The organism is Nocardia niwae NBRC 108934 = DSM 45340 (assembly GCF_001613465.1).
Lineage (GTDB): Bacteria > Actinomycetota > Actinomycetes > Mycobacteriales > Mycobacteriaceae > Nocardia > Nocardia niwae.
In genome coordinates, this window is record NZ_BDCK01000020.1 from 286678 (window position 1) to 339085 (window position 52408).

The 52408-nt window shown below is 68.2% G+C and carries 48 protein-coding genes, 2 tRNA genes and 2 pseudogenes (1 of these 52 cut by a window edge); 20 read left to right on the top strand and 32 right to left on the bottom strand.

From position 1 onward, the window contains the following. Positions 1-922, bottom strand: the 5' portion of a protein-coding gene (locus tag NNI01S_RS13585) for an ATP-binding cassette domain-containing protein (RefSeq protein ID WP_063020413.1). The gene continues 23 nt to the left of window position 1, outside the view; 922 of the gene's 945 nt are visible here — the first part of the coding sequence; its start codon is at positions 920-922; its stop codon lies off the left edge, out of view. A 179-nt stretch (positions 923-1101) separates the two neighbouring features. Here NNI01S_RS13585 and NNI01S_RS13590 point away from each other — a divergent pair, with 179 nt between their 5' ends. Further along, on the top strand, positions 1102-1326 hold the full coding sequence (locus NNI01S_RS13590; RefSeq protein ID WP_063020414.1) for a DUF6374 family protein: 225 nt from the start codon (positions 1102-1104) through the stop codon (positions 1324-1326). Positions 1327-1345: 19 nt separating this feature from the next. On the opposite strand, the gene NNI01S_RS13595 is transcribed toward NNI01S_RS13590, so the two are convergent. The 5 genes from NNI01S_RS13595 to NNI01S_RS13615 all read right to left on the bottom strand — a co-directional run bounded on the left by NNI01S_RS13595 (position 1346) and on the right by NNI01S_RS13615 (position 7858). Beyond that, entirely contained in the window at positions 1346-2380 is a 1035-nt protein-coding gene (locus tag NNI01S_RS13595; protein ID WP_084488771.1) for a 2-hydroxyacid dehydrogenase, read from the bottom strand. Further along, a complete protein-coding gene (locus tag NNI01S_RS13600; RefSeq protein WP_084488772.1) occupies positions 2377-3558 on the bottom strand; it encodes a pyridoxal phosphate-dependent aminotransferase in 1182 nt (393 codons plus the stop codon). The genes NNI01S_RS13595 and NNI01S_RS13600 overlap by 4 nt, the downstream gene beginning before the upstream one ends. 80 nt (positions 3559-3638) lie before the next feature. Next, complete coding sequence (locus NNI01S_RS13605) at positions 3639-5024, bottom strand: MFS transporter (RefSeq protein ID WP_169812963.1); 1386 nt, start codon at positions 5022-5024, stop codon at positions 3639-3641. A 185-nt stretch (positions 5025-5209) separates the two neighbouring features. Then, entirely contained in the window at positions 5210-7000 is a 1791-nt protein-coding gene (locus tag NNI01S_RS13610; protein WP_245676092.1) for a choline/carnitine O-acyltransferase, read from the bottom strand. Between the two features lie 540 nt (positions 7001-7540). After that, positions 7541-7858 (bottom strand): hypothetical protein, encoded by a 318-nt coding sequence (locus NNI01S_RS13615; protein WP_063020418.1) that lies wholly within the window; start codon positions 7856-7858, stop codon positions 7541-7543. 339 nt (positions 7859-8197) lie between these two features. On the opposite strand from NNI01S_RS13615, the gene NNI01S_RS13620 reads away from it, so the two are divergent. Continuing rightward, a complete protein-coding gene (locus NNI01S_RS13620; RefSeq protein WP_063020419.1) occupies positions 8198-9358 on the top strand; it encodes a type III polyketide synthase in 1161 nt (386 codons plus the stop codon). A gap of 309 nt (positions 9359-9667) precedes the next feature. Here NNI01S_RS13620 and NNI01S_RS13625 read toward each other — a convergent pair. After that, positions 9668-9741 (bottom strand) — tRNA-Ile (locus NNI01S_RS13625). A 111-nt stretch (positions 9742-9852) separates the two neighbouring features. Between NNI01S_RS13625 and NNI01S_RS13630 the strand changes: the two genes are divergently transcribed. Continuing rightward, positions 9853-10302, top strand: coding sequence for a nitroreductase/quinone reductase family protein (locus NNI01S_RS13630; protein ID WP_063020420.1), 450 nt, complete (start codon positions 9853-9855; stop codon positions 10300-10302). Here the strand turns inward: NNI01S_RS13630 and NNI01S_RS34475 are convergent. From NNI01S_RS34475 to NNI01S_RS35645, 3 genes are all read right to left on the bottom strand, one after another. Continuing rightward, positions 10287-10448: a DUF2897 domain-containing protein gene (locus NNI01S_RS34475; RefSeq protein WP_157114758.1), complete on the bottom strand. Its 162-nt coding sequence runs from the start codon at positions 10446-10448 to the stop codon at positions 10287-10289. The genes NNI01S_RS13630 and NNI01S_RS34475 overlap by 16 nt on opposite strands. 64 nt (positions 10449-10512) lie before the next feature. Then, positions 10513-11508 carry a zinc-binding dehydrogenase gene (locus NNI01S_RS13635; RefSeq protein WP_063020421.1) on the bottom strand — a complete coding sequence of 332 codons (996 nt, stop codon included), beginning with the start codon at positions 11506-11508 and terminating at the stop codon, positions 10513-10515. An 80-nt stretch (positions 11509-11588) separates the two neighbouring features. Next, positions 11589-12014 carry a hypothetical protein gene (locus tag NNI01S_RS35645; protein ID WP_063020422.1) on the bottom strand — a complete coding sequence of 142 codons (426 nt, stop codon included), beginning with the start codon at positions 12012-12014 and terminating at the stop codon, positions 11589-11591. Positions 12015-12057: 43 nt separating this feature from the next. On the opposite strand from NNI01S_RS35645, the gene NNI01S_RS13645 reads away from it, so the two are divergent. Then, entirely contained in the window at positions 12058-12573 is a 516-nt protein-coding gene (locus NNI01S_RS13645; RefSeq protein ID WP_157114759.1) for a UCP032817 domain-containing protein, read from the top strand. Here the strand turns inward: NNI01S_RS13645 and NNI01S_RS13650 are convergent, their stop codons facing one another. Genes NNI01S_RS13650 through NNI01S_RS13660 form a run of 3 tightly spaced genes read right to left on the bottom strand, consistent with a single transcriptional unit; the run spans position 12574 to position 16387 of the window. Beyond that, complete coding sequence (locus NNI01S_RS13650) at positions 12574-14352, bottom strand: SDR family oxidoreductase (RefSeq protein ID WP_063020423.1); 1779 nt, start codon at positions 14350-14352, stop codon at positions 12574-12576. Between the two features lie 32 nt (positions 14353-14384). Beyond that, positions 14385-15488 (bottom strand): PDR/VanB family oxidoreductase, encoded by a 1104-nt coding sequence (locus NNI01S_RS13655; protein WP_157114760.1) that lies wholly within the window; start codon positions 15486-15488, stop codon positions 14385-14387. Continuing rightward, a complete protein-coding gene (locus NNI01S_RS13660; RefSeq protein WP_063020424.1) occupies positions 15485-16387 on the bottom strand; it encodes a metal-dependent hydrolase in 903 nt (300 codons plus the stop codon). Before NNI01S_RS13660 ends, NNI01S_RS13655 begins: the two co-directional genes overlap by 4 nt. A gap of 198 nt (positions 16388-16585) precedes the next feature. On the opposite strand from NNI01S_RS13660, the gene NNI01S_RS13665 reads away from it, so the two are divergent. Beyond that, entirely contained in the window at positions 16586-17977 is a 1392-nt protein-coding gene (locus tag NNI01S_RS13665) for a WS/DGAT/MGAT family O-acyltransferase (RefSeq protein WP_063020425.1), read from the top strand. Positions 17978-18020: 43 nt separating this feature from the next. Here NNI01S_RS13665 and NNI01S_RS13670 read toward each other — a convergent pair whose 3' ends face one another. Continuing rightward, positions 18021-18917, bottom strand: coding sequence for an alpha/beta fold hydrolase (locus tag NNI01S_RS13670; protein WP_063020426.1), 897 nt, complete (start codon positions 18915-18917; stop codon positions 18021-18023). A gap of 571 nt (positions 18918-19488) precedes the next feature. On the opposite strand from NNI01S_RS13670, the gene NNI01S_RS13675 reads away from it, so the two are divergent. After that, the gene (locus NNI01S_RS13675; protein ID WP_063020427.1) at positions 19489-20232 is read left to right on the top strand and encodes a glucose 1-dehydrogenase; all 744 of its coding nucleotides are present in this window, start codon (positions 19489-19491) and stop codon (positions 20230-20232) included. Between the two features lies 1 nt (position 20233). Here NNI01S_RS13675 and NNI01S_RS13680 read toward each other — a convergent pair whose 3' ends face one another. Further along, positions 20234-21235: a YdcF family protein gene (locus NNI01S_RS13680; RefSeq protein WP_063020428.1), complete on the bottom strand. Its 1002-nt coding sequence runs from the start codon at positions 21233-21235 to the stop codon at positions 20234-20236. Between the two features lie 195 nt (positions 21236-21430). On the opposite strand from NNI01S_RS13680, the gene NNI01S_RS13685 reads away from it, so the two are divergent. Continuing rightward, positions 21431-22618, top strand: coding sequence for a lipase family protein (locus tag NNI01S_RS13685; protein ID WP_063020429.1), 1188 nt, complete (start codon positions 21431-21433; stop codon positions 22616-22618). An 80-nt stretch (positions 22619-22698) separates the two neighbouring features. On the opposite strand, the gene mbp1 is transcribed toward NNI01S_RS13685, so the two are convergent. Further along, the gene (mbp1, locus tag NNI01S_RS13690; protein WP_063020430.1) at positions 22699-22950 is read right to left on the bottom strand and encodes a microaggregate-binding protein 1; all 252 of its coding nucleotides are present in this window, start codon (positions 22948-22950) and stop codon (positions 22699-22701) included. Positions 22951-23215: 265 nt separating this feature from the next. On the opposite strand from mbp1, the gene NNI01S_RS13695 reads away from it, so the two are divergent. Then, complete coding sequence (locus NNI01S_RS13695; RefSeq protein WP_063020431.1) at positions 23216-23608, top strand: DUF6010 family protein; 393 nt, start codon at positions 23216-23218, stop codon at positions 23606-23608. Positions 23609-23662: 54 nt separating this feature from the next. On the opposite strand, the gene NNI01S_RS13700 is transcribed toward NNI01S_RS13695, so the two are convergent. The 3 genes from NNI01S_RS13700 to NNI01S_RS13710 all read right to left on the bottom strand — a co-directional run bounded on the left by NNI01S_RS13700 (position 23663) and on the right by NNI01S_RS13710 (position 27695). Beyond that, entirely contained in the window at positions 23663-23947 is a 285-nt protein-coding gene (locus NNI01S_RS13700; RefSeq protein WP_063020432.1) for a LuxR C-terminal-related transcriptional regulator, read from the bottom strand. A gap of 736 nt (positions 23948-24683) precedes the next feature. Then, positions 24684-26147 carry an MDR family MFS transporter gene (locus NNI01S_RS13705; protein ID WP_063020433.1) on the bottom strand — a complete coding sequence of 488 codons (1464 nt, stop codon included), beginning with the start codon at positions 26145-26147 and terminating at the stop codon, positions 24684-24686. Positions 26148-26576: 429 nt separating this feature from the next. After that, positions 26577-27695 (bottom strand): AI-2E family transporter, encoded by a 1119-nt coding sequence (locus tag NNI01S_RS13710; RefSeq protein ID WP_063020434.1) that lies wholly within the window; start codon positions 27693-27695, stop codon positions 26577-26579. Positions 27696-27952: 257 nt separating this feature from the next. Here NNI01S_RS13710 and NNI01S_RS13715 point away from each other — a divergent pair, with 257 nt between their 5' ends. Beyond that, the gene (locus NNI01S_RS13715; protein WP_063020435.1) at positions 27953-28378 is read left to right on the top strand and encodes a DUF7144 family membrane protein; all 426 of its coding nucleotides are present in this window, start codon (positions 27953-27955) and stop codon (positions 28376-28378) included. Between the two features lie 162 nt (positions 28379-28540). Further along, positions 28541-28835, top strand: a pseudogene (locus NNI01S_RS13720) (cation transporting ATPase C-terminal domain-containing protein); the annotation flags it as partial. A 122-nt stretch (positions 28836-28957) separates the two neighbouring features. Here NNI01S_RS13720 and NNI01S_RS13725 read toward each other — a convergent pair. Then, positions 28958-29030: transfer RNA gene (locus tag NNI01S_RS13725), tRNA-Asn, on the bottom strand. 201 nt (positions 29031-29231) lie between these two features. Between NNI01S_RS13725 and NNI01S_RS13730 the strand changes: the two genes are divergently transcribed. Then, positions 29232-29477 carry a hypothetical protein gene (locus NNI01S_RS13730; protein ID WP_063020494.1) on the top strand — a complete coding sequence of 82 codons (246 nt, stop codon included), beginning with the start codon at positions 29232-29234 and terminating at the stop codon, positions 29475-29477. Positions 29478-29555: 78 nt separating this feature from the next. On the opposite strand, the gene dnaG is transcribed toward NNI01S_RS13730, so the two are convergent. The 3 genes from dnaG to NNI01S_RS13745 all read right to left on the bottom strand — a co-directional run bounded on the left by dnaG (position 29556) and on the right by NNI01S_RS13745 (position 33522). Next, the gene (dnaG, locus tag NNI01S_RS13735) at positions 29556-31475 is read right to left on the bottom strand and encodes a DNA primase (protein WP_063020437.1); all 1920 of its coding nucleotides are present in this window, start codon (positions 31473-31475) and stop codon (positions 29556-29558) included. A 146-nt stretch (positions 31476-31621) separates the two neighbouring features. Next, positions 31622-32371, bottom strand: coding sequence for a Mut7-C RNAse domain-containing protein (locus NNI01S_RS13740; RefSeq protein ID WP_063020438.1), 750 nt, complete (start codon positions 32369-32371; stop codon positions 31622-31624). Next, complete coding sequence (locus NNI01S_RS13745) at positions 32368-33522, bottom strand: FIST signal transduction protein (protein ID WP_063020439.1); 1155 nt, start codon at positions 33520-33522, stop codon at positions 32368-32370. The genes NNI01S_RS13740 and NNI01S_RS13745 overlap by 4 nt, the downstream gene beginning before the upstream one ends. Positions 33523-33862: 340 nt before the next feature. Between NNI01S_RS13745 and NNI01S_RS13750 the strand changes: the two genes are divergently transcribed. Next, positions 33863-37054 carry a hypothetical protein gene (locus NNI01S_RS13750; RefSeq protein WP_063020440.1) on the top strand — a complete coding sequence of 1064 codons (3192 nt, stop codon included), beginning with the start codon at positions 33863-33865 and terminating at the stop codon, positions 37052-37054. Positions 37055-37064: 10 nt separating this feature from the next. On the opposite strand, the gene NNI01S_RS13755 is transcribed toward NNI01S_RS13750, so the two are convergent. The 3 genes from NNI01S_RS13755 to NNI01S_RS13765 form a co-directional block, all read right to left on the bottom strand. Beyond that, positions 37065-38324 (bottom strand): deoxyguanosinetriphosphate triphosphohydrolase, encoded by a 1260-nt coding sequence (locus NNI01S_RS13755; protein ID WP_063020441.1) that lies wholly within the window; start codon positions 38322-38324, stop codon positions 37065-37067. Between the two features lie 6 nt (positions 38325-38330). Then, complete coding sequence (locus NNI01S_RS13760; RefSeq protein WP_063020442.1) at positions 38331-39011, bottom strand: YdcF family protein; 681 nt, start codon at positions 39009-39011, stop codon at positions 38331-38333. 70 nt (positions 39012-39081) lie between these two features. Beyond that, positions 39082-39759 (bottom strand): MBL fold metallo-hydrolase, encoded by a 678-nt coding sequence (locus NNI01S_RS13765; RefSeq protein WP_063020443.1) that lies wholly within the window; start codon positions 39757-39759, stop codon positions 39082-39084. 31 nt (positions 39760-39790) lie between these two features. Here NNI01S_RS13765 and NNI01S_RS13770 point away from each other — a divergent pair, with 31 nt between their 5' ends. After that, positions 39791-41764 carry a TPM domain-containing protein gene (locus tag NNI01S_RS13770; RefSeq protein WP_063020444.1) on the top strand — a complete coding sequence of 658 codons (1974 nt, stop codon included), beginning with the start codon at positions 39791-39793 and terminating at the stop codon, positions 41762-41764. Positions 41765-41800: 36 nt separating this feature from the next. Here NNI01S_RS13770 and NNI01S_RS13775 read toward each other — a convergent pair whose 3' ends face one another. Further along, on the bottom strand, positions 41801-43063 hold the full coding sequence (locus NNI01S_RS13775) for a phthiocerol/phthiodiolone dimycocerosyl transferase family protein (RefSeq protein ID WP_245676093.1): 1263 nt from the start codon (positions 43061-43063) through the stop codon (positions 41801-41803). A gap of 70 nt (positions 43064-43133) precedes the next feature. On the opposite strand from NNI01S_RS13775, the gene NNI01S_RS13780 reads away from it, so the two are divergent. Both NNI01S_RS13780 and NNI01S_RS13785 read left to right on the top strand, forming a co-directional pair. After that, a complete protein-coding gene (locus tag NNI01S_RS13780; protein WP_063020445.1) occupies positions 43134-43742 on the top strand; it encodes a TenA family protein in 609 nt (202 codons plus the stop codon). 44 nt (positions 43743-43786) lie between these two features. After that, the gene (locus NNI01S_RS13785; RefSeq protein ID WP_063020496.1) at positions 43787-44176 is read left to right on the top strand and encodes a DUF1707 domain-containing protein; all 390 of its coding nucleotides are present in this window, start codon (positions 43787-43789) and stop codon (positions 44174-44176) included. A gap of 48 nt (positions 44177-44224) precedes the next feature. Here NNI01S_RS13785 and NNI01S_RS13790 read toward each other — a convergent pair whose 3' ends face one another. Continuing rightward, positions 44225-45616: a glycine--tRNA ligase gene (locus NNI01S_RS13790; RefSeq protein ID WP_063020497.1), complete on the bottom strand. Its 1392-nt coding sequence runs from the start codon at positions 45614-45616 to the stop codon at positions 44225-44227. Between the two features lie 195 nt (positions 45617-45811). Between NNI01S_RS13790 and NNI01S_RS13795 the strand changes: the two genes are divergently transcribed. The 3 genes from NNI01S_RS13795 (at position 45812) to NNI01S_RS13805 (ending at position 47693) form a co-directional block, all read left to right on the top strand. Next, entirely contained in the window at positions 45812-46162 is a 351-nt protein-coding gene (locus NNI01S_RS13795) for an ArsR/SmtB family transcription factor (RefSeq protein WP_063020446.1), read from the top strand. A gap of 3 nt (positions 46163-46165) precedes the next feature. Then, positions 46166-46600, top strand: coding sequence for a Fur family transcriptional regulator (locus NNI01S_RS13800; RefSeq protein ID WP_063020447.1), 435 nt, complete (start codon positions 46166-46168; stop codon positions 46598-46600). A gap of 127 nt (positions 46601-46727) precedes the next feature. Then, positions 46728-47693 (top strand): hypothetical protein, encoded by a 966-nt coding sequence (locus NNI01S_RS13805; protein WP_157114761.1) that lies wholly within the window; start codon positions 46728-46730, stop codon positions 47691-47693. Between the two features lie 83 nt (positions 47694-47776). Here the strand turns inward: NNI01S_RS13805 and NNI01S_RS13810 are convergent, their stop codons facing one another. Next, entirely contained in the window at positions 47777-48748 is a 972-nt protein-coding gene (locus NNI01S_RS13810; protein ID WP_063020449.1) for a hypothetical protein, read from the bottom strand. A gap of 102 nt (positions 48749-48850) precedes the next feature. Here NNI01S_RS13810 and NNI01S_RS13815 point away from each other — a divergent pair, with 102 nt between their 5' ends. Then, on the top strand, positions 48851-49468 hold the full coding sequence (locus NNI01S_RS13815; protein WP_063020450.1) for a TetR/AcrR family transcriptional regulator: 618 nt from the start codon (positions 48851-48853) through the stop codon (positions 49466-49468). A 20-nt stretch (positions 49469-49488) separates the two neighbouring features. Here NNI01S_RS13815 and NNI01S_RS13820 read toward each other — a convergent pair whose 3' ends face one another. Both NNI01S_RS13820 and NNI01S_RS13825 read right to left on the bottom strand, forming a co-directional pair. Next, a complete protein-coding gene (locus NNI01S_RS13820; RefSeq protein ID WP_063020451.1) occupies positions 49489-49899 on the bottom strand; it encodes a YbjN domain-containing protein in 411 nt (136 codons plus the stop codon). A 14-nt stretch (positions 49900-49913) separates the two neighbouring features. Continuing rightward, complete coding sequence (locus NNI01S_RS13825; RefSeq protein WP_157114762.1) at positions 49914-50729, bottom strand: isoprenyl transferase; 816 nt, start codon at positions 50727-50729, stop codon at positions 49914-49916. 122 nt (positions 50730-50851) lie between these two features. Between NNI01S_RS13825 and NNI01S_RS13830 the strand changes: the two genes are divergently transcribed. Then, entirely contained in the window at positions 50852-51232 is a 381-nt protein-coding gene (locus tag NNI01S_RS13830; protein WP_063020452.1) for an Aca2/YdiL-like domain-containing protein, read from the top strand. 313 nt (positions 51233-51545) lie between these two features. Here the strand turns inward: NNI01S_RS13830 and recO are convergent. After that, positions 51546-52271: pseudogene (gene recO, locus NNI01S_RS13835) on the bottom strand (DNA repair protein RecO); the annotation flags it as partial. Positions 52272-52408: the final 137 nt, after the last annotated feature.

The following is a 52408-nucleotide window of genomic DNA, read 5'->3' on the forward strand; positions in this document are numbered from 1 at the left end:
TGGCGTGACCGGTCAGGGCGAAGAAGACATCATCGAGGTCGGGGGTGTGGACGGAAACCTCGTCGGCGTCGACCGAGTGTTCGGCGAGCCGATTCAGCAGGGTCCGCAGGGATTCGGTTCCGCCGTCGCCCGGAACCCGCAAGGTCAGGGCCTCGTCGTCGCGGGTCGCGTCGGGCAGGATCCGCGCCGCCGCGTCCAGTTCCGTGAGGTGGGCGAACCGGAGCCGGATGTGGCTGCCGGGGACTCGGCGCTTGAGGTCGTCGGGAGTGCCTTCGCCGACGATACGGCCCTGGTCGAGCACCGCGATCCGGTCGGCCAGCTGATCGGCTTCCTCGAGGTACTGGGTGGTGAGGAAGATCGTCACTCCGCCTGCCGTCAATTCCCGGACGATTTCCCACATGGTGCGGCGGCTGCGCGGGTCGAGCCCGGTAGTCGGCTCGTCCAGGAAGACTATCTCCGGCTTGGTGACCAGCGTCATGGCCAGGTCCAATTTCCGGCGCATACCTCCGGAATAGGACGACGCCTGCTTTCGCGCGGAATCCACCAGATCGAACCGTTCCAGCAATTCGGCGATCACTCGCCTGCTCTCGTCGGCCCGCAGATGATGCAGATCCGCCATCAGCCGCAGGTTCTCCTCCCCGGTCAGCAGATCGTCCACCGCCGCGAATTGACCGGTGACTCCGATCGCCGCGCGCACCGAGTCGGGCTCGGTCGCGATATCGTGCCCGGCAACGCGCGCCGTGCCGCCGTCGACTTTCAGCAACGTGGTCAGCACGTTCACCGTCGTCGTCTTCCCCGCACCGTTCGGACCGAGCAGAGAGAAAATCGTCCCGGCACCGATATTCAAATCGATGCCATCGAGGATCGTCTTGTCCTTGTATGCCTTCCGCAGCCCGGAAGCTGCAATTGCTGTGTTGTTCACACGACCACTGTCGCCAGCCCGGCTGATACCGGCCTGACACCGGCCTGACACGTCCGCTGACACGGTGTTCTACATGGTCACAGCTTCCGGCACGGCTCATGCCCGAGTTGACCGCCATCGGCGCCACAAGACCATGTCCTTATCGAAAGCATGTTCGACTCGAGGTAGGGTGCCGGAGCATGCCGGAACTCGAGCCCACCCAGTTCGCCCACATGCAGATCAGTGCCGTGCGCAGGCAGCTGCTCGACGCCGCCGCATTCGGAAAGCACCTGGGTCCCGAGCACCTGGAGAACATGGCCGAAAAGCTGGCCGAGGGATTGCGCGCCTACACGGAAGCCATAACACCCGCTAGCCCGAGCACGGACGGCCGCGCCTGCCTCGACTACCGAGGACGCCACCGCTGACGGTCTGGAGGTGGCATCGTCATCGGGGCCTGGCGCGCACCGGCGACCAACGGGCATGAGCACGGAAGCCAGGGTTGACCACTCGTGGATCTTCCCCTGTTTCGAGTATGTTCCGGATGGATTCGACATTGGCCGTGAGCATCGCGCGAAGGGAGTCCTCGGTAGCGCCCGCCGCGTGCGGCGTGACGAGAAACCTATTGTTGCCCAGGGCCATCAATCCGAGGGGATCTTCCTGGGCGGAAGGCGCGGGCACGATGTAGTACCCGTCCATGGCCGCGGCCGCGAGGCGACCGTCGAGCAACGCGGTTCGCAACGACGCCGGATCCACGAGCGCCGCTTCGGAAGTGTTGATCAGAATCGCGCCGTGCTTGACGGCCGCGAGTTGCGCTTCGCCGATCATCCGGTCCGTCTGCGGGCCGAATGGAGCATGAAGACTGATGACGTCGGACTCGGCAAGCAGCTCACATAGCTCGACCCGGCGAACGGCGAGGTCTCGTTCCAGGTCCGGTTTGGCCGTTGGGCTCACGTAGACCACTCGCATTCCGAACCCGTTGGCCGCTATGCGGGCGACGAGGGCGCCGATGGCCCCCATACCCACAATGCCCAACGTCTTCGCATGAAGGTTGCGCCCAGTGGTCCCGGGCCATCGACCGGCTTTCGTTTCCGTCGTCAGGTCCGTGATCCTGCGCCAGGCATCGAGCATGAGGCCGATCGTGAATTCCGCGACCGCACGTGCGTTGGCTCCGGGCGCGTTGGTCACCGCGATGCCCGCCGTGGTCGCTGCCGCGGTATCGATGTATGCGTGATACCCGACTCCCAGGAAGGCTATGACTTTGAGGTCGCCGGCAGTGGACAACGCGGCAGCGGTCGCACGCTCTATCCCGCCCAGGATGTAGGCGTCCTTGTCCACCAGAGCGCGCGCCAACTCTACTTCTGGCAGGTCGGAGCGACGAAATTCGACTTCGAGATTCTGCTGCCGCAGCCATTCGATATCGGCCGGCGTCACATCAACCCCGGTGAGCAAGACCCGCCGCGATGGAGCGCGCATAGTCATGCTTCCTTCGCGGCGAGCCGGATTGCGGTGTCTCGCAGCAACTGCGCACCTTCCAGCACCAGCTGCGGATCACGAGCCAGGGCAACGCGCACGAAGTTCCGCCCGCGCTCCGGCTGATCCCAGAAGAAGTTCGTTCCGGGGAGAACGTGCACTCCCTCCCGAATCGCCTCGTGGACGAAGTCCGCGCAATCGAGTCCCTCTTCCAGCAGCAGCCAATCCACCGAAACAGGCGATTGCATGTCGGTGACGAATGCCAATCCAGCATCCGCCAGAACAGACCGGAGGATGGACCGGTTCTGTAGCACAGCGGGCAGGACACTACGCTCTACACCGTTATTCGAGCTGTCCTCGATGAATTCCGTCAGCACCCGCAGATGGAAGGGAGAGACGCTCTGCAACAGATCGTCGTGCAGCCGGTACATCTCTGCGTACATGTCCGGACTGCACACCGTCAATCCGACCTTGATCTCTCGGGTGGGCCAGGTCTTGCCCGTATCTTCGAGCACAAGATATGAGATCCCGGATTCCTCCAGAACCTCGTACTGCGACCAACCGATCGGCACGGGTGCGAAGAAGCGGAAAGACGAGTCCAGGACCAGGGTGCAACGACGGTCGGCACAACACTGAACCAGTGTTCTGAACTCCGGTTCGGACAGCGTCCATCCGGTGGGGTTGTTCGGCGAGACCAGCCAGACCACCGCGGGTTCGAGCCGAGCCATCGCCGCGGGCAGACGATCGACGGTGCAATCCCGTTCCGACAGCGGCACGAGCTCGACGTTCTCTCGGCGCAAGATCGAGGAAATATTGTCGAAAACCGGCTCGATCAGAGCAACTCGCTTGCCCGCGCGAGCGCAGTGGCTCACCACCATTGTTATCGCGGATGAGGCGGAATACGACAGCATATACCTGGATACATCCTGATGCATCGGCTCACCGGCCAGCCGCATAAAGGCGGCGACAAACGCCTCCTCCAACTCGGACTGCGATTGCTTTCCGGCCTCGTGGAACAGCTCTGGGAATCGCTCGACGATCTCGATTTGCGAGGACGTCAGCGGTTGACGGCAATGAGCGTCCGACAGGTTTACCGCTCGATCGAGGCTGCGCCTCTCATACGTGGTGCTCGTGGTGCGCCCGAGCGGATTCGAGATATCGGCACGGTGCGTACGGATAGATGTCACAGTTGGTAGACCTTCGAAGTGGTAGTTGTATGCCGGCGCATGTGGCTCGGACCGCCACAGCAATCAGCGAAACCGCGGCATCAAACCGGGCGCGTGCTCCATGGTGTTCCTTTGCGCTCATACGACGGCGAGATTTCGGTCCAAGGTGTCGGGAAGGATCGCGCCGCGGCCCGGCCGGATTCGGCGGCTTCCGAATTCATCGGCGCTACGGGCGGCAAATCTGCTCGGCCGGCGTGACCGGGAGCCGTGTCATTCTCCCCGGGTCCGGCGTCGAGTGAACCATAGAGATTGTCCCCGAGGGCAGTGTCCAATATCCGCTTCGTCGCGGTGACGACGAGTGCTCGACTCACTTCGTCGGCCGCCCCGGGCGTGGGGGCGGTACGCGCCGCGACCCGTCCCAGCCCGATTCCCGCGATGATGCCGATCGCGGCCGAGGACAGGAAGCCTCCTGAGGAACCCGCGAAGTCGACGGACTGACTCGCCACGATGCTGCCCAAAGCTACGCCGACCCACATCAGGCTGGCGTGAAAGCCGAGGGCCTCACCGAGTTCGTCCTCGGACACCACGGCATTCATTCGATCACCACTGGCCGGGAATACAGCCCCGGCCAGCGCGCCGATCGCGAAAACGGCTATACCCAGCTCGGTCGTCCCGGGCGCGAACGTGCAGGGCAATACACCGATTCCGAGTGCTACCAGCAGAACATAGGGCGAGATGGGTTTGGAGATCGCGCCATAGCCGTACCCACCGGCCACGGCGCCGGCCGCGCCGATGGCCAGCATCAGTCCGATCGAACTCTTGGCGTCGAAATCGTGCATGACCTTGATGACACTCAGTTCCTCCGCGCAGAGGACGGCAGCGGCTGCGGCGTATCCGAGGCACGGCGCCACGAACCCGGTTTTCAACCAGAGTCGCCCTGGGGCACGTCGTGACACTCGGCTCGTATCGGTGCGCAGCGGCGGGTTCTGTCGCAATAACACGACCCCGCAACCCACGGCCACCAAGCGAACCACGAGCAGCACCGCCGTCGTGTCCCACATGGTCATTGCCGCGACAGCCAGCGGCGGCCCGATCAACAGCGACACATCCGCGGTCACCTCGTACGCGGCGAGCGCAGGCCGCCGCTCCCGTTCGGTGGCGGCGACCGTGATGGCCTGTTTTGCGACGTTGATGACCGGTATCTCGAACCATCCGGCCAGCGCCGCGAGCAACAGCAATACCGGAAACGGAGCGAATGGCGCGATCAGCCAACAGATCCCGTTCACCACGATCGCTGGAGCCATGGTGGGCCGCAAGCCCGATCGATCGAGCCGCGGGCCGCGCCGCAGTTCGGTCCCGGCCATGCACAGGTAGACCACCGTACTCAAAAGGCCCGCAGCACTGTAGGACAGTTCCAACGTGTGCCGCACGTGCATTACCAGCAACAGCGATTGGGAGTTGAGAACAGTACGGAACAGCAGACTCAACAGAATCATATTCCGTACTGTCCGATTTGCCAGAAGCTCTTGGTAGGCTTTCACTCCCGCTCGCCTTTCGGAGTGGAATGCTCACTCCCGCAGGCGGTCCACGCTGCTTCGATCAGGCGCACGTTCTTCCCGTGTTCGCCGCCATGCCGCTCACGTAGCTCTTTCCGAACCATCGACACGCAGTGCTATGCGACGGATGTCGCCTCGAGCAGGGCGCACAACTCCGGGATGGTGACGGAAATTTCCCGGGCGAATCGGCGCATATGCTGCTCGGCGTTCTCGAGCGCGCTGAGAAAGACGTTGAAGCTGCCGGGCTTCACGATGTAGCCGATCCCGATGCATCGGTCGGTAATCGGCCCGAAACCGAAGAATCGAACATCGACCGAGGACACGGCACTGGTGCTGAGATAGTCATCACGCAGAATCCTCCAGCCGGGAGATTCGTAGATCTCGTGCGGCGCGTCGCCGCGGTGCCGCTGGATTCGCTGCAACTCCGCGAGGTGCCGTTCGGGAGCACGCCCGGCCTGGCAGTCCCTGGTGTTGGCGACGTGCGCCGCCGCCGCGGCACGGAGCGCTTCGGCCCGAGCGGTCGCGGTGGCCGTCGAGTCGTTCATCAACGCCACGAAGCGAACGACTTCGGGGGTGACCACCCGGAGGGCCTCCGTGCGGCCGTGGCGGTAATGCCGCACGGCAACGGATTCGTAGGAACTGCCGAGCAATCCTCTGGATCGTTGATGCGCCAGTTGGTAAGCCATCTGCACCAACGCATCCGGTGAAATTCCGAGACGCTTCGCCCGGTCCGAGCCGAAGTCGTCGAACGCCACGACCTCCGTGGCGGTCCCAGCCGCTTGCTTGCCGAAATCAGCTGAAGCCTGGCGAATCTCGTGCCGCTGGTTCTCGTCGAGACGGAACTCGATCGGTGAAGTAGCGGGCGCTCGGCCGGACTTGTCCGCCGCGAGGGCCGTCACATCCGCCAGAATCGCGTCGCAGAAACCTGCCACGGTGGTCCCGTCCAGGCCGGACTCCTCGATGTTGACCCCTGCGCGACCATCGGCGAACACGATGAATGTCAACGCTTTGTCGTACCAGCGGTTCCCGCCGTCACCATGCATGAGCTGGTTACAAGCCGCGAGTTCGTCTCGGGGTGCGAAGTCCTCGAGCGCGACGCAGAACAGTGCTGTTTCGATCGTCTCGAGCGCTGCGACGTTGTCCGGATCTTCGATGAGGGCTTGGCGGATCGTCGCCCATGCCGCGCGTGGTTTCGTGGTCAGGGCTCCCGGGAACGGCTCCGTGGCCGGGCTTGCTCCCGTGATCGCGTCCAAGCCCGCGATCAGGTCCTCGATCGCATGCGGGGCGCCGTCAGCTGCGAAGATGTCCATTCGGAACGCCTGACGCCGGGAGAGGACGACGATGTGCCGGGCCGTCGACGGGCCGGGTTGCGCGGCACTGTACACAGAGCGCACGGTGTCGCTTCCGACGCCGGGAATCCTGGTGGTGGAGAAGAGGCACCTGTTCTGATGCATGGACAGCGCACGCCCGCGCAGCGTCACGGGCGATACCATCTCGGCGTCGAGTTCGAGTTTGTACGCGGCGGCGCGCGCGATCAATTCGGCGGCACGTTCCAGTTGCCCGCGCTCGGAGTCGGTGAACAAAAAGAAAGAATTCGCGTTGAACGCGATATTTTCCCGATAACCGAGATAGCGAGACGCCCAGAATTCGTCGAGCCAACTGTGAACACCGGGCGACTTATCGAATCGCTCGATTTCGGCCTGCCACGTCCGCGCCGGACTGTCCGGCGCCAGGAACTGCTCCACACGCGCCGCAGTGGCAGTCATTTCCTCGTCGTTCAGCAACGGCGAGCACCGCCGGAGAAACCGCTCACACGTTTCTTCCAGCGACGGGATGGGCAGCCTCGGCAATTGCTCGTCGTAATCGAATGTGCCGACCGACATCTCGACGGCGAGTTTCTCGTTCACCGCCAGATTGTCGCATCATCACCGCAGCGACTGGCGCCAACAGTGGGAATGTCGAGGCAAGTCTATTTACCAGCGAATGGCATACCATTCGCTACGTTATGTCGAGCCGACCCTGCCATGCGCCTGCAGCAAGCGCACTGCGGGTGAAGCAGCGGCGCGACTTTCAGTACACGATTTCCGATGACTTCCCTTCCGGCATCCGCAGCGGAAATGCGAGTTCGACCCATCGGTAACGAGCCGCCGGTCGATAGGCCGCTGAGATCTAGCGCGAGGTAGTTCGGTCGCGTGGGTCGAAGAATGGATCGATCCTGTACCAGGTGACAATTCCAGGTGCCCCATGGCGCTGGGCGAAACATACCCTCTCGTCGCGTCCACGGTGCCCATTGCCGCCGCCTCTCGAGCGGCGGCAACTCGCACACAGCCGGACGATCGCCACGATAGGACGACCCCTCCGCGCTCCCCGATGGTCGAAACCGGCTACTCCCGCCTGTCCGCGGACCGCATTTCGACGAGCGAGACGGATCCGGCCATTCCGTGCGATCAGGCGCAGACGCGATTGAGCTCGTCGGTGTAAGGGTTGAGGTCGGCGACGTTGTCATCCACCAGCGCAGTGGCGTAGGCGGTGATGGCATCCTTCTCCGCGCCCTGAGCCGAGTCGGCCAGGCCGCTCAGCCTGTCGGACAACGCAGTCGCGGTCGCCTCGTCCAGGGTGCCGCCGCTCGTGTCGATCGCGACGTTGATCAACTCGATGGCCCTTGCGCACTGGAGGGACTGCGCCTGTGCGGGTGCCGCGGGCAGGAAGAGTAGGGCGGCAGCGGCTGCGGACAGCACAGCGGCGAAGGACGTCGACTTGATCATGATTTCCTCTCAGAGTGTCGGCACGATCGTAGCGGCACGGCGGGGCACCGGGAACTTCGCTCTCGCTGCCACCAACGGGAACATCCGCGCCCGATCATGTTGCCGTTCCGCCATTCGTATCGGGAACGGCCGACGTCGGAACGGCCAGAGGTGGACGTATCGCCGCGGCGCGCGACATCGAGCGTGAGTCGGCCGCGAGCTGTGACAAGGAACATCGATGACCAGCGTCGGACGCAGGGGTGGGCATCCATCCCCCTTGGGTGCCTAGTTGCCGAGTATTCGCCAGCCGACGATTGGAGTGCGCATTCCCCCATCGCTCCAGCGAGGAAGAACGGGCACATGTCAATTGCCATCGACCAGACGCTTCCCACCCGCACGCCTGCGCGAACGCACGAACACGCGATTCCGCCGACGACCGTTCCCGTCATCGAAGCGATCGCGACCGGTGCGCCCGGCCTGGTCCTCGACCAGTCCGACGCAGCGGACTGGATGGCTGAACAATTCAGCGATCCGGAGCAGCGATCCCGCATCAGACGCATTTTCCGCAAGTCCATGATCAACACCCGGCGATTCGCGGTCGACCCGTTGAATCCTCGACTTCATGCTCCCAACGGCAAACCAGCGACGATTCGGGATCGCATGCAGTTGTTCTACCGCCACGCCGTTCCGTTGACGGTCGATGTGGCGCGGCGCGCGCTCGCGGATATCGACCCGGACGACGTCGGGCTTCTCGTGTTCGCCACGAGCACCGGCGTCATCGCGCCCGGCGTCGACGTCGCGGTCGTCGAAGAACTCGGGCTACCTCGGTCGGTGGCTCGCCTGGTGGTCAACTTCATGGGCTGCGCGGCGGCGATGAACGGCATCCGCACCGCCTCGGACTTCGTCCGGGCCAATCCGGGCAAGAAGGCGATGGTCCTGTGCATCGAACTCAACTCGGTGCATGCCGTCCCCGTCGAAGACGTCGACGACGCGGTGATCCGCAGCCTGTTCGGCGACGGCTGCGGCGCGGTCGTCATCGGCGCAAAACCCAGGGCGCAACAGGCCGAAGCGGGGACGATCGTCATCCGGGACAAATTCACCCATCTGTTCGAGGCCACCGAGGACGGCATCGCCGTCGGCATCGACCACGACGGCATCACCTGCCAGCTGTCGGAGAACGTACCCCGGTACATCTACAACGGCGTTGCACCTGTCGTCGGAGAAGTATTGCACCGCAACGGTTTGCGGCAGTCGGACATCGATGTGTGGGCAATCCACCCGGGCGGCCCGAAGATCTTGCTCGAATCCGCGCGATCGCTCGGCCTCCCGCCCGAAGCCGCGTCGACGAGCTGGCAGGTTCTCGGCGAATACGGGAACATGTCGAGCGTCGCGTTGATCTTCGTGCTCGAACGGATAACCGGTCGAACGGAGACGAACCAGCCGATCTCGACCGGCGTCGCATTCTCCTTCGCACCAGGAGTCACGATGGAGGGATTCCTCTTCGACGTCGTCCACCGGTGAGTGTGCCCGGCTCTCGAAGTCGTTGGTGATTGTGCAAGGTAGCCGCCGATGTGAGCGCGAGTGCGCCACTGTCCGCAGCTCGCGCTCCCGAAGGTCGGGGAAGTACCTGATGCGGGTGAGGTAGCCGTCGATGGTTTGCCGGCTCCGGTTCTCGCGGCGCAGCTCCGTCGCGAAGTCCTCCGCAAGCTCTCGGATGTCGTCCAGATCCAGCCCGTCCGGGTTCTACCGGCAAAATACATTGCTGCCAGTGCACTGTTCTGCATCAACTCGGCTGTCGAGTTCGACGTTTCCCAGTTCAGGGCAGGTTTGTGGGGCGGGCGGGGCTCGAACCCGCGACCAATGGATTATGAGTCCACGGCTCTAACCGACTGAGCTACCGCCCCGTGCCGCGGGAACCGCGAGCGTTGGGGATGCTACCGGGTTCGGTGGGCCGGGGACCAGTCGGAGGGGATGGCCTAGGGTGGGTGGGTCGGAAACTTACTGGAGGGTCAGGTATGGCCGGTCTGTTCACGAAGGTGCTGAAGGCGCATCAGTGGGTGTACGAGAACAGTGGTGGGCTGGTGGGGCATCGGCTGCTGCTGGGGAATCCGACGCTGCTGCTGCGGACGGTGGGGCGCAAGTCCGGCAAGGAGCGGACGTCGGCGCTGACCTACGCGCGCGATGGCGCGGACTATCTGGTGACGGCGTCCAACGGCGGGTCGCCGCGGCCGCCGGGATGGCTGGCGAATCTGAAGGCGCGACCGGAGTGCGAGATCCAGGTCGGGCGGCGGAAACTGACGGTGCGGGCCCGGGCGACGCTGCCGGATGATCCCGAGTACACCCGGCGGTGGGAGCTCGTCGACAGGGTGAACAAAGGTCGCTACAGCGCCTATCAGAAGCTGACCAAGCGGCCCATCGCGGTCGTGGTGTTGACCCCGGCGCAGCAGGGTCAGCCCTCGCGGTAGTCCTCGTCCCAGTCGTCGTAGTCCTCGACGTCGTCCCGGTCGTCCCATGGCTCGGCTTCCTTCGGTGGCCGGCTGGCGAACTGCACGACAGCGACCACGAAGCCGAGGACCACGATGACGATACCGACGACGAGCAGAGTTTCCACCCCGGCACCCTAGCGCCGTCGCCGGGACCGCGCACTACGTCAATTGTCCAGTTCGCCGCTTTGTTCACACTGTTAACAAAGTGCGCCCTAACGCTGCCCGCGACTCGATGGCGGCATGCGCCCGATCGGCCTCGTCGAGCGGGAAGGTCTGACCGACGACGACCTCCAAGCGTCCCGCGGCTACCTCGTCCTGGGCGCGCCGGGCCAGCGCCTGCCAATCGATGCCCGCGCCGGTGACGTCGAACAGTCCGTAGACGGCGATGCCGCGCGCCGCCGCGGCCTCCCGGTCCAGTGCGGCGAATTCGCCTGCGGCAGCGCCGTATCCGAGGAAACGCCCGCCATCCGCGGCAATCGAGAGGGCCGCCTCGCCCAGCGCGCCACCTGCGCCGTCGAGCACCACGTGCGCGCCTGCGCCCCCGGTCGCCGCCCGCGCCTTCGCCGCCCAGCCGGGCTCGGAGTAGTCGACCACCGCGGTCGCGCCGAGTCGCTCGGCCAGTTCCAGCTTGCGGGCGCCGCGCGCGGCCGCGACGACGTTCGCGCCCGCCGCGCGAGCCAGCTGGATCAGCAAAACGCCCAGCCCGCCTGCCGCGGCGGTGATCAAGACCCATTCCCCCGGCTGGACGGCGGCGCGGTCGAACACGGCGAACGCCGTACGGCCGTCGTGGGTGAGCGCGACGGCCTGCGTCGCGGTCAGCCCCTCGGGCAACGCGACCAGCGTCTCCGCCTTGGCCAGCGCTTTCTCGGCGTAACCGCCGATCGGCAAGCCTCCACCGATGCCGCTGGCCGCGGTGGGCGTCGACACGCGCTTGCCCACCCAGGCCGGGTCGACGCCGGGTCCGACCGAAGCGACCACACCGGCGATCGCGCCGCCGGGCACGTAGGGCAGCTCGATCGCGAAGAAATCGGTGCCCCAGCCCGACCGCAGCCGAGTGTCCAGGAACATCACATCCGCGGCGGCCACATCGATGACCACCTCCCCCGGTCCGGCCACCGGATCCGGTAGCTCGCGCACCACAAGTACTTCCGGCCCACCGAACTCATCGGCTTGTACAGCCCGCATGACACATCCTTCGTCGTTTCCTGCCGTCTCGGACGAAGATCAGCATGAAACCTGAAGTCGTGTTGAGGTCAAATCGCGCGTCAGGAACCGCCACCGCAACTGGAACTGCTGCCCCCGCCGCAACTGGAACTGCTGCCGCCACCGCAACTGGAACTGCTGCCGCCGCCACAGCTGGAACTGCTGCCGCCACCGCAGCTGCTCCCGGTTCCACCGCCACAACCGTTGCCGTGGTGATGGTGGTCGTGATGGTGGTGGTGATGCCCGCCGCCGCCGTGCGGCTGGTCGAATCCGCCGACCAGTCCGGCTCCGCCGGCCGCCCAGAACGGATCTGTGGAACCCCCCTCGTTGTATCCCCCGCTTCGGTATCCGCTGTTCCACCCACCGTACGGTGGCGGCGGCAGGTACCGGTTGCGCTGCGAGCGAATGATGACGACCACGACGATGATCGGGACCGCCACGAGGAGCAGCACCATCAAAAGGACGAACAGAAGGATGAGTGCGCTCATGTCAGAACGGTAGCGGCACATCGGCGCGCACGTACAGTGAACTGTGGTGAACTTCAGGTTCCGTCGAGCCCCGGCGCGCGACATCGATTCGGCGGTCGTCCGAGCCGCCGTCGACGCGCTGGAACTGCCCGAAGCCGTCTACAAGACCTGTCCGTGGCAGCCACGGGAGTTGGTGGACAAGGGATTGCGGCAGTGGCTGCTGTGCTGCGGCGCCGCCATGCGTGACGACCAGGTGATCGGCATGCCCTCGCACGCGGTGGACGAGGCATGGCACGGATTCATCCTGTGCACCAAGCGCTACGCCGACTTCTGTGCCACCGCCTACGGCCGCTTCCTGCACCATTTTCCGGAAGGGGACGGACCGCCGAATCCCGCGCACGGAACCATGGCCGAGCAGCTCGGCCGCACCGTGGTGGCGTGGTCGTTCGTAGCGGCTCCGGGCGAGGAATGCGTGCTGTGGGATCTGGATCGCCGGGTCGGTGTCGAGCACCCCTGGGGCATCGAGCGCGGGCGAGTCGAGGCCGTCGAGGCCGAACTCGCCCGCGCCCTCGCCTCCTGATCAGGTCAGCTTCACCCGCGCCGCCAGGAATCGGACGACGCCCGGCGCGAGCCGCCCGAAGTGATACTGCAGATGGGCCTCCGGCGTCACCGGCACGACGCTGCGGTTGGCCTCGACGGCCCGCACGATCCGCTCGGCCACCTTCTCCGGGCCGTAACGCCGCATCCGATAGAGGTTGTCGTAACGCTCCTGCTTGCGCTTCTCCTCCTCCGCTCCGACACCGGAGAACCGGGTGCGCCGCACGATGCCGGTGTGCACGATGCCGGGGCAGATGGTGTGTACCGAGATTCCGCGACCGGCTATTTCGGCCCGCAGACAGTCGGAGAACATGAACACCGCCGACTTGCTGGTGGAATACGCGCTGAATCCCTGCTGCGGACTATAGGCCGCCATGCTGGAGAGATTCACGATGTGCCCGCCGAGGCCGCGCTCGGCCATGGCCGGACCGAACGCGCGACAGCCGGTGACCACGCCGCCGAGATTGATCCGCAGCACCCGGTCGAATTCTTCCGCCGAGGTCTCGAAGAAACCACCGGCCTGACCGATCCCGGCGTTGTTGATCAAGATGTCCGGCACGCCGTGGTTCCGCAACACCGTAGCCGCGTGCGCCCGCATCTCGCCTTCGTCGGCGACATCGAGCGGATAGGCATGCGCCACACCGTGTTCGGCGGCGATCAGCTCGGCGGTCTGCTTCGCCGCCGCGAAATCGATATCGGAGACGACGATCTCGGCGCCACGGCGGGCGAGGGCGAGCGCGGTCGCACGGCCGATGCCGCTGCCTGCGCCCGTGACGACCACCAGCTGGTCTTCGAACGGCCGCGCGGTGCGGCCCACCTCGGCCCGGCGCAGGGTCCGGGGCGCCGCCGCGCCGCCGAGGGTGTCGATCAATTCGGTGGTCGCGGTGGCCAGCAGTTCCGGATGCGAGAACGGCATCCAGTGCCCGGCGGGTACGTTTCGCCGCCACAACCGCTCGGTCCATTTGTCTTCGTCGTCGAATCCCGCGGGCCGCACGGCGACGTCGCGTCCGGCGACGATCAGCTGCACCGGCACCTCGGTGTGCCGCTCACGCGGGGCGAGCATGTGTCGCACGATGTTCGCGCGGTAGATCAGCAGTCCGTCGACGATGTCGGTCCGGAAGGTGGGACCGAGGCGCACATTCGACGGCGCGGTCTCGTTCATGATCGAGACGACCCGCTGCCAGAAGCGTTCGGTCCCGATCAGACCGAAGGCGGCCCGCGGCAGGCCGGGAGCCATGAAGAAGAAGGTGTACGCCGACGAGAGCAGCTGGGTGAACGGCTGCCACACGTTGCGCGGTGTCGGGCGGGCCAGGCGGTTGCGGATCCACTTGCCGATGTGGTCCAGGTTCGGCCCCGAGACGGACGTGAACGACGCGATCCGGGCGGTCGCGCCAGGTTCGCACACCGCTTCCCATACCTGCACCGAACCCCAGTCGTGGGCGAGGACGTGCACCGGGCGGTCGGGGCTCACCGCGTCGGCGACGGCGTAGAAGTCCGCGGCCAGTCGATCGAGCCGGAAGTCGGCGGTGCGCCGGGTGCGGGTGGAGCGCCCGTGCCCACGGGTGTCGTAGGCGACGACGTGGAACCGCCGGGCCAGTTTCGGCACGACCGCGTCCCAGAGATGGTGGGTGTCGGGCCAGCCGTGCACCAGCACGACGGTTTCCGCGGCCGGGTCGCCGTATTCGTAGACGGCGAGGTCGAATTCGCCGCTGCGTACCGTTCGTTCGACCGCCGGGAGTTCGGCGATTTCGGTAGTGGTCATCAAGATTCTCCTCGACCGGCTCGGAGGCCGGATCACAGATCGAGCACGAGGCGGCCACCGTCGGCGCGCGAGACGCAGACGAGCATCGCGCCCGCCTCCCGTTCGGCATCGGTGAGCACGCTGTCGCGGTGGTCGGGTTCGCCGGCCAGCACCCGGACCTTGCACGTGCGGCAGAAGCCCTGCCTGCACGAGTACGGACGGTCCGGCCGGGAGGCCAGGATGGCGTCGAGCGCGGTGCGATCCGCGCCGACCTCGACGAGCTCCCCGGTGGAGGCGAATCGGATCTCGAACGGCTTGCCGTTCACGATCGGCGGTGGCGAGAACCGCTCCGAATGCAGTTCCACGTAGGGCATTCCGCGCACGGCGGTGGCGATCGCGGTGGTCATCGGCACCGGACCGCAGCAATAGACCGCGGTGTCGGGCCCGATGCCGGGCAGCAGGGCGCTCGCGTCGGGAAGCCCGTGCTCATCGTCGGTGCGCACAAGGACGCGGTCGCCGAAGCCCGCGATCTCCTCGAGGAACGGCAGCGTGTCCCGGCTGCGCCCGGTGTACACCATCGACCACTCGATGCCGAGGCGGTGCGCCAGCCTGGCCATCGGCAGGATCGGCGTGATGCCGATGCCGCCCGCGACGAAATGCAAACGCGTGGCCGGCGATCCGTGGCCGGGTACGGCGAACGGGAAAGCGTTGCGCGGGCCGCGCGCCACGATCGGCGTCCCCACCGCAAGCGCGTCGTGCACCTCCACGGAACCACCACCGCCTTCCGGAATCCGGCGCACCGCCACCCGGTAGGCGCGTACGTCGGCCGGGTCGCCGCACAGCGAGTACTGCCGCAGGCGGCCGGAAGGCAGCTCCAGATCGAGGTGGGCGCCTGGACGCCAGCGCGGCAGCGCGCGCCCATCGGAGGCGGCCAGCCGCAGGCTCACCACGTCCTGATCGTGCGCCTCGATTCGCCGCTCGGTGACCACCAGCGCCAGCCGCCGGTCGTCCACCCGCGCACGCGGCTCGCGCCGGTTGACCAGGGTGGTCCAGCGCAATCGCGCCGAGGCCACCGCGTCGAGCACCCGCACGGTGCGGTCGACCTCGCGCCTGCCGAACAGGTCCGCGGGCAGACGCTCGGGCACCGGCGACGTCACGAGGCCTGCGCCTGCGCCGCCGGGGATTTGGCCAGGTAGGCCACCGCCTGCGCGGTGGAACCCACCGTCTCGGGGTTGTAGCCGGGGTTGAAGGTGCTCAGCGCACTCCACAACAGCGAGGGAACGCCGGGCAACGCGCCGCGCCGCATCGCGCCGAAGACCTTCGCGAGCAGGCGGGGATAGCCGAGGTCGGGCAGATCCCGGTCCTGGTGGACGAGGAACTTGGTGCCGCGCACCACGAGGGTGAGGAAGATCGGGAACACCAGCAGCATCAGTCCGGCGCGCCGCACGTATCCGGCGCCGAAGTACACGGCCACGTCGTGTGCGACGTGGCGGTGCTCGACCTCCTCCGCCCCGTGCCAGCGGAACAGGTCCGCCATGCGGGGATCGGCGCCGAACCGTTCCAGGTCGGCGTTGAGCACCCAATCGCCGAGGTAGGCGAAGAAGTGCTCCAGGCAGGCGATGAAGGCCAGCCGCTCGATCAGCACCTGCCGTTCGGCTACGCCCGCCACATCTTTCGGCCCGAGCGTGCGGCGGAACAGGTACTCGGCCTGGCGCAGATAGGGCTCGGGATCGATGCCGTGCCCGGCGAGCACCTCGTGCAGCACCTTGTCGTGCGTCTCGGCGTGCATCGATTCCTGACCGATGAACCCGAGCATCGCCTCGCGCAGCTTCTCGTCCCGCACAGAGGGCAGGGCCTCCGCGTACGTCGCGCAGAACATGCGCTCGCCTTCGGGCAGCAGCAGATTCAGCGAATTGATCAGATGCGAGGCGATGGGCTCGGCGGGCATCCAGCGCAGTGGGGTGTCCGACCAGTCGAAACGCACATTGCGAGCGTGCAGCGCCACGGCGCCCGGGTCGGTGTCGGGCCGCCACCCAGCCCTGCGAAGTAGCTTCATCGATACTCCTCGATCGGCACGCGCCCGCAATCGCCGCGCGATTCCTACATATCCGTAGCAAGGATCATACACATATATAGAACCTTCGGTAACACACAAAAGGACGCGGCCGCGCTGTACGGTGACACAACTTCGCGACAGTCGTCACACCGGCCGTTTCCGGCACAGAACTAGAACGTGTTCTAGTAGGCTTTTGCTATGGAACGATTGACCGGATTGGATGCCAGCTTTCTCTACTTGGAAACCGGGACCCAGCATCTGCACGTCTGCGCGCTGCTGATCCTCGACCCGTCGCCGGGCGACTACTCCTTCGAGGGATTCAAGGCCGAACTGGCGCGGCGGATTCCGCTGATCCCGCAGATGCGCCGCCGCGTATACGAGGTGCCGTTGAATCTCGACCACCCCGTCTGGGTGGAGGACGCGAACTTCGACCTCGACTACCACGTGCGCCGGATCGCCATCGCGGCGCCGGCCGGGCGCCGTGAACTGGCCGAACTCCTCGGCGACATCGCCAGCCGTCCCATGGATCGTGATCGCCCGCTGTGGGAGATGTCCGTGGTGGAGGGCCTCGACGACGGGAAGGTCGCGGTGATCTGCAAATACCACCACGCCGCCGTGGATGGCATCACCGGCGCCAACCTCATGATGCATCTGTGCGATCCGGAGCCCGGCGTCACCAAAGAGGTACCCGAGCAGCAGTGGCGCCCCGAACGGAAGCCGAACGACTGGCAGCTGCTGGCCGAAGCGGTGGTGAAATTCCCGACCCGGGCGGGCATCGTCGGCATGCTGCCGAAAACCGTGGGCGTGGTCGCCGGCTTCGCGCAGCGTCGGCGCGAGAACAAGACGGGCATGGCCGTACCGTTCTCCGCTCCTCGCACGCCCTTCAATCTCGCCATCACCCCGCACCGCGCCGTCGCGTTCACCCAGGTCGAACTCGACGCCATCAAGGAGATCCGCTCCGCGTTCGGCGTCAAGGTCAACGACGTGGTGCTGACCGTGGTCGCCGGTGCGCTGCGCTCCTACCTGGCCGGACGCGACGAATTGCCGGACCGTTCGCTGATCGCTTCCGTGCCCGTCTCGGTGCACGAGTCCACCCGGCACACCGCGGGCATCAACAAGGTCTCCGCGCTGTTCGCACGGCTCGGCACCGACATCGCCGACCCGGTGGAACGCCTGCGCGAGGTGGCCGAGGCCAATCGCGGGGCCAAGGAGGAGCACGAAGTGATCGGCGCCGACTTCCTGCAGGACTGGTCGAAGTACGCGCCGCCGAACACCTTCCGGCTCGCGGCGCGGATGTACTCGTCGCTCAAGCTGGCGGAGATGCATCCGGTGGTGCACAACCTGGTGGTGTCCAACGTGCCCGGGCCGCCGATGCCGCTGTACTTCCTCGGCATCCGGGTGGACGGGATGTACCCGTTCGGGCCGGTGTTCCACGGCGCGGGACTGACGGTGACCGTGCTGTCGAACAACGACAAGCTGAACTTCGGCTTCATCGCCTGCAAGGAACTGGTGCCCGACATCGGGGCGCTCACCGACGCCGTTCCCGGCGTAGTAGCCGAATTGCTGTCCGCGGCGCGGAAATCGGGCTGAGCGCCGGTTCCCTGTCCGCCACCGCCGCCGGACAGGGCGCCATTCACAGCCGCGCGGCGACGGCCTCGCACGCCTCGAGCAACACCGGCACGAAACGGTCCGCCTCGAGCACGCAGCACGCGTGCCCGGCCGCGACACGGTGCACGCTCGCACCCCGGATCATCGTCGCCATCTCCACCTGCCGGTAGGCCGGAATCGCCCGGTCCCGCGTGGTGACGACCACGGCCGTCGGCATCGCCAGGTCGGGCAGCCACGCGGTCGCGTCGAAACGACCGACCACGGCGAGAACTTGGGTGAGCGCCCACCCACTGGTGCTGCGGAACTCGCCGAACGCCCAGCGATCCAGCCGCCCCGGCGCCCAGGTGACCGCCGGAAGCTCGGGCAACCGGCCCGCGAGCTTCTCGGCACGGCGATAGGAATGCGGCCCCACCGCGGCGGCGAAGGCGCCGAACGTTTGATGAAAAGCGTGCTCGCGCCATTTCTCGCGGAACCGATAGGGCGTCGCGCAGAGCACCAGCCCGCTCACCCGGTCCGGATGGCGATGGCCCGCCAGCAGGCTCACGATTCCGCCCAGCGAGAACCCCACGCAGACGGCGCGGTCGATGCTCAGCGCGTCGAGCACGGCCGCCACGTCGTCGGCGCAGTCCTCCAAGGTGAACCGCTCGGAGCGGATGCCGCGCCCGTGCCACCGCTGGTCGAACAGGACCACCCGGTACCGCCGCGCCAGCGCCGCCAGGGAAGGGAACCAGGTGAGGTACGCGGTACAGGCGGTGGCGTGCAGCAGCACCAGCGTGGGCGCGTGCTCGGGCCCCGGGATGTCGACGACGTAGGTCCGGCCCCGGCCCGCGAGGTCGACCAGGCGGCCCCCGGGCACCTCGGCGATGTCCGGCACCCGGAAGCGTCCGCCCAACCGCGGCACGCTTCGGCCGGAGTTCGTCATGACGCACCTCCCTGGGTCGCACCGCAGGACATTTTTAGAACGCGTTCTACATGATCATGGCATACCCGCGCCCTGGGGACGCCTGCCGGTCACCCTCAGCGAGGCGCGCGGAACCCCTTGCCTACGCGCCGACCGCGCGGCGATCCCGGTACGCAGCGACCGGGAACGTCGCGGCCGGCATCGGCCGGGCGGCGGTCGAGATCGGCCGATCGCGACCCGGGACACACGCCAGATGGTTCGACGGAGACGGCGGGCGTCATCTCGACAGAGCCGGATACCTCGATGTTCACCCGGCCTGTCGCTGTATGCGATCCGATGCCCGGGCGACGTGCGGCCGCCAAGCGGCGACGTGCGGCCGAACCCCGAGCCCGTCCAGCCTCCGCCAGTCCGACAGAGGACCGGCCGAGCGACGGCAGCGAACCCGAGGGCAGCGACGTGCGGCCACGCGGCGGCACACCCGGAAGAGCCGCCCGTCCACCGCCTCCACCTGGGTTACTGTCGCCAGACGCGTCGGCACAGGGCGCGTTTCTGTAACGTGTTGCAGACGGTTCGAGAGACGGAGGTACCCCGGATGGGGCGGTTGACCGGCAAGGTGGCGTTGATCAGCGGCGGAGCGCGCGGAATGGGCGCGGCACACGCCAGGGCCCTGGTCGCCGCGGACGCGCGCGTGGTGCTGGGCGATGTGCTCGACGACGAGGGGGCCGCGCTCGCCGCGGAGCTCGGCGACAACGCCGCCTACGTGCACCTCGACGTGCGGGAGCCAGAGGAGTGGCGCACAGCCGTCGGCGAGGCGGTGCAGCGATTCGGGTCGCTGAGCGTCCTGGTGAACAACGCGGGCATCGTCAACGGCAACCTGCTCGTCGCGTTCGAGCTGGCCGAATGGCAGCGGATCATCGATGTCAACCTCACCGGCACCTTCCTCGGCATGAAGGCCGCCACGCCCGCGATGATCGAGGCGGGCGGAGGCTCGATCATCAACATCTCCTCTGTGGAGGGCATGCGCGGCAGCCCGGGGCTGCACGGCTACACCGCCACCAAGTTCGCCGTGCGCGGGCTCACCAAATCCACCGCGCTCGAACTGGCGCAGTACAAGATCCGGGTGAATTCCGTGCATCCCGGCCTCATTCGCACCCCGATGACGGAGAACATCCCCGAGGATTTCCTGCAGATCCCGCTCGGTCGCGCCGCCGACCCGGCTGAGGTCTCCGCCCTGGTGACGTTCCTGGCCAGCGACGAATCGTCGTACTCCACCGGAGCCGAGTTCGTCATCGACGGCGGTCTGACCGTGGGCGTCCCGCACAAGAGCTTCGGCTGAGTCAGCCGCGGGTGGCCAGCAGAGCGAGCGGCGGCAGCGACACCAGCGCGACGCCCACGACAGCGGTGCTCCATTTATAGGCCACCAGCAGCGCGGCGAATTCGCGCAGGAACGCACTGGGCAGGTAGTAGAAGGCGGTCCTGGCGCCCGTCACCTCGGCGTCGAGGTGGAGGCGGCGCGCCAGGATCGCCGTGCGCAGCACATGAAAATTGCTCGTCACCAGCACCATGCGCGTAGTCTTGCCGCACTCGCCGAGCAGCCGCTTGGTGAAGAGCAGATTCTCCTCGGTGGACCCCGATCGGTCCTCCAGCACCACGCGGTCTTCCGGCACGCCGCGGCCGATGAGGTACTCCGCCATCGCCGCCGCCTCGGAGACCTCCTCGTCGCATCCCTTACCGCCACTGGCGATCAGCAGCGGGGCACGCCCGTCGTCCGTTTCCCCGCGGTATACCTCGATCGCTCGCTCCAGGCGCGCGGCCAGCAGCGGCGACACCTCCCCGTCGACCAGCCCCGCTCCGTGCACGACGATCGCGTCCATCCCGCGCTGATAGGGCAACAGGCCGTAGCAGAGCGAATACAGCAGGAACGCGGTGAACAAAAACCCGACGTAGCTGATCGCCATCGTCAGTGACGCCAAAAGCACTGCGAGCCAGAGGCTTCCGGTCAGAAGGGCCAGCCCGAGCACCACATACGGCACCAACAGCGCTATCCCGAGACCCAGTGGCAGCAGATTCGGGACATGCCAGCCCTCACGGCGAATCAGCTGCGCGCCGTTGGCGATCGACAACCCGGCGAGCACCAGGACCAGCAACGGAGACAGCAGCACCACCAGCGGTGCGAGCACCACCGGCAGATCGCCCTCGACGATCCGGCCGACCGCCCACGCGCCGACGAACCCCGTCCCGAGAAGCAGGAACACCCCGTGGCCGAGCCGCCTTCGGTCCCTGCCGAATCGCACCGCGAACACACCGAACAGGACGACGCCCACGACCAGCAGAAACACCGCGCTACGGTAACCGACCGGTGAGCACCGCGCCCGGCCGTCCCCGAGCGGCGCGGCTACCTCGGCTTTTTCCGATCGTCCCCTACAGTGTGCAGGTCCGGGCATCGGTCACTGGCGATCGTCCGGATGCATTCGACTTCAGCACACCAGCGTTACGCACCAGCACGTCGTGATGAATGGGAGTCGACGAAGAACATGCTTCGATTGGTCATCGCCACCGCAGCGGCCGCGCTCTGTGTGATCACACCGCAGGCCGCGGCGCAGCCGATCTATCCCGCGCCGGATCCGGACCCGTTCTACGCCACTCCGGCCGACCTCGACGCCGCCCCGGGCGACGTCCTCGCCGTACGGCCGATGCCCGCGCTTCCCGCGTTCCCCGGTTCGACGGTCACGATGATCAAGTTCCGCTCCACCAACTCCGCGGGTGAGCCGATCGCGGCCACCACCACCGTGCTGACCCCGCCGAATCCCACCCCCGGCCGGCCGCTGCTGTCCTACCAGCACATCATCAACGCACTCGGCACCAAGTGCGCGGTCTCCCGCGTGCTCTACACCAGCGACCCCAATCTGGCTGTGCGCGAAGCGCCCGCGCTCAACGCCCTGCTCCTGCGCGGCTGGTCGGTCGCTCTCCCCGATCACCTGGGGCCCACCAGCGCCTACGGCGCCGCGAAACTCGGGGGCATGATCACCCTGGACGGGCTGCGCGCCGCCCGGCGCGTCACGGAACTGGGACTGGCGGACAGCCGCATCGCCATGCTCGGCTACTCCGGCGGCGGGATGGCGAGCGCATGGGCGGCCGCGCTGGCGCCGACCTACGCGCCGGAACTGCCGCTCGTCGGCGTCGCCGCGGGCGGGGTGCCGATGAACCTGGTCAAGATGATCGAAGGCCTGGGCTACGCGCCGCACGCGGCATTCGGTCTCGCCTTCGCCGCCGCCCTCGGGCTGGAGCGGGAATACCCGGCGCGGCTGCCGGTGAGTGAACAGCTGAACTCGGTCGGACTGTCGGTCCGCAACCGGATCGCCGACAGTTGCACCAACGAGATCCTGCTGGCCGGCGCGGGCCGGGGGATCGTGGATGTCGCGGCCTCGAATTCGCTGGCCGACGACGAGCGCGCACGGGCCGTGCTCGAGGAGAACAGCCTGGAACTCTACGGAAACGTCCCGGCCACACCGATATACCAATGGCGCGCCGAGAACGACGCCCTTATTCCGGTGGAGTCGATCGATGCCACGCTCCGCCGGTACTGCGACGCGGGCGCACGAGTGCAATACGAGAAAATGCTCAGCCCGGACCATTTGTCCACCGCGGTACTCGGCGTCCCGTCCGCCATCGATTGGCTGGACGCGCGCTTCCACGGTGTGCCCGCACCGAGTAACTGCTGAGGGCGGCCCGGCGGCGGCTGTTCACCGCCGACCGGGAGCGGATCGTTCCGCGGACCGCCACATCGGATTCGCGCCGAGGACTAGACGTCCTTGCCGCTCTCGTACGCGCTCTGGCGCGCCTCGTCGAGATCCGCTTCAGCACGGGCCTTTTCGGCCTCGGCTTCCTTCTGCGCCGCATCCCGCTGGGATTCGGCCTTGTCCTGCTGGGCGCGACCCTCTTTCTTCAGGTCCTCGTCACCGGTGACGACGCCAGCGGCTTCCTTCGCCTTCCCCTTGATGTCCTCGACGACACCCTCGACAGCTTCCCGGGGTCCGCTCTGATGCTCCGGCATCACATACCTCCCAATTCCTAGTCGGCTGACATCCGCCGCATACCCGCCTCCGGCGACGTCAATCGTCCTGTGACGCCCACCACCTCCCGCCGCCTCCGAAGCGGACATCGTCTGCCCACCCATCCCGCGCAAAGAATGGGGGCCCGACTATGCTCCCGCCTGGCGAATTTCAGGCGGGACGTGGCGTAAATGCCTCTGGGAAAGGCTCGGTCGCCTCGATAAATTCGGTTCGCGAAGGGACCTGACCACAAGGAGTTCGCCGATCATGAATTACGTCGCGCCGGTGCTGATCGGCGTTCTGTACGCGGTCGCGATGTCGGCGATCCCGGAGCCGCATCGGCGCCGTTTCAATGCCGTCATGGTCGCCGGCGCCGGGGCGGCCTATCTCAGCGGCGGCGGGTTCGGCGGTTGGGAATTCGTTTTCACAGCCGTCGTCACCTACTGCGCCTACCGCGGACTGGAGTCCTGGACCTTCATCGGCATCGCCTGGCTCCTGCACACCGCATGGGACCTATCGCATCACTTCAAAGGCAACCCCATCATCCCGTTCGCACACGACTCGTCCCTGGGTTGCGGAATCTGCGACCCGGTCATCGCCGTGTGGTGCCTATACGGCGGCCCCTCGCTCTTCCGCCGCCGCACAGCGGCCGTTCCCTGAACCGAATGTCACGCGGACCGGCTCCAGCGATCCGCACCCGTGCGCTGACGGAGTTCAGAGGTCATCGATGTCGATGAGCGCGTCCTGCAATGCGCGGGCGACCAGAGCGGCTTTCGTCGGAGCGGGGCGGCCGACCGCGGCGTACTTGTCCCTGATCCGCGACAGGTGAGTGTTGACCGTCCCGAGCGAGATGTACAGGCGCCGCCCGACTTCCACCTTCGAGTCCGACGCGATCCACGCCAGCAGCACTTCGATCTCCCGGCTGCTCAGCGCCGGACGCTCCCGCGGTCCCAGTCCAGCGGACAGCTGGTCGTTCCTGTGGTCGAACGCGATACTCATGAACCAATCCTTTGCAATACTTCGCTATTTCGAGTCATTCGAAGACAAGGTCCCGATGCCGACGGCTCTCGGCGCGGCAGGGCATCCCCCTCGCGGGCGGTATCCACGCAGTACTGCGCGGTGGTAAAGATCGATGAGACGGGATGAGAAGACAGGAATTGAACCGACCAGTTCGTCGCCCCCTCGAGTACTATCCTCCCGGATGTCTCGCGATCACAAATCTCGTTTTCGATCGAAACACCACGGTTTTGCAAGAACAGTCTGCACTCGGGCCGAGCTTCGAGGGGCCTGAACAGCAAACGTTCGGTCATATACCCGACCGCGTGCATCCGATAACCCGGTCGTGGAGGATTCTGGTTGGTTTGATTCCCCATATGGTCGGGTTTTCGTTCCCGACCAGAGCCACGCGCTCAGCAATCGAGCTCCCGCTGAGCCGCGGGTCGATGAGTCAGTGTCGGTCGGCGCATTCCTTCCGTCGTTGCCGCAACGCCGGCGTTGTCATCTTCGGATCACCTGCGAGGCCCGTGTGCAGCCAGCCGCGAACTACGGCTCCAGCATCCGGTGGGCAGTCGGCGGGCAACAGGGGTTGCCCGTTGCCGCTCCAGATGGCAACGGGCAACACGGTCCCCGCGAATACCCATGAGCGAGAACCCGGAGGCACGACTCGGAGCCACCGAGACACGGCGAAGCCCCTGGCCGTCGATGCGGACAGGGGCTTCGCCGTGGTGAGAGTTGTTCAGTGCTTGGTCAATTGCGGCGTCGCCGCCTCGGGCTCGACCGCTTGTTCCGGAGCGGCCGCCCGGCTCGGCAAGAGCACCGCCATGACGATCACGACCAGTGCCAGCGCCGCCGAGACGAGGAAGGCCAGCCGCATCCCGTCGAGATGCGCGGTGACTACGTCGGTGCCCTCCGCGGCCAGCGAGGTGGCGCGGGCCGACATCACCGTCACCACCAGAGCAGTGCCGAACGCCGCGGCGACCTGCTGCAAGGTGCCGAGCATGGAACTGCCGTGCGAGTACAGCTGTTGCGGCAACGCACCGAGACCGAGCGTGAAGACCGGGGTGAAGGCCGCCGCCAGCGACACCATCAGCAGGATGTGCAGGGCCAGCAGCTGCCAGTACGGCATGGTCATCGAGATCTGGGTGAACCCGGCCAGCGACGCGGCGATGCCGATCGACCCCGGAATCACCAGCGAGCGTCCGCCGAACCGGTCGAACAGGCGACCGACGGTGGGGCCGAGCAGACCCATCGCCAGCCCGCCGGGCATCACCAGCAAGCCGGTGGCCAATGGGCTCAGGCCACGCAGATTCTGCAGGTACAGCGGCAGCAGGATCATCGATCCGAGCATCGCCATGAAGGCCACCGACATCAGGATCAGCGCCTTGGTGTAGGTGCCCGACAGCAGAACCCGCAGATCGAGCAGCGGAGTGCCGGTGCGCTGCAGGCGCAACTGACGCCACACGAACCCGGCGATCAGGGCCGAGCCCGCGGCGACGATCAGCGCCGGACCGGCGAGATTGCCGCTCTCGAAGCGACTGAGCCCGAACACCAGCCCGCCGAACCCGAGCGCCGCGAGTGCCACGCTGGCCGAGTCGATCTGCCCCGCTTGCGGTTCACCCACGTTCTCCAGCTGACGCAGTCCCAGCCACGAGATCACTCCCGCGATCGGCAGCACCAGCACGAAAAGCCAGCGCCACGAACCGATCTGCAGCACTGCTCCGGAAATCACCGGCCCCATCGCGGGCGCCACCGAGATGGCCAAGGTGACATTGCCCATCACCCGGCCGCGGTCGTGCTCGGCCACCACCGTCATCAGTGTGGTCATCAGCAGCGGCATCATCACCGCGGTGCCGAAGGCCTGGACGATCCGGCCGAGCAGCAGCACGGCGAACGACGGCGCGACCGCCGACAGCGCGGTACCCGCCAGGAAGACGCCCATCGCCGCGACGTACGCCTGCCGGGTCGACACGCGCTGCAGGAACCAGCCGGTGGTCGGGATGACCGCCGCCATCGTCAGCATGAACGCCGTCGACACCCACTGCGCCGCCCGGTCGGTGATCGCGAGGTCCTCCATCAACCGCGGAATCGCGTTGATCATGATGGTCTCGTTCAGGATCACCACGAAAGTCGCGAGCACCAGCACCCGGATGACGGTCGGTGTCCGCCCTCCCGAGGCGGGAGCGGATAATTCGGCGGACATCGGATACCTCCGGAGCAAGGAGTCGTTGACAGGTACATGTGGCCCGTTGCCGAGTCACCGGATCGCGTCCCGGCGCCACAACTGTTGAGACGGCGTCGACTGCACGAACTCATCGGGCGCGGGTCAGTATTCCGCTCGGCACCGACACAAATCACCTGGTTTTCCGGTCGATGCACCCGCCCTCGGGCAGAAAACCGCTGTTCAGCGGTACCTCGCACAGCACCCCAGAGGTAATCGTGAGCCTGGTCACTGTCCGGTCTCGCGGGTCGGTGGACGCGGCGGTCCTCTGCCGGCGAACCGTCACCCACGCGGCGTCCGGATCATGCAGCGCCGCATGCAGATCGCCTCGGAAACCGCCGCGGTATCGGCCGATCCGAGCATCGCCGCGGCCTCGCCCCGGACAATCGGATCCAGGCTCACGTACGAAATTCATCGTCTGACTTCTCCCGTCGGCGGCGGTTTCTCGTCATTGCTTTCGTCGGCTGGATTCACCGGTGCGCTGCTGATCAAGGCGCTGACCCAGCGGGTGGCGGGGTCGATGTCGAGCAGTACCGCTTTGAGCAGCAGGGTGAGCGGGATGGCGAGTAATGCGCCGAGTGCGCCCAGCACCCAGGCCCAGAAGACCAGCGCCAGGAAGGTCACCGTCACGCTCAGGCCGACCGCATCGCCGACATACTTGGGCTGGATCAACGACTGGATGACGAAGTTGATCACGCTGTAGACCACGATCACCCAGATCATCAACATCGGACCGCCTTCGAGCAGCGCCAGCAGCGCGGGCGGAACCAAGCCGACGACGAAGCCGATATTGGGGATGAAGTTGGTGATGAACGACAGCACCGCCCACAGCAGCGGCAGCGGGACACCCAGCCACCACAGCGCCAGCCCGTCGAACACCGCGACGATCAATCCGAACACCGTGGACACGACCAGGTAGCGGCGAGTTCCCGAGGCGAAGGTCTCCAGCGCGAACGCGATATCGGGGCGCACTTCGGTGACGATCGCGACGCGTCGGCCCATCGACGCCGCGTCGAAGGCCATGAACAGCAGTAACACGATGACGAAGACGAGGTCGGACAGCACGCCGGCCAGTCCGGTGAGGGCGGATTGCAGCGCCGTGGTCAGGTGGTGCCAGTCGACGCCGCTGAGCAGGTCGCGGATCTGGTCGCCGCCGACACCGGCATCCGTGAGCGACGCGCGCACCCCGTCTAGCAAAGCATCGAATTCGTCGGCATAACCGGGCATTTCCGTCGCCAGCTGCGCGACCGACACCACCAGCACCGCTAGTAGCCCCACCACGATGGCGTAGACCGCCGCCAGCGCCAGCGCCATGCCCACCCAGGCCGGGAGGCCGCGCCGCCGCGCCCAGGCGTGAATCGGTTGCACCGCGACAGTGAGCATCAGAGCGAGGAAAACCGGACCGACTATGCCCGCGAACACCTTGATCCCGGCGATCGAGACCACCGCCCCGGCGCCGGCCAGCAGCACGATCAATCCGCGCGGGACGGACCACGCGTCGCGCTGCCCGAACGGGGTCGCGTCATCCATCTCCGATGCCACCGGCGACTCCCATCGCACGTTGCTGCTCGTCAGGACCTACTCGAGGATCGTAGGCCGCGCGGGCCCGCCTACCCCTCATCCTTCGCGGGTGAGGCGCGACAAATACCGCCGCTCGGCAGCAGACCGCTCTGCGTCCGGTGTTTCGCACCCGCCGATCCGAATTCACCCAGAACAGGTGAGGCGTGCGCGCCTCTCACGGGGCAACATTCGGCGGGTCCGGGTCCGACGTCGAGCAGGAGTCCGCCATGACCCAGCAATCCGAGGTCCAGAATCTCCCGCCCGAAGAGCCCTTCCAACGGCAGAGCGTCGCCACCGGGATCTCGGTCGTCGCGGCGGTCCTGCTGTTGGTCCTCTCCGCGATGTCGCTCTTGGAGGGCGCCGTGGCGATCGCCGACGACGAGCTCTACGTCGCCGGTGCCGACTACATCTATGCCTTCGACACGACCACTTGGGGATGGATCCATCTGATTCTCGGCGTCATCGGCATCGCCTGCGCGCTCGGACTGATGTTCGGCACCACGTGGGGCCGCTACGCCGCGGTCTTCATCGCCGCCGTGGTGATCGTTGCCAACTTCCTGTCGCTGCCCTACTACCCGGCGTGGTCACTGCTGGTCATCGCGCTCAGCGTGGTGGTCATCTGGGCCGTGACCACCTGGCAGCCGAACCGCTGACCAGCGAGGACGTTCGCGGTCACGACGACTGCTCCCGCGTTCGAAAGGACGAACGGTCATGGCCTCCCACGCGCCCCGGGACCCCACCCGCTCCCCACCGCCATGGACTGGTTCGCCCGCGACGCCGAAGCCGTGGTCACCGCGCTGGACTCCGACCGTGAATCGGGGCTGGTGGCCGACCCCGACTCCCGATTGGAGCCACCCATTCTCGGCACGCGGAAAGTCCTGTCGATCCCCGTTGGTCGTCACGGTGTTCGCCGTCGAAACCGGCTTCCTCCAGGACCTGCTCATGACCACGTCACTGAACGGCCGTCAATGGCTGGCCTGCCTCGGCTGGTCACTGATCATCCCGATCGTCGTCGAGGCGGAGAAAGCACTGCGCCGCAAGCGGCGCCCACCCGCCGCAGCTCCCCTCCCACCCGCCGCTGCGGTGGACCCGCTACGAGCCCGCCTCTGAGGCGCGTCGACCAAAGAACCTGGGACCGGTCTGCCTTGTGAAGAATTTTCCGGTTCCTGACCCCGGATACGAATCCGGCCTCCGACCTGGCAGAATGATCTGTGGTCAGAGGCCGTTTTCTGCTCCCCCATCTGGACTCGAACCAGAAACCTGCCGATTAACAGTCGGCTGCTCTGCCAATTGAGCTATAGGGGATTGCCCTTGGCTCGGCCGGTTCGTACCGGGCGGGCCGAGGAGAAACTCTAGCGTATGGCTGGGCGGGAGCCCAAATCGTGTCGCTACCTGCTGACTTGTCCGCGTGGGCGGGGGCGGGCCTTCGGGTGTCCGGATCGACAGGCGTGTGGGGCGTCGGGCAGGATGGAGCGGCGAACTGGCAACTGGGAGGAGCACATCGAGATGCTGCGGTTGATCATCGGCGTGGCGGCCGGCTACGTACTCGGCAGCAAGGCCGGGCGGGCTCGCTACGAACAGATCAGCGCCGCCACCCGCGCGCTGACCGGGAGCCCGGTGACCCGCAAGCTCGTGCTCGTCGGCAGGCAGAGGCTGGCGGACAAGCTCAGCACCCGCCCGCGCCTGGAGCCGATGGAGCCGCTCGACGAGCGGACCACCGTGCTGGTGCCGCACGACCAGCTGCGGCGCTGACCGGCCACTGGAGACCGATTCCCGGGCCTGGTCGAACACCGGACGAGGAATCGAGCCGGATGTACCTGCGCGGGTCGGTCAGGCCCCGGTGGCGAAGTCCCCGTGGTTGCCCATCGCCTGGGTGAGCAGGCTCTTGCGGTACTGCTCCAGGGCGACGAGATCGCCGAAGAGGGCGAAGTATGCGTCCGGCTGCTCGGTCGACGAGACCCGCTGGAGCTTGGACTTGAGCTCGGCGATCTGCCTGCCGACCCATGCCTCCTGGGTGCGCGCCAGGACCCCGGCGACGAAGCGCGGGATGTCGGCCTCCGATTTCACCGGTAGCGGCTCGTTGGCCAGCTCCGACAGCAGGGCGCGCACGGTCAGGTCGTCGGTGCGGTCGGCGACGGCGTTGACCCACTCGGCGCCACCGAGTCCCGCCGCGGTACCGCCCGCCTCGGCGATCAGCGCGCGCAGAACCGTGTAGGCGGGGTGGGTGAAAGCCTCGGCCTCGAGTGCGTCGAAACCCGCTCCGGCCAGCGCCGGGTACTGCAGCGCGGCCGCGAGCGCCTGACGTTGCGGCAGGAGCGTGGGGTCGTTCGGATTGGGCCGTGCCGCAGGATGTTCGGCGACCACTTCGCGCGGCGCGGCCGCTCGCACCGCCCCGGTGCGGCCTCCGCCGTTGCGGTGCCGCTTGGCTTCTTCGCCGACGCGGCGCACGACGGTCTGGATGTCGTCCCAGCCGACCCAGCCCGCGAGTTTGGTGGCGTACGCCTTGCGCAGGGCGTTGTCCTTGATCTGCGCGACCACCGGCACCGCGCGGCGCAGCGCCTCCACCTGCCCCTCGGCGGTGTCCAGATTGTGGTCGGCGAGCAGGCCGCGGATGACGAACTCGTACAGCGGCGTTCGCCGGGCGACCAGATCGCGCACGGCCGCGTCGCCGGATCGCTGTCGCAGCTCGCACGGGTCCTGCCCGTCCGGCGCAATGGCGATATACGTCTGACCGGCCAGTTTCTGATCGCCGGAGAAGGCTTTGAGGGCCGCCGCCTGGCCCGCGGCGTCGCCGTCGAAGGTGTAGATGATCTCGCCGCGCCAGAAGTTGTCGTCCATCATCAGGCGGCGCAACAGGGCGAGGTGCTCGTCTCCGAAGGCGGTGCCGCACGAGGCGACGGCGGTCTTGACCCCGGCCAGGTGCATCGCCATGACGTCGGTGTAGCCCTCGACGACGACCGCCTGGTGCCCCTTGGCGATCTCGCGCTTGGCGTGATCCAATCCGAACAGCACCTGAGACTTCTTGTACAGCAATGTTTCCGGCGTGTTGATGTACTTGCCGGGCATGGTGTCGTCGTCGAAGAGTTTGCGGGCGCCGAAGCCGATGACATCGCCGGACAGGTTCCGGATCGGCCACAGCAGCCGCCGGTGGAAGCGATCGATAGGGCCGCGCTGACCCTGCTTCGACAGCCCGGCGGCCTCCAGCTCCTTGAAGTCGAAACCCTTCCGCAGCAGATGCTTGGTGAGCCTGTCCCACCCCGCGGGGGCGTAGCCGCAGCCGAAAGTGTGCGCGGCGGCGGCGTCGAAGTTGCGATCGGTGAGATATTTGCGGGCGGCTTCGGCTTCCGGCTCGCGCAGCTGGGCGATGTAGAACTCGTGTGCCGCCGCGTTCGCCGCGACCAGGCGGGACCGGGTGCCCCGGTCGCGCTGCACCGAGGTGCCGCCGCCTTCGTAGTTGATCTGGTAGCCGATCCGGTCGGCCAGCTGCTCGACCGACTCGACGAACCCGACGTGCTCGATCTTCTGCAGGAAAGCGAAGACATCGCCGCCCTCACCGCAACCGAAGCAGTGGAACAGCCCGTGATTGGGGCGCACGTGGAACGACGGCGACTTCTCGTCGTGGAACGGGCACAGACCCTTCATGGAGTCGGCTCCGGCGCGCTTGAGCGCGACGTACTCGCCCACTACGTCTTCGATCCGGACGCGCTCGCGTATCGCCGCGATATCGCGATCAGGAAGTCGTCCGGCCACGGCAGAGAGTCTAGGCGAACACGGGGCCGACGCGCCCGGGCGGCTCCGCACAGCGAGTTCCGGCCGAACCCGCCGTCGAGCGGGGTCGCCGCCGGCGTCCGGCTCTTCTCGGGTCGTCGCCGAGCCGGGATCGCCCGGCCGAGGGGTCAGGAGCGCTCCAGCTCCGCGCGGATCACCGCGACCGTGTCGGCCAGCCGCGCCTGGTGGGAGCCCTGCCAGTAGATCCGGCCGCACTCGAGGCACTGCCTGAAGGTGTTGTAGTAGCGGCGGGTGAGCGGTTCGAGCCGATCCTCGACCTCGGCTTTGGCGACCTCGGCGACGACGCCGCCGCAGCGCAGGCACCGGGTGAACGGATCCAGGCGCGCGACGAGGTCGAGCCGCCGAACCACCTCGACGACCTGGTCGACCGGCTGATCGGACCGGATGTAGACGCCGTGGGTGACGTTGCGGCGCTTCAGCAGCCCCCGGTCACGGGTGAGCAGGATCCGATGCTCGGCCGCCGACACCTCCGCGAGTTCGGCGTCTCCGGCGTCCCACCGGCAGTGCACGTCCAAGCCCAGCAGTCGCATCAGCTTGGCGAGGCCGCCGAGATTCACGTCCGCGAGGAACCGGGGCTCACGCAAGGGGTGGGGGCGAACTCTGGTCACACCACCGATGTCGAGGGTCTCGAAGACGGGATAGGCGGTGATCCGCCCGCCGGGGCGCGGACGATGGTCGAAGCCGACCGGTCGTCCGTCGACCAGGATCAGGTCGACCTCGGTGTGCGGGATGCCTGCGGCCTCGATGACGTCCTTCACGGTCTGGTGCGGGCGACAGGGCCGGCGCAGCGCGGTGAACCGCTCGCCGGGCCGCAGGAAGTCGTTGAGTTCGGCGTATACACGCAGGTCGACGTTCATTCGACGAACAGCGCCATCGACGCCGTGAACCCGTGCAGCGCGTTGCGGCCGGCGATGGGCCCGATCTCGCCCGCGGCGAAGAAGCCCGCGAGCGGAATGCCGTCGAGCAAGTCCTCGATCGTCGTGGCGTCGTGATCCGCGATCCCGAACATCCGGCGGCCTCGTCCGTTGCAGGTGAACAGCAACGCACCGGCCGGACGCCCGGCCAGATCGGTGCGCGCCCGCGCCAACGCCGCGCGCAGGTCCCGGTCCGCGCCGATCGCGTCGCGCACCTGGAATTGGACGGTGGTGCCGACCTCCACGACCTCGCCCACCTCGATCGCGCCGCTGGACGGGTCGGCGCCGAGCAGGCCGCGGATCAGGAAGTCACCCTGCCCGGGTTCGGCCAGATGCTCGTCGACGACGAATCCGATCTGCAGTCCGCGCGCGAGCTGTTCCTGCTGATCGGGGGGCAGCACAGCGACGATCTCGCGCAACCGTTCGATCGGGGGCAGGCCGCCGAGCCCGGTGATCACCGTGCCGTCCGCACCGGTGACGGTGTAGGGGTAACCGATCGGCCTGCAGCCCTGGGACACGATCGGCACTCCGTGCAGGCCGGGCAGGCGCACCCCCACCGCGCCCGAGGTGACCACGGCGTGGTCGCGGAACAGCCGACTGCCTTCGGGGCCCCGGCCGCCGCTCACCAATCCGCCCATCACGATGGTGCCCGGCAGATCCGTGTTCACGTACTCCAGCAGGAGATCGGCCGGGAATGAGTAGGGGTCGGGCAGCAGCAGGTGGAAGTCGCGCGCGGCCTTGTCGAAGCGATAACCCGCGAGCAGCCCGCCGCTCGCTGTGCGGAGGAAGTCCAGCTGGAAGGTCTCGGCGGCGGGCAATCCGGTGGCCAGCCACACCGCGACCGCGGGCTCGTCCTCGATCTCGCGGCGACCCGCCACGATCGCCTGGGCCACGCAGCCGACCAGAGCGGGTACCCGGACCGTCCGGTGCACACCGGAGAGCACCTCCACGGCCTCGTCGGTGTGCGCGCGGGAGGCGAGCAGCACAGCGAGGGACGGCGCCTCGCCCGCGAGCTGGTCGCGGGCGAGCGCTGCGGCCTCCATGCCCGCTCGCCGCGCTTCGGGCGCGGTGGAGAGCCCTACTCCGATCCGCACCCCTCCATGGTAGCCAACCGGAAGCTGGAGGGAATTGCGTTGGCATACAGCACTTTTCGTCGTCGATATGGCGGAAGGATCCGCATCGAGGGCGGTGCGCCGAGGTCGGCCGCTCGTTACTCCGGTGGCGCGGCCGGTACGACGACGATGCGAGCAGGTTGCGATTCGATAGCTGTTCCCTGGCGCACGAGCTGTCAAACCGTCTTCCCAGTCCGGAGAGGTCCGGCGAATCTGGGTGACAATGACCGAACCACAGTTTGCTTTCGGTCACGCGAGATCAGAGAGTCGGCGCAGGCCAGCGCACCGCGGCACGACCTGATGAGGACAGGCGGGAGACATCGTGAGTCAGCCGTCGCGGATCGACACGGGTGAACTGCGCGCGCTCGTGTCGACGCTGGAGCGGCTCATCGTCGATGCCTCCCGGACAGTCGGTGAACTGAAGGCGGCCATCGCCGACGCCGAGGCGCTCGTCAGCGATGATCTCCGTGCCGACGCGGTGTTCGCGCCGGCGGCAATGGAAATTCAGGCTTCGGAGACCGTGTCCGAAGCGGACGTACCCAAGGCGATGCCCACCCCGTGGGCCCGGAAGACCTCGGCGACCCCGTGGTCGAGGCGCGTGATCCGACCGTGCCCGACGGCGCCGAGCGCACCGGTGCGAGTGTCCGTGCCCCATGAGGTGGCCGTTCCGGCGGTCGAACTGTCCGCGCCCGCCGGGCCACCGGTCGCGGCGCGATACGCGCAATCCGAATCCGCACCTCGCCGGACCGATGCCGCAGACGATCCCGCGTCCAGTCGGCGCACGGACATGGCCGACGGCTTTCCCGCCACCCCACCGGCCGTCGTCACCGCCGATTCGGGCCTGATCCAGCGGCCGGGCCGCGTGGATCGTTCCGCACCCGGCGAACGGGCCGAAGGCTTCTCTGTCCGTCGGACGGACCTGCCCGACGCCTTCGCACCGATCCGGCACACCGACGCCGCGCCCCGCCATCCGGCCGATATCCCCGACCACTCCGCCCCCATCCAGCGCACCGATGCCGCATCCCGCCGGACGGACACTCCGGACGTCTCGGCAACCAACCGGCGCAGCGACACCACATCCCGGCCCCGCCGGACGGCTCCTCCGGACGCCTCGGCTCCGATCCAGCCGACCGGCGGACCGCCCGCCCCGCCGGTCGAGAACCCGAACCGCACCGCGGGTGTACCGCCGAGGAACCGGGCTGACGGCGGGGCGCGTCGCCCACGGATCGATGCTGCCGAGCGAGCCGCGTTCGTGCCGGAGATAGACGTCGCGCTCCGCTTACCTCGACCGGACACCGCCGACACCTTCACGCCGCACCGACACCTCGACATCGAGGACGCCCCAAGACCGAAGAGTCGTCCGGCAGACCGCGACCCGGAGCCGGCGAGCGACTCCGCGCCGATCCCGCAGACCAACCGCGCCGACGACTCGACTTCAGCACCCACACGCAGGCCAGCGACCAACCGCTACACACCCCGACACCTCGACATCGAGGACACCCCGAGACCGACAAGTCGCCCCATGGACGCCGAAACGGGGCCGGGGAGCGACAACGCGCCGACCCGACAGACCGGCGTCACCGACGACTCGACCCCAGCACCTGGACGCACCCCCGGGACCGACCGCTTCCCATCTCACCGACACCCGGACACGAACACGCCAAGTCCGACGAGTCGCCCAACGAACGCCGAACCAGGCCCCGAAAGCGACTCCGCACCGAGCCGACAGACCAACCTCACCGACCACTCGACCCCAGCACCCACCCCCACCCCAGAGACCAACCGCTTCCCATCTCACCGACACCCCGACACCGCTGACACCCCGAGACCGACGAGTCGCCCAACGGACGCCGAAAGCGACTCCACGCCGATGCGGCAGACCAACCCGGCCGTCGACTCGACTCCGGCACCCGCGCACGCCTCGGAGACCGACGGCGCGCCCCCTCCCGAGCCGACGCGGCAGACCGATGGCTGCGAAGCAATCGACCGCCAGGCCGGCGGCATCGACCGGACCTGGCTGCCGGACGACTCCGCAGCGACTCCGCTGATCGGCGCGGCCGCCTCGCCGGTCATGCCGGCGGATCCCCCCGCCGTTCCGCGGCCGACGATCAACCCTGACGACCCGGTGCCTGCCCCGCGAATGGACGCTGCTGAACGGTCCGCCTCCGCGCCGGAGGCCGATGCCGATCCACATTTCATCGCCCATACCACCGCGAGCCGCCCGGCGGCCGGGGACGCCGCGCTCTCCGATGCCACCGACGAACCCGTATCGCGGCGACGAACCGACACCTCCCCCGACTCGACCGCCGCTCCGTGGATCGACGCCCTGCGTTTCTCCTGGCTCGACGCTTCGCCCGATCCACAGCTCGGCCCGCCGGGCACGGAAACGACGGACGGCACCGCCCAGGGCCGATCCGACCCGCGGACCGGCAAGACCGGCGGCCTCCCCCAGCCATCGGGCACCACGGGCCGGTTCGAAGCCAGCCGAAAGACCGGCACGGCTTCCCCCACGATCGTCCCACTGGGCGAATCCGCGCCACTCCCGCAGCCCGGCCCCACTGACGCCGCGCTCGGCCGAAGACCCGACGCCCAGGGCCGGCCCAAGCCGATCGATGACGCCCCCACCGCGCACCGATCCGGACAACAGCGGGTCGCCGCCGACAACTCGGATCCGCTCGGCACGGCGCAGAATCCGGCGCCTCGAACAGCGGTGGCGCACCCTCGTCCGTCCGTCCCGCCTACCACCGGCTCCGCGAACCCGGTCCGCCAGACCGATCCCGCCCCTCCGCAGCAGACCCACGGCACACGTGGCGCATCGGCCCAACGGCCCGACTCCGCGTCCGCCCAGAAGCACGGCCGCGCACCCATCGAACGGAACAGCCCGGCGCAGCGGCCCACGGTCACCGAGCGCACCGGCGCCCCCGACCCATCCGAGGCACTTCGCATCGCCCGCGAGATGTCGGCGCGGCACGGCTTGGAAGTCGTCGGATTCGAAACCGCGACCGTGGACATCCAGGTGATCCGGGAGATCGCCTCCGCACTCGATGAGCTGCTCACGAAATATCCGATGCCGCTGCGAGGGGTCGAACTCACCGACGACGCGCAAGCTCGTCCGAGGCCGGATCGCACACCGACAGCTGAGCAGTCCGCCATCTGGATCGTCCTGGACCGGGCCGCCTTGACTCCACCGGCTCCTGTGGAGACGCGCAGGGTCTTCCGTCGGCGCGGCCCTGCCGAACGGCCGGTGTACACGGCGGTCGCTCGCGAGTTCGCGGGTGCGCTGGACGCCGCCGGCGGGTTCCGGGCCCGGCAAGAAGCACTGCGGACATTGATCAACGAGTCGTTGCGTGGCGGCGGCGGAGGTCTCGGACTGCTGGATCCCGGCCGGGCCCTGATCGATGGCTTCACCGAGGTGGTGCTTCGGGGCGAGCGAGCAGGCGCGCCGGCCAAGGAACTGCACGGCGCGCTGGTGAAGATGGCCCGAGCGGAGTCCTCCGACGGCCTGTCGGCATGACGACGCGGGACTAGACGTTCAGTTCCACCGCGACCCGCTCCAAGCGGCTTTCGGTGTAGGAGGCGATCTGGTCCACCACGACGCGCACGCGAGCCGCGTCGTCGGTCGCCGCGTTCCAGAACGGCAGCAGCACCGGATCGAGAGTGCGCGGTGCGGTGGCCAGCAAGCGATCGGCGACAGCGAGGATGCGTTCGCGCTGCGCGGCCTGCCGCAACCGGTGTGCCGGGTCGGACATGACATACCGCAGCGCCACGGTCTTCAGCAGCGCCACCTCGGCGGCGACGATGCGCGGCACCTCCAGGTCCGCGGCGTACCGGGACAACGGTTCCGGCCCGGCCACCTCTCTCGTCGCCATGATCGCGGCGGTGGCGAAGCGGCCGACGAGTTCGCTGGTGAGGCGCTTCAGCGCGACGGAGGCGGTGAACGTGCCGTCGTACCCGGACGCCCCCGCGACCACCGGGAGTTCCGACAGCCGCTGCGCGGCGGCGATCAGTTCGTCGGCAGCCAGTGAATGCTGGAACTGGCCGAGCGCCGCCAGCGCGTCCTGTTCGGCGGGGTCGGCCAGTGCGCGCAGATCGATCCGGCCCGCGATGACACCGTCCTCGACGTCGTGCACCGAGTAGGCGACGTCGTCGGACCAGTCCATGATCTGACATTCGAGGCTGCGCCGCCGGTCCGGCGCGCCCTTGCGGATCCACTCCAGGCGCTCGGTGTCGACCTCGTAGGCGCCGAACTTGGTGCCGGGACCCGTTCGGCCCCAAGGGTATTTGAGCGCCGCGTCGAGCGCGGCCCGGGTGAGGTTGAGGCCCGCGCCGGCGGCGTCGGGCTCGAGCACCTTGGGTTCCAGACGGGTGAGGATGCGGAGGTTCTGCGCGTTGCCTTCGAAACCGCCGAAGGCGTCGGCGAAGGTATCGAGCGCCTTCTCGCCGTTGTGGCCGTAAGGCGGATGGCCGATGTCGTGGGCCAATCCGGCGAGGTCGACCAGATCCGGGTCGCAGCCGAGGCCGTCGGCGATGCTGCGGCCGATCTGGGCGACCTCCAGGGAATGGGTGAGCCGGGTACGCGGCGTGTCCGCCTCGCGCGGACCCATGACCTGCGTTTTGTCGGCCAGTCTGCGCAGCGCCGCGGAGTGCAGCACGCGGGCCCGGTCGCGGGCGAATTCGGTCCGGTGGCCGGTCTCGAACTCACTGCGCGGCGGGCCGAGCCCCGCGGTCTTGGCGCCCTCGACGACGAGGCGTTCGGTGTCGTGATCGGTGTACCGGCCGCTCATCGGGCGTCACTGTCCTGCCGTGTAGGTGAAGTCCGCCGAGAAGTGGGTTAGCTGGTACCACAGCAAGGCGCCGGTCTCCCTGGCGATGCCGTGCGCCTGGGATTCGCGGGTGTAGACGGCGGGGCCGGTTCTGGTGGGGGCGGTCCACGCGTCCAGCCCTTCGTCCCGGGCCATGGTGCGCGTGCGCAGCGAGTGCCAGGGATCACTGACCAGCACCGCCGACGACATGTCACGCGCCCGCATCGCCGTCGCCACGGCTTCGATGCTGCGCAAAGTGTCCGAACCGGTTTCGACGGCGAGGATCTTGTCGGCGGGCACGCCGCGCGCCTGCAGGTAGTTCTTGCCCGAGGCGGCTTCGGTGAACAGGTCGCCCTCCTGCTTGCCGCCCACCGTGATGACCCGCGGCGCGACACCGGCCCGGAACAGCTTGTACGCCTGGTCGAGTCGCGCTTCGAAAACCGAGGACGGCGTACCGGAGTACTGCGCCGCACCGAGTACGACGATCGCGTCTGCCTTCGCGTAGTCCTCGATGCGCGCGACCTGCCACACCCGGAAGGCGGTCCCGCCGACCAGCACCGCCCCCATCACCACCGAACCGACGACCAGCCGCCGCGTCCAGCGCAGCAACCCGGCGCCGAAGCCGTATGGCCGGGCAGGGTCGGGCGCCGGGAGAGCCCGGGTGCGCATCGTTGGCAAATCCACACCCCAAGTCTGCCAGGAGCGGCGCGGGGCCTCGTGCGGTAACCGTCAGGGGCGGTTACCAGCCGCGCTCTTGCCAGGTCGGGAGGGCGGGACGCTCGGCGCCGAGGGTCGTGTCGTCGCCATGGCCGGGATAGACGACGGTGTCGTCGGGGTAGCGATCGAAGAGTTTGGCGGAGACATCGGTGAACAGCGAGGCGAAGTCCTCCGGGGAGGTGGTGCGCCCGACGCCACCGGGGAACAGCGAGTCCCCGGTGAACAGGTGCGTGCGTCCCGCCCCATCGGTGAGCGCGAGGGTGATCGAGCCCGGCGTGTGGCCACTCAGATGAATGACCTCGAAGACCAGCTCGCCGACGGTGACGGTGTCGCCGTCGGCGAGCAGCCGGTCGGGGCGCACCGGGAGCGGGTCGGCGTCGAGCGGGTGCGCCGCGGTCGGGGCGCCGGTGGCGGCGGCGGTCTCGCGCAGCGCCATCCAGTGGTCGCGGTGCTGATGGGTCGTGACGATCAGCTGGACCTGCCCGGGCGCTTCCTGCTCGACCAGGGCCGCGATGCGCGCCGCTTCGTTGGCGGCGTCGATGAGCAGGGCGGCGCCGGTTCTGGTGCACTGCACCAGGTAACAGTTGTTGTCCATGCCGCCGACGGACATCTTGACGATGCGCGCGCCGGGGACATCGCGCTGCTGCGGGTTCGAATCCGGGGACACATGGCCGCTGTACGGGCGATCGATGGTGATCACGGAAACGATGCTAGCGAGCTAGATTCGTGCCATGTCACTGCCGCCGCGGATCGGCCTCGTTCGCCCGCTCGTGATCAGCGTCCTGCTGGCCGCGATCTCCCTGCTCGGCGCTGCGCAGCTCGCGGCGGAACCTCCGCTGCGGATGAACACCTACGTGGAGGACCAGGCCGGGGCGCTCGACGCGGGTCAGCTCGATCGGGTGCGCGGCGCGGTCGACCGGCTCTACGCCGACCAGCGGATCCGGCTGTGGGTGGTGTACGTGCGCGGCTTCGACGGGCAAGACCCGCGGGACTGGGCCCGGCGCACCGCGTCGATGTCCGGGTTCGGCGAACGGGATCTGCTGCTCGCGGTGGCCACCGAGGATCGCGCGTACTGGCTGGAGGGCCAAGTGCCCGGCGGGGTGAGCGATTCGGAACTCGACGACATCCTGCTCGGCGACCTCGAACCGGCCTTGCGCGAGGGGCGGTGGGCCGACGCGGGGGTCGCGACCGCCGACGGGCTGGACGCGGCGATGCGCGGCGGCGGGGTGAACGTGCGCGCGCTGCTGGTGATCGGTCTGCTTGTCGTCCTGGTTGCGGGCGGCCTCGTCTGGTACGCGCGCAAACGGCGTCGCGACCGGTCCGCGGCGGAGTTGGCCGCGGCGCGGCAACTGGATCCGGAGAACACGGCGGCGCTGTCCGCGCTGCCGTTGGACGCGCTGCACGCGCGCTCCAGGGAGGTGCTGGTGGAGATCGACAACGCGATCCGCACCAGCGGCGAGGAACTCGACCTGGCCGCCGGCGAGTTCGGCGCTACCGCCACCATGCCCTTCCGTATCGCCCTCGACCAGGCGAAGGCCGCCGCCGCCGAGGCGTTCGCGATCCGGCAGCGCCTCGACGACGCCATCCCGGAGACAGCCGACGAGCAGCGCGCAGCGCTGGTCGAGCTGATCGGCACCGTCGGGCGCGCCGACCGCGCACTCGACGCACAGGTCACCGAGTTCGACGCCATGCGCGATCTGCTGCTCGATGCCGCGAACCGGCTGGACACGCTCATCAGGGACGTCGTCGACGTCACCGCCCGGATCCCGCACTCGGAGGCGGAGCTGAGCAGGCTCACCGCCACCCATCCGGCAAGTGTGCTCGCGCCGATCCAGGACAACGTGCGAATGGCGCGGGAGCGCATCGACTTCGCGGAGCAGAACATCGACGCGGGACGGTCCGCGCTCGCCGAGCCGGTCGGCGAGCAGGGCGGCGCGGTCGCCGCGATTCGCGCCGCCGAAGCCGCGATCGGTCAGGCCCGCGCCCTGCTCGACGCGGTGGACAATGCGGCGGCCGCGATCCAGCAGGCCCGCGACGGCCTTCCGGGCGTGCTGGACGAGCTGCGCCGCGACCTCACCGCCGCCACCGAGCTGTCCGGCTACGGCGGGCCGGAGCTGGCGGACGCCCGCACCGCGGCGCAGTCCGCGCTGGCGAAGGCGACGTCCGCGGCGGACGCCGATCCGCTGAGCGCCTTTCACGACGCCGTCACCGCCGATGCCGATCTCGACCGCGCCGTCGCGGCCGCCACCGATCGCAAACTCGCCGCCGAGGACCTGCGACGCAGACTCGATCGGGCGCTCACCGACGCGCGCGCCCGGATCGGCGCGGCCGCCGACTACGTCACCACGCGGCGCGGCGGCATCGACGCCGACGCCCGCACCCGCCTGTCGGAAGCGCAGCGCAACCTCGACGACGCGCAGCGGCTGAGCGCGAGCGACCCCGCCGACGCGCTGCGCCGCGCGCAGGCGGCGGCGGATCTGGCCGGGCGCGCGCTGCAGGAGGCGCAGGCCGGCGTGCGGGCCTGGGAGGCGACGCGGACGCCCTCCGGAGGCGCCCAGACCGGAGCGGTGCTCGGCGGCATCCTGCTCGAAGGGCTCCTGCGCGGGGCCGCGAGCGGCGCCCGGCGCTCCGGCGGCGGCTGGATCCCCGGGTCCTACGGCGGGTCCTCCGGTTCTCGGCGGATCGGTCGCGGCGGGAGGTTCTGATCGCGACTCGATCCGGAGACCCGGCACGCGTGCCGATCAGCGGCCGCCCGCCGCCGTCAAGGCGGTCAGCTCGGCCCGCACCGCCTCGGGCAGGCCGTCGGCGTGCGCGCCGCCGCCGAGCACGCCGACCGCCAGCTCGCCGGCGAAGGTGTAGCCGAGAAACGTGACCGCGGCCGACGCGCCCGCGGACGGGCGGGGATGCGCCGAGACGTAGACGATCTCGTAATCGGTGAGCTCGAGACCGGGGGGCGTGCGGAACACCGGGACGACTCCGGTGTTGGTTACCGCGATGTGCCCGGCCAGTGAATGAATCCTGCTCTCGCCGTAGATATCCGGGAAGTGCAGCACGGACTGCTGCACGACGCCTTCGGACAGGTCGCGGGTCAGACGGGCCGAAATCCGCTGTGCCAGTTCGAGCGGGCTGGCGGCAGGGTCCACGGTGGCCGCGAAGCAGGCGAGCCCGGCCATATTGGTGCCCGCCGCCGCGGTGACCGGCGGATCCAGCCGGGCGCGCAGGTCAACCGGGTACAGACAGCCCAACGATGTTGCGCCGCCGACGGTCTCACGCGCATACGCACGCAGCAGCGCGGCGGTCAGCAGGCCGTTCACCGTTACGCCGGTGCCGCGGGCGAGCTCGGTGATCCGGGCGGTGGCCTCGCGATTCAGCCGCACGCGCACCGGGCGGGTGAGCGAGCTCGGCGCCGGTTGCGCACTGCCGGGCGGCACGTCGCGTGCCTCCAGCGGAAGCGGCTTGGTCACGTCTTCGAATCCGGACGTCGCGGTCCTGGTGATGCCGCGGGCCGCGACATGCCACTCCAACGACTGCGGAATATCTTGCACGACAGCATTTACCGGCTGCCGTTCGACGACATCGCTATAAAGGCCCCACAGTCGCGACAGCAGCTCGACGCAGTGGCCCGCGTCGGCGACGCTGTGGTGAGCGAACAGCGTGATCCGCCATTCCTCCGCGCCCGAACCGACCACGTCCAGATAGGCCAGTTGCACCGCCGGATCCATCGCGGGAATGCCGATCACCGCCACGTCACCTCCACGTACGGAAACCGGGGTCCAGGCCGTCTCGTCCGCGGCGAGCAGATATCCCTGTCCCGTAGCTTCTTCGGCGATGCGGCAACCGATCACCGGACACGTCCGCCGTAACGCCGCGAAGGCTTCCCGCAGCGCCGTCACATCCAGCGCTCCCCGTACCGACACCGACCGGCCCGTATAGGTGCCGTGCCGCACGAACCGCTGCTCCGACGGCGCGAGCGTCCGAATCAGAGCGTCCTCATCCCTCAACACACCGCAAGGGTGCGGCACCACCGGCACGGGTGCAAACCGACCGGGCGGACGGATGCGGAAGACTGCCGGTATGAGTCTCGCGGCGCACTTGGAGAAGATCGGCCTGCCCTCGGTGGACGAACAACTCGCCCATCCCACCGTGGTGGGTATCGCGGAGGGCACCCTGCCCGAACCGGTCTTCCGGTCCTGGTTGGAGCAGGACTACCTGTTCCTGCTCGACTACGTCCGGGTGTTCGCGCGCCTCGCCTGGCAGGCTCCGGCCGCCCATCTCGGTGACCTCGTCGACCTCGCGCATGCCACCTATCACGAGGAACTGTCGCTGCACCGCTCGCTGGCCGCCGAGTTCGGCGCCGATCTCGACGGCGCCGTCAAAGGCGGCCCGTGCGCGGCGTACACGGCGTTTCTGCTGGACTCCGCCGCATCCTACGGCGAGGGACTCGCCGCCTTGTATCCGTGCATGTGGGGATATTCCACGCTCGGCGCGCGACTGGCGCAGCGGCCGCCCGCCGAACCGCGCTACCGCCGCTGGGTCGACACCTACGCCGATCCGGGCTTCGCGGCCCTGACCCGTCGCTGCGCGCAGATGATCGACGAGTCCGGCGCGGACCCGGCCCGCGCGGAATCGCTTTTCCGCGAGGGCCTGCGGCACGAGTTGGCGTTCTGGGACGTTCCCCGCTGACCTCGTTCCTTCCCGCCACCGGCCGGGTGACCTACGCTCACATCGTGAGTCAGGACCACGTGCGGGCGTCGGACGCCGATCGGGAGAAGATCATCGACCGGCTGCGCCTTGCGATGAACGAGGGCAGGCTGTCGCTGGCCGAATTCGATGATCGGCTGCAACAGGTGTATTCCGCCAAGACCTATGGCGAGCTGACGCCGTTGCTGTCCGACCTTCCCGCGCAACGCGACTCGCAGCCGGCGCGCGCAAAGGGCATCCCCCAGTGGATCACGATCATGTGGACGCCGTGGGTCTTCGTCAACGTATTGTGCGTGGCGATCTATCTGGCCACCGGCGCGGGCTATTTCTGGCCGTTCTGGGTCGCGGTGCCGTGGGGCCTGGCGCTGCTCATCCCGACCACGATCGGCATCACCACCCGCAAGAAGGGCGCCTGAACGACAGCGCCCCGTGGCCGGGAACGACCACGGGGCGGCGCGGCGAACTCAGGCGCCGATCAGGTGCTGGGCCAGGTAGCCCTCCACCTTGTCCAGCGCGATGCGCTCCTGGGTCATCGTGTCGCGCTCGCGGATGGTCACCGCCTGGTCGTCGAGCGTCTCGAAATCGACGGTGATGCAGAACGGCGTGCCGATCTCGTCCTGGCGGCGGTAGCGGCGGCCGATCGCGCCCGCGTCGTCGAACTCGACGTTCCAGTTCTTGCGCAACTGCGCGGCCAGGTCCTTCGCCTTCGGCGTGAGGTCGGCGTTGCGCGAGAGCGGCAGTACCGCCGCCTTCACCGGCGCGAGGCGACGATCCAGGCGCAGCACCGTGCGGGTGTCCACGCCGCCCTTGGCGTTGGGCGCCTCGTCCTCGGCGTAGGCGTCCACCAGGAAGGCCATCAGCGAACGAGTGAGGCCCGCCGCGGGCTCGATGACGTACGGGATGTAGCGCTCGTTGGTGTTCTGGTCGAAGAAGCTCAGCTCGGTACCGGAGTGCTCGGAGTGCGTCTTCAGGTCGAAGTCGGTGCGGTTGGCGATGCCCTCCAGCTCACCCCACTCGTTGCCCTGGAAGCCGAAGCGGTACTCGATGTCGGTGGTGCCCGCCGAGTAGTGCGAGAGCTTGTCCTTCGGGTGCACGAACAGCCGCAGGTTGTCCGCGGCGATGCCGAGATCGGTGTACCAGGAGAACCGCGTCTCGATCCAGTACTTGTACCACTCCTCGTCCTCGCCCGGCTTGACGAAGTACTCCATCTCCATCTGCTCGAACTCGCGGGTGCGGAAGATGAAATTGCCCGGGGTGATCTCGTTGCGGAAGCTCTTGCCGATCTGCGCGATACCGAACGGAGGCTTCTTGCGCGCGGTCGTCATCACGTTGGCGAAGTTCACGAAGATGCCCTGCGCGGTCTCCGGGCGCAGGTAGTGCAGGCCCTCCTCGGACTCGATCGGGCCGAGGTAGGTCTTGAGCATCATGTTGAAGTCGCGCGGCTCGGTCCAGCGGCCGACGGTGCCGCAGTTCGGGCACGCGACGAGCTCCATCGAGACCGTGTCCGGGTCATCGATCTTGTTCTTCAGCGCGTACGCCTCCTGCAGGTGGTCCTGCCGGAAGCGGTGATGGCAGTGCAGGCACTCGACCAGCGGGTCGTTGAACACGCCCACGTGGCCGGAGGCGACCCACACCTGGCGGGGCAGGATCACCGAGGAGTCCAGGCCGACGACGTCCTCACGGCCGGTGACCATGGCGCGCCACCACTGCTTCTTGATGTTCTCCTTGAGCTCGACGCCCAGCGGCCCGTAATCCCACGCCGACTTGGTGCCTCCGTAGATCTCACCGCACGGGTACACCAGACCCCGGCGCTTGGCGAGGTTGGCAACGGTGTCCACCTTCGACTTGGGTGCCACGCGAGAATTCTCCATCCACTGCGAGTCGGATTTTTGCATTGCCCCGACACGATAGTTTTGTGTCGAGACCGCGATTGTGCCCAGCCTATCGGCAGCGCCCGCAGCGGTTTCAACCGCACGGTTCGGCGTGCCTGTTTGACATGCGCACCTGTGCATATGCAAACTGGTAATGCTTTCCATTAAGGAGTTGGTGAAATGACCGCCGAGACCGCCGCGGCGCCGCCGCACAACCCGTATCGGTCGCCCGGACCGGCGCCGGTACCCCCGCGAGCCGTGCTGGAGGACGCGGGTGAGTTGTTGCGGGCGCTGGCCGCGCCGGTCCGGATTGCTATCGTGCTGCAGTTGCGCGAGTCACCGCGGTGTGTGCACGAATTGGTCGACGCGCTCGGTGTCACGCAACCGCTGGTCAGTCAGCATCTGCGTATCCTCAAGGCCGCCGGTGTCGTGCACGGTGAGCGTTCGGGTCGCGAGGTGCTCTACGAACTCGTCGACGACCACCTGGCGCACATCGTCGTCGACGCCGTCGCGCACGCCGAGGAAGGGTGATTCGTGCCAGACAACACGACCGTTCCGCAGAAACCGGTCGGCATCCGCAGCACCAGGCAGCGCAGCGCCATCGCCGCGCTGCTCGGTGACATCGACGAGTTCCGCTCCGCGCAGGACCTACACGACGAGCTGCGCAAGCGCGGCGAGGGCATCGGCCTGACCACCGTCTACCGGACGCTGCAGTCGCTGGCCGACGCGGGCATGGTCGACGTGCTGCGCACCGACTCCGGCGAGTCGGTCTACCGCCAGTGCTCCACCGGCCATCACCATCACCTGGTGTGCAGGCATTGCGGCCGCACCGTGGAGGTCGAGGGCCCCACAGTGGAGGCGTGGGCCGAGGCGATCGCGGGCGAGTACGGCTTCACCGAGATCAGCCACACCCTCGAGGTGTTCGGCACCTGCACGACATGCGGGACGGCACGCCGAGCAGAGAGGTAATCGGCCCGCTTCCCGCCGTGTCCGGTTAACGCGGCTGCGACCAGCGAAGATTCATCGGCGAGATCCTCGCGGCCCCGGACCGATCCGGGTCCGGCACGAAGGATCCGCCATCTGCTGGGGAGGCAGCGTGTCAACCACCATCGACTCATTCGCACACCCGGTGCGCCGCCGGGCCGTCACCGTCGCCGGGGCCACGCTCGTCGTGGCCTCGGCGCTGTTGCTTTCGGCGTGCCAGGACGAGGACGGCACGCCGGTGGCGGTCCCGTCGGCCACCGCCACCGCGGTCGCCACCGCGCCGGGCGGGACGAGCGGGCAGTCGACCGTCCGCACCGTCGGCAAAACCGGCTGGTACGACGGATTCGACATCACCGTGGACAAGGCCACGGTCGTGCCGGACGAGTACGGCGGCGCGAAGGTGCGCATCGATATCACCTACAAGAACACCACGCCGGACAACCGCGCGTTGAGCATCACACCGTCGCTGCTGGTCGGCAGAGAGGTGGACGGCGGGGCCGTCTTCGACAGCCCCACGGTGCCCGGCAACGGCGCGGCCACCGGCACGGCCACCACGTCTTTCCAATCCGCGAAGGACGCCGAGCACCTCATCGACACCATGACCATCGTCTACGGCCAGGCGGCGGACAACCAGACCACGATCCCGCTCGCCGCGGCGGGCAAGGTGGACAGCGTCCGGCCGAAGACGCTGGCCGTCACCGGCACCCTGGTGCAGGACCAGACGACCATCCGGGTCACCGGCGGCCGCATCAGCCCGAGCTACACCGAGAACGAGAACGGCAAATCCGACCTGGCCCTGCGCATCGAACTCGTCGGCGGGCCGGGCATCCCCGCGGGCGGAACGAACATCTACTACGACTACTTCACCGTCCGGACTCCCGGCGGCCAGACCGTGGCCGCCGACATCCGCGGCCCGATCAACGAGTTGCTCAACGCGAACGAGACCATCGACAACCCGAAGAACTACGTGATCTTCGTGGTTCCCTCCCCCGGCACCGGCCCCTACACGGTGACCTACAACGCCCAGAAGCAAGAGGGCGCGGCCACCGCGCCAACCCTGTCGTTCACCATCGACTGATCCGATCCCGCAGCCATTCCCGCCGGGGAATCCCCGACGGGAATGGCTGCGGTGACGACCGTCCCGGACCGGGCGGACTCGATTCAGCCGACCGGGACCGCGTCCCGAGCCGGTGCCCGCGTCTCGGCCGGACGGCCGCGCAGCGCGGCCACACCGAGCAGCGCGAGCGCGACCGCGGCCCAGACCAGTAGCACCACCAACGGCCCGGTCGCGGCGGCGCCGTCGAAGAACGCGATCGAGCGCAGGAGCGACGCGGCCGCACCCGGGGGCAGCAACTGCCCGATGGCGCCCCAGGGCTGCGGCAGCAGCTCCGGCGCGGACGTGGCCGCCGAGAACGGGTTGCCGATCAGCAGCATGGTGAGGGCGGCGATGCCGATTCCGGCCCGCCCGAGCACGGCGGCCAGCCCGACGACCGCGCCGGCCACCGCGAACGACACCAGTCCGGCGACCGCCGCGAGCGCCGGGTAGGACCCGGGCACCACCGACATCCAGCCTTGGATGATCGCCATGCCGAGCAGTCCGCCGACGACGCCGAAGGTCGCCAGTCCGATCAGGCGGCCGCCGATCGCCGGGATCAGCAGTGCCAGGAGCACACCGGCCGCGATGCCGGACATCACCAGCGGCAGCACCATGGCGCCGAACGCGGTGCCGCGCGGATCGTCGGAGTCGGCGGCCACCACGTCCTCGACTCGTGCGGCGGGCGCACCGGAGAGCTGCTGCCCGATCTGGGTGAGTTGCTGCGCGACAGCGGGACTCGCGCCGGAGGCGACCAGCACGCGCGGCGGTCCGTCGCCGGTGACGATCGCGCCGTACACCTCCCGGTCCTGGATCGCGGCACGCGCGGCGGCCTCGTCCGCGGGCGTACTGATCTCGAAGGCGCCCGGACTGTGCTCGGCGAGCTTGCCGGTGACCATCGCGGCCTGCGGGCCGGTGACGGCCAGCGGCAGGTCACGCGGCGCGATGTTGGCGGCAGGCCAGGCGAACGCGATCAGCATCAGCGCCTGGAGCAGGGCGGCGCCGAGGCCGAGAGCGAACGCCCGCGGCATGGTGTTCATGACCTTCTCCTAAAAATCGAATGCTCGTTCTTTTTAGTTGCGCCTACCGTCGCACGGGGTCGGGAAGTTGTCAAGAACGGATATTCGTTTTACTTTGGGCCCATGCCCCGAGTCACCGAAGAGCACCTCGAACGCCGCAGGCAGCAGATCCTGGACGCCGCGCGGCGCTGCTTCGCCCGCAAGGGGTTCCACGAGACCTCCATGCAGGATGTGTTCGCGGAATCCGGACTCTCGGCCGGCGCGGTCTACCGCTACTTCAAAAGCAAGGACGAACTGATCACCGCACTCGCCACGGAAACGACGGTGTCGCTGCGCATCGCCATGGACGAGGCGATCCGCCACGATCCGCTGCCGACGCCCGCCGAATTGATCACCATGATCGCGGAGGAGGTGGTGCGGCGCAGCGGACCCGACGGCCCGGTGCGACTGGCGCCGCAAGCCTGGGCGCTGGCCTTGGTGCATCCGCAAGCGGCGGTGATGGTCCGCGACACGATGTTCGCGATGCGCGCGCTCTGGGTGGTCTACGCCGAACGGATGCGCGACAAAGGCTGGCTACCCGAAGACGCCGACATCGACGCCGTGGCCAAAGCGATCATCGGACTGCTGCCGGGATTCATCCTCCAGCACCTCATTCTGGGCGACCTCGACCCGCAGACACTGGCGCGCGGCGTGCGCACCCTCCTCCCCTACGGCGAGCCCGCCGATCCGATCGCCGGATGAGGCGGTGCGGCCGCGCCGCCTCAGGGCAGCAGACCCTGCCTGGCTCGGCTCGCGTTGGACAGCACGAGCAGCAGCATGGTGGTGAGGGCCTGATCGTCGAGGCCGGCGGCGGGGAAGGTGTAGCGCAGGATGACATCGGCCAGGCCGCCGCGGGCGATCACCGTGAGCGAACCGAATTGCAGCGCGTTGTTGCGTTCGGCGACGCGCTTGTGCAGCTGCGCTTTCAGCGGCCGATCCCAAGCCAGCACGCAGGTGAGGCTCAGCACGTCCAAACCGGGCGCCAGGTTCACCGCGCGCAGCGAGGAGAGCGCGCCCTCGTACTCGAAGCCCAGCGACCCGTCGGCGTCGACGCGCACGTCGACGCCGTAGCTCGACAGGCAGGCACCGGCCCGCGCCTGGAGTTCCCGGTCCGGAGTCACCGCTGCGTCCATATTCGTGCCGCCGTTCACTTGGTGCCGCCGAAACGGCGGTCCCGCGAAGCGTACTGGAGGCAGGCCTCCCACAGGTTGCGTCGATCGAAGTCGGGGAAAAGCGTGTCCTGGTAGACGAATTCGGCGTAGGCCGACTGCCAGATGAGGAAGTTGGAGCTGCGGAACTCGCCCGAGGGGCGCAGGAACAGGTCCACGTCCGGCATGTCGGGCTCGTCCAGATATTTCGCCACCGTCGCCTCTGTGACCTTCTCCGGATCGATCTCGCCCGCCGCCACCCGGCGCGCGATCTCCCTTGCGGCATCGGCGATTTCGGCGCGGCCGCCGTAGTTGACGCACATGGTCAGCGTCATCACCGTGTTGTCCTTGGTGAGCTCCTCGGCGATCTCCAATTCCTTGATCACGCTGCGCCACAGGCGCGGCCGCCGCCCCGCCCAGCGCACCCGGACACCCATCTCGTGCATCTCGTCCCGGCGCCTGCGGATCACGTCGCGGTTGAAGCCCATGAGGAAGCGCACCTCCTCGGGGCTGCGCCGCCAGTTCTCGGTGGAGAACGCGTAGGCGGACAGCCACTTGACGCCGATCTCGATACAGCCCTCGACGGTGTCCATCAGCACCGCCTCGCCACGCTCGTGACCTGCGGTGCGCGGCAACCCGCGCTCCTGGGCCCAGCGCCCGTTGCCGTCCATGACCAGCGCGACATGGCTGGGCACCAATTCCGGCGGCAGCTGCGGCGGCCGAGCTCCCGACGGATGCGGCGCGGGCGGGCGGACGCCCACGCGCTCGGGCGCGGTCGCGGTGGCGGAGTCTCGGCGGAGGATCACGGCCTCTATCCTGCCTGATCGCTTCCACCGCCCCCACTGCCGTGTTCCTTCCTGATGAATTCCACGGTTCCCACCGGCACCGGTGACCTATTCTTTTCCCTATCGTGATACTGGGGAGGGGTTTCTCGGACGTGACCGATTTACCAGGCACCGCGACCGCCGCGGGTTTCCGGGCCACTCGTGAACTACTCGGACTTCCGGTGCCGTGGTGCGCGCGGTTCTTCGCGGTCGCGGAGCGCACGGTCGAGCGCTGGGAGAAGGGGGCCTTCCAGATCCCCGACACCGCGGCCCGCGAACTCGCCGCCATCGCGGACGAGACCGATCAGGTGGTCGAGGCCATGGTCGACGCCATCGACGCCGGAGAGATCTCACCCCGCCTGCACACCTACCGGACCAACGACGACTACTGCAAGCACGAGCCGGATACCCGCTATCCGGCCACCTGGCACCGCGCCGTATGCGCCCGCGTCATGAACGAGCTGCCCCAGGTAGAACTTCAATTCGTGGAGTAGGCGGCCCGGCCCGCAGTGCGCCCGGCGCGGATCGAGCACGGATCTCATCCCACGCCCACTCCTGCGGCTGCCCGGCCTCCGCTCGGTACTGCGCCGACTGCGCACGAACCTCGTCCGGCCGCGTCTCCTCCTGCGGTTTCCTCCCCTGCGCTGCCTCCGCATGAACCTCATCGGGCAACGCCCTCCCCTCCGGCTGCCTGCCCGGCGCGGACCGTCCACCGACCTCGTCCGGTCGCGTCCTCTCCTGTGGCCGCACTGCTCGCACCCCACCCGACGCGTCCCCAGGTGGAATACGACCGGCCGCGTCCTTGGACCGCTCGATCAACGGCAGAGTGCGCAGCTGACGTTCCAGATGCCACTGCAGATGCGCCGCGACCAGGCCGCTGGCTTGCCTGCGCACCGCCTCGGGCGTCGTCTCGACCCGCTCCCACTCCCCGCGCAACAAGGCGACCAACAGATCGAGCACCCCCGGGGCGGGCGTCGCGGCACCCGGCGGACGGCAATGCACACACACCGCGCCACCGGCCGCCACATGGAAGGCTCGGTGCGGACCCGGCGTCGCGCACTTGGCGCACTCGTCCAATGCGGGGGCCCAGCCCGCGAAACCCATGGCGCGCAACAAGAAAGCGTCCAGGATCAGTTCGTGCGGCCGCTGTTTGGCCGCGATGGCGCGCAGGGCGCTCGCCGTGAGAGCGTGCAGCCGTGGCGCGGGCGCGCGCTCCTCCCCGGCCAGACGTTCGGCGGTCTCCAGAACGGCGCACGCGGTGGTGTAGCGCCCGTAGTCGTCGATGATGTCGGCGGCGAACGCCTCCATCGTGTGCACCTGTGTGACGGTGTCCAACGTGCGCCCGGGATGCAACTGCACGTCGATGTAGGAGAACGGCTCCAACCGGGCCCCGAACCTCGACTTGGTCCGCCGCACCCCCTTGGCGACCGCGCGCACCAGTCCGTGCTGTCGCGTGAGCAGCGTGACGATGCGGTCCGCCTCACCCAGCTTGTGCTGGCGCACCACAACAGCCTCGTCCCGATACAAACGCACGTGCCGAGTCTAATGCTGTGTTTGTTTTGCCAGCGCCTGCGGCGCTGGGTGTTCGCGGCCCCTTTGTGGCTCGCGTTTGCGCGGCCGCCGCTTGCTCCTTCGTCGCGTACGCGGCGGCCGCGCAAACGCGAGCCGGG

Coding starts and splice junctions, on each gene's coding strand:
- NNI01S_RS13715 (WP_063020435.1), top strand. CDS start 27,953: ATGACCCAGCAATCCGAGGTCCAGAATCTCCCGCCCGAAGAGCCCTTC.
- NNI01S_RS13695 (WP_063020431.1), top strand. CDS start 23,216: ATGAATTACGTCGCGCCGGTGCTGATCGGCGTTCTGTACGCGGTCGCG.
- NNI01S_RS13755 (WP_063020441.1), bottom strand. CDS start 38,324: ATGAGCGGCCGGTACACCGATCACGACACCGAACGCCTCGTCGTCGAG.
- NNI01S_RS13700 (WP_063020432.1), bottom strand. CDS start 23,947: ATGAGTATCGCGTTCGACCACAGGAACGACCAGCTGTCCGCTGGACTG.
- NNI01S_RS13810 (WP_063020449.1), bottom strand. CDS start 48,748: ATGAACACCATGCCGCGGGCGTTCGCTCTCGGCCTCGGCGCCGCCCTG.
- NNI01S_RS13820 (WP_063020451.1), bottom strand. CDS start 49,899: ATGGACGCAGCGGTGACTCCGGACCGGGAACTCCAGGCGCGGGCCGGT.
- NNI01S_RS13590 (WP_063020414.1), top strand. CDS start 1,102: ATGCCGGAACTCGAGCCCACCCAGTTCGCCCACATGCAGATCAGTGCC.
- NNI01S_RS13675 (WP_063020427.1), top strand. CDS start 19,489: ATGGGGCGGTTGACCGGCAAGGTGGCGTTGATCAGCGGCGGAGCGCGC.
- NNI01S_RS13615 (WP_063020418.1), bottom strand. CDS start 7,858: ATGATCAAGTCGACGTCCTTCGCCGCTGTGCTGTCCGCAGCCGCTGCC.
- NNI01S_RS35645 (WP_063020422.1), bottom strand. CDS start 12,014: ATGAGCGCACTCATCCTTCTGTTCGTCCTTTTGATGGTGCTGCTCCTC.
- NNI01S_RS13710 (WP_063020434.1), bottom strand. CDS start 27,695: ATGGATGACGCGACCCCGTTCGGGCAGCGCGACGCGTGGTCCGTCCCG.
- NNI01S_RS13705 (WP_063020433.1), bottom strand. CDS start 26,147: ATGTCCGCCGAATTATCCGCTCCCGCCTCGGGAGGGCGGACACCGACC.
- NNI01S_RS13620 (WP_063020419.1), top strand. CDS start 8,198: ATGTCAATTGCCATCGACCAGACGCTTCCCACCCGCACGCCTGCGCGA.
- NNI01S_RS13670 (WP_063020426.1), bottom strand. CDS start 18,917: ATGACGAACTCCGGCCGAAGCGTGCCGCGGTTGGGCGGACGCTTCCGG.
- NNI01S_RS13665 (WP_063020425.1), top strand. CDS start 16,586: ATGGAACGATTGACCGGATTGGATGCCAGCTTTCTCTACTTGGAAACC.
- NNI01S_RS13815 (WP_063020450.1), top strand. CDS start 48,851: ATGCCCCGAGTCACCGAAGAGCACCTCGAACGCCGCAGGCAGCAGATC.
- NNI01S_RS13595 (WP_084488771.1), bottom strand. CDS start 2,380: ATGACTATGCGCGCTCCATCGCGGCGGGTCTTGCTCACCGGGGTTGAT.
- NNI01S_RS13635 (WP_063020421.1), bottom strand. CDS start 11,508: ATGCGGGCTGTACAAGCCGATGAGTTCGGTGGGCCGGAAGTACTTGTG.
- NNI01S_RS13650 (WP_063020423.1), bottom strand. CDS start 14,352: ATGACCACTACCGAAATCGCCGAACTCCCGGCGGTCGAACGAACGGTA.
- NNI01S_RS13730 (WP_063020494.1), top strand. CDS start 29,232: ATGCTGCGGTTGATCATCGGCGTGGCGGCCGGCTACGTACTCGGCAGC.
- NNI01S_RS13795 (WP_063020446.1), top strand. CDS start 45,812: ATGACCGCCGAGACCGCCGCGGCGCCGCCGCACAACCCGTATCGGTCG.
- mbp1 (WP_063020430.1), bottom strand. CDS start 22,950: ATGCCGGAGCATCAGAGCGGACCCCGGGAAGCTGTCGAGGGTGTCGTC.
- NNI01S_RS13630 (WP_063020420.1), top strand. CDS start 9,853: ATGGCCGGTCTGTTCACGAAGGTGCTGAAGGCGCATCAGTGGGTGTAC.
- NNI01S_RS13780 (WP_063020445.1), top strand. CDS start 43,134: ATGAGTCTCGCGGCGCACTTGGAGAAGATCGGCCTGCCCTCGGTGGAC.
- NNI01S_RS13760 (WP_063020442.1), bottom strand. CDS start 39,011: ATGCGCACCCGGGCTCTCCCGGCGCCCGACCCTGCCCGGCCATACGGC.
- NNI01S_RS13770 (WP_063020444.1), top strand. CDS start 39,791: ATGTCACTGCCGCCGCGGATCGGCCTCGTTCGCCCGCTCGTGATCAGC.
- NNI01S_RS13660 (WP_063020424.1), bottom strand. CDS start 16,387: ATGAAGCTACTTCGCAGGGCTGGGTGGCGGCCCGACACCGACCCGGGC.
- NNI01S_RS13740 (WP_063020438.1), bottom strand. CDS start 32,371: ATGAACGTCGACCTGCGTGTATACGCCGAACTCAACGACTTCCTGCGG.
- NNI01S_RS13685 (WP_063020429.1), top strand. CDS start 21,431: ATGCTTCGATTGGTCATCGCCACCGCAGCGGCCGCGCTCTGTGTGATC.